We start from the raw sequence: 51,371 nt of genomic DNA, 5'->3' as shown, positions 1-51,371 counted from the left end.
GCGCTCATGGCAATCGTGGTCCGCGCACTCGGATGGCCCGACTGGGTCATCCCCGTCGGCGCGGAACGGACGTTCCGGGGCACCGGCCACCGCTATTCCGTCGTTTGGCGGGAAAATCCGGCCATGCCCGCCGGAAAGGAATTTCGCCGCGGACATTCCCGATTTGCGACGTGATGGAATCGGATGCTCTGGATCATGCAGGTCCGGCCTGCCAATGAAATCCCTACAATATTTTCGCGTGTGACGCACATCATGGAAGGTGCTCGCGGGTTGCCCGTCTTCTGTCCCTTTCTACGGTGGACGCGCTCGCGAAGTCCCGGTTCGATAAGGGCCCTGTACGCAAGGGGCGGCGATGAATTCCTGTGGTCGGCCCCTGCCTGATGTCGACTTCGAGGACTTTGATGAAGCCACGCAACGCAGTGACCCACATTCTGGCCACCGCGACCGCCGCCGGCGCCTTGGCCTGGGCCGTGATGGCCGGGGGGCAGGCGTCCGGCGCGGCTGTCGCGACCGTCGCCGACGAGGCGCCCGGGTACGCGGTCGAGGACTTCGCCTACCCGGGTGCCGACAAGGTCCTGGCCGAGCGTGGCATCGTCCTCAAGCGCGGCGACGGCCACATCGTGCTCGCCGACTGCACGCCCGACGGCAACCTCCTGCGCTTCCTCGCCCGCGACCAGGCACAGGACGTGTGCTTCAAGGTCACCGGCACGGAGGGCTACCTGAGTCTGGAACTCACCTCGGTGCACGGGGTGAAGACCAACGACTACAGCAACACCCACCTCGAGATGACCGCCTCGACCGACCACGTCGAGTACGACGTCCCCGCGGGCACCTGGAAGGGGATCGGCGAGTCCGTCGACGGCCGCGACCACACGCTCATCGAGATCCGGACCACCAAGTAACCCGCTCCGTCGCGTGACCGCGCCCTCGCGGGCCGGCGCCCGAGGCGAGGCGTCCCCGTCACCGGAGCCGAGCTCCGCACCGGGTCCGGGCCGCCCCCGTACGGCACGTCGCGCGCCCTCTTTCTCGGCATCGTGCCCGGGCACCACCGCCGGCACGGTCCGACGCCATGTCACGACCCCTTCTCACAGGAAGCCCTCCATGCCTCACAGCAGAACCCTGCGTGTGTCCGCGCTGGCGGCCGTGCTTCTCGCCGGTCCCGTCGCGCTGGGCACCACGCCCGCCCAGGCCGTCACCGGCACCCCCGTCACCGACACGGCCTACGGCTTCACCGCCCGCGTCGAGTTCGGCGACAACGACGACACCCGCCGTGCCTGTTCGGGTGTCCTTGTCGACACGGAATGGATCCTCACCGCCGCGAGCTGTTTCGCCGACAACCCGGCCGCGAGCCTGAACGTCCCCGCGGGCGCGCCGAAGCAGAAGACGACGGCCGTCATCGGCCGCACGGATCTGACCGGCACCCAGGGCGCCGACCGCCGGATCGTGGAACTGGTCCCGCGCACCGACCGCGACGTGGTCCTCGCCCGGCTCAACCGTCCCGTCACCAATGTCACCCCGGTGGCGCTGGCCACCTCCCCGGCCGCCGCGGGCGAGCAGCTCACCTTCGCCGGCTACGGCCGGACGAAGACCGAGTGGGCGCCGCTCAAGCTGCACACCGGCGCGTACACCGTCGACGCGGCCGCCGGCACGGCGGCGAACGTCACCGGCAAGGACGGCGCGGCGGCCTGCGCGGGCGACTCGGGCGGCCCGGTCGTCCGCGGCACCGGCGCCTCCGCCACCCTCGCCGGGCTCACCAGCCAGTCCTGGCAGGGCGGTTGCTTCGGCACCGACGCGGCCGAGACCCGTACCGGCGCCGTCGTCTCCCGCGTCGACGACCTCGCCTCCTGGGTGAGCTCCAAGGCCGGCGCCACCCGGATCACCGACTTCAACGGCGACGGCGTCGAGGACCTCGCGATCTCCGACCCGAAGGCCGCCGTCGGCGGCGACGACGGTGCCGGCGTGGTCCGGATCGTCTACGGCGGGGGCAAGGGCACCGCCCAGATCGACCAGGACCTCGAATGGGTGTCGGGCGGCTCCGAGCCGGGCGACTGGTTCGGCGAGTCCCTCGCCACCGTCGACTACAACGAGGACGGCTACACCGACCTGGTCGTCGGCGCCCCCTCCGAGGACATCGACACCACCGCCGACGCCGGCATGGTCGACGTCCTCTACGGCGCCGCGAACGGCCTGGGCACCGGCACGCTGAAGGACACCCACTTCGAGCAGGGCACCGGCAACGGCTCCCTGGCCAACTCCGCCTCCGAGGCGGGCGACCGCATGGGCCACTCCCTCGCGGCCGGCACCACCGCCGCGGGCGAGCCGTTCCTGCTGATCGGCGACCCGGGCGAGGCCCTCGGCACCGTACAGAAGGCGGGCGCCGCGTTCTACGTCCGAGGCGGCACCAACGTCATAATCCACCAGGACAAGACGAACGTCCCGGGCGCGGTGGAGGCCAACGACCGCTTCGGCACCACCGTCGCGGCGGACTCGAACCACATCGCCATCGGTGCGCCGAACGAGGCCATCGGCACCCTCGCCGACTCCGGCAACCTGGCCGTCTTCAACCACGGCGGCAGCAACGGCGTGCCCACCCCGCTGTTCGGCATGGACCAGGACGCGGACACCGTCTCCGGTGCGGCCGAGGCGGGCGACCAGTTCGCCGGCTCCCTCGCCCTCGTCGACTACCGCCCGTCGGGCGCCGCGGCGGCCACCGACTCGATCCTCGCGGTCGGCTCCCCCGGTGAGGCCCTCGATGTCAACGGGGTGAAGAAGACCGAGGCCGGCCGGGTGATCCTGTTCCGCGTGACCGCCGCCGGTACGTACAGCGAGATGGGCGTCCTGTGGCAGGGCACCGCCGAGGACACCGTCTCCGGCACCGCCGAGGCCGGCGACCGCTTCGGCGAGAAGATCAGCGCGATCAACGCCGCGCCGCGTGCCGTCGGCACCGCCGCGACCATGAGGATCGCGGTCGGCGTCCCGGGCGAGGCCATCGGCACGACCGCCAACGCGGGCGCGGTCGAGACGTTCTCGCTGCTCGGCGCGGCCGGTGACAACGACGTCTGGATCGAGGCCGGCAACCCGGCCGGTCTGCCCGGCACCGCCGGCGCCGGCCAGTACGTCGGGCGGAGCATCAACTTCACCGGCGGCAACCTGTACATCGGCATGCCGTACGGCCCGTCGCTCGGCGCCGTCCACGCCCTGCCGTGGGCGAACGTCACCGGCGGCACCAAGGCCCCGGTGACCACGTACCAGCCCGGCGCCGGCGGTCTTCCGTCGGTCGGCGGACGCTTCGGCTACGTGGCCAAGTAGGCGTCCCGCCGCAGAGGCCCCGGGGACCGCAGCGAGATCCCCGGGGCCTCTCCCTGTGCGCGTACGCATGCCGGTCCGGGCGCCCGGAGGAGAGCCGTCGCCGGAGAATCAGTCACCGGAAAGCCGGTCGCCGGAGGGTCAGTTGTGGCCGAACTTCCGTTCCTTGCGGTGGGCCGGCACCTCCATGACGGGGCGCGGTTCCTCGGCCGCCCGCGTGGCCTCCCTGGTCTCCCGTTCGTTGCCGGTGGGGGCCGCCCGGTGTTCGTGTCCACCGGTACGGGCGCCCTTGTTGACCCTGGTCTGCTTCTTTCCCACGATCGTGCCTCCCGTGGTCGTCACGTCTCCTTCCAGGCTGGCACGGAGGCACAAAGGCCGCATGTCAGGCGGATCGACGCCCGGACCGGTGGCACGGATGGGTGGTACGGGCCGGTGGTACGGACCCGGCGGCGCGGCCCCGGCCCGGACGCGGCCGTCACCTCACCGGTCCAGTGGTCACGCGCCGCCGTCACCGGCTCCCTCGAACGCCTGCCGGAAGGCCTCGAAGGTCGTGCGCTCGCGGGTGCGGTCCAGGATCCCGAAGACGATCTCGTCGAAGTGGCGCGCGAACCGGCCAGAGCCGGTGAGCAGGCCCCGGAAGGCGTGCGCGACATCGGCGGGGTCGTTGCCGAAGACGCCACAGCCCCAGGCGCCCAGGACCAGACGGCGGTAGCCGTGGGCGGCGGCGGTCTCCAGGACGCGTGCGGCGCGGCCGGCGAGGGCCGCCGGGACACGGCCGGCCTGTTCGGGCGTACGGCGGCGGATCACGCCCGCGTTGGGCGCCGGCGAGGTGAGGAAGCCGACCGTGAAGGGCTCGGCGAGCAGGGTGCCGCGGTCGTCGCGGAAGACGGGGACGCCGGGCGAGAGGATGACCCGGTCGGTGTAGAAGGCGTCCCGTTCGGCGCGGTGGTGGTCGTAGTAAGCGGGGGCGCGCAGCAGGGTCGTGTACAGGGCGGAACAGCGGCAGAGGGCTTCTTCCTGGGCCTGGGCTCCGTTCAGGTAGCCGCCGCCGGGGTTGCGGGCCGAGGCGAAGTTGAGGACGGCGACCGGCGCGGCGGGGTCGGCTTCGGTGAGCCGGCGGGCGGCGGCGAGGCTGCTCTCCCCGGTCACCTGGAGGACGGTCGTCCGGTCCGTTCCCGGGGTGACGGCGACCGGTTCGGGCCCGTACAGCCGGGTCCCGGCGAGGGCCTCCGCCAGCGGCCCGGCGAGGTCGACCGTCCGGCCGTCGGGCGCCGTGTAGCGGCCCGCCGCCACGATCTCCTCGGTCTCGCGGGCGAGGTTGCGTAGTCGTGCGCTCATGCCCCGGAAGCATGATCGATTCGGGCGCACAGGGGCAAAGTGTTTTCCCGCGCACGCCTCGAATGCGCTCTTGCAGGCCCGCCGGTCGTGGCTTTAGGTGGAATCAGCGCTTTCCCAGGAGGTGGAGCGATGACGACACCGTCGTCGTGCGGCGTACCTCGGGGCGGTCCTCCCCTGACCGAGGACGACGCCGAGGATCTGCTGCGATGTATCTGTTTCAAGACGGGGCCGCCGCGCACCGTGGGGGCGGAGCTGGAATGGCTCGTCCACGATCTGCGTGACCCCCGTCTTCCCGTCCCGCCGGGCCGGCTGGCCGCGGCGATCGACACCGTCCGGGCCGTACCGCTGACGGCCGCCCTCACCTTCGAACCAGGCGGACAGCTGGAGCTGAGCTCGCTGCCCGCCGCCTCCCTCATGGAGTGCCTGGACTCGCTCGCCGCGGACCTGCGCGCGGTGCGGGAGGCCCTCGCCCCGCTCTGTCTCGGCCTCGGCGGTTACGGGGTCGACCCCTGGCACGCGCCGCGGGCGCGGGTGCTGCGCGAGCCGCGGTACGACGCCATGGAGCAGGTCTTCAACCGCACCGGCCCGTCCGGGCGGGCGATGATGTGCGAGACGGCGTCCGTGCAGGTCTGTCTCGACGCCGGCGTCGACGGGCCGGGGCCGCTGGACTTCCGGCGGCGCTGGCGGCTCGCCCATCTGCTGGGCGCGGTGCTCGTGGCGGTGTTCGCCAACTCGCCTGTGCACGGCGGCCGGCGGACCGGCTGGCGGTCGACCCGGCAGTCGCTGTGGACCGACCTCGATCCGGCGCGGGCGCTGGCCCCGCCGGCCGACGGGGATCCGCGCGCCGAGTGGGCCTCGCATGTCCTGGACGCCCCGGTGCTGTGCGTACGACCCAAGGACGACGGGCCGTGGACGGTGCCGGAGGGGCTGACCTTCCGGGACTGGCTGCGCACCGGCCGGCCGCGCCGGGCCGACGCCGAGGACCTGCGCTACCACCTGACGACCCTCTTCCCGCCGGTACGGCCGCGCGGGCATCTGGAGCTGCGGATGATCGACGCACAACCCGGCCGGGACGGCTGGATGATCCCGGTGGCGGTGGCCACCGCGCTCTTCGACGATCCGGTCGCCGCCGAGGCGGCCGAACGGGCGGTCCGGCCGCTCGCGGCCCTCGCCGGCCCGGACCCGGCGCCGCGCAATCCGCTGTGGCGGGCGGCCGCACGGGACGGGCTCGCGCATCCGGCGCTGCGGGCCGCCGCGCTCGACGTCTTCGGCTCCGCCCTGGACGCGCTGCCCCGGGTCGGGGCGTCGGCCGCGGTGACCGGCGCGGTCGCCGCGTTCCACGAACGGTACGTGGCCCGCGGGGTGTGTCCGGCCGACGAGTCGCTGGAGGTGGCGTCATGACCGCACCGGCCGGTCAGGAGAACGGCCAGGGTGTGCGGGACTCCTCGGTGGCCTCCACGAGGGCCTCCTCGGGGGCCTCCTCGCGGGACCAGGCGCGTCCTCGGGATCCGAAGCAGCGCGCGCTGGCGGCGCTGACCGCCGCGCGCGAGCGCACCGCGCTGCTCACCTCGTGCGTCGACGACGGCGAACTCACCGCTCAGCACTCGCCGTTGATGTCTCCGCTCGTCTGGGACCTGGCTCATATCGGCAACCAGGAGGAACAGTGGCTGTGGCGGGCCGTCGGCGGGCGGGAGGCCCTGCGGCCCGAGATCGACCCGCTGTACGACGCCTTCCAGCACCCGCGCGCCATCCGCCCGTCGCTGCCGCTGCTCACGCCCGCCGAGGCGCGGGCGTACGCGGCGGACGTACGGGGCCGGATCGTGGACATGCTCGACGGCGCCCGCCTGGAGGGCTCCGGGCCGCTGGTGGAGGCGGCGTTCGCGTTCGGCATGATCGCCCAGCACGAACAGCAGCACGACGAAACGATGTTGATCACCCATCAGCTGCGTGAAGGGCCGGTCGCGCTGACCGCGCCACCCCCGCCCGTGACGTCGGGAAGCGGGCCCCCGCAGCATGAAGTCCTGGTGCCCGGCGGTCCGTTCCGGATGGGCACCTCGGACGAACCGTGGGCGCTGGACAACGAACGCCCCGCGCACATCCGGATGGTGGCGCCGTTCCTCATCGACACCGTGCCGGTCACCAACGGCGCCTATCTGTCGTTCATGGCCGACGGCGGCTATCACGACGAGCGGTGGTGGCGGCCCGAGGGCTGGGCGCAGATCCGCCGGCACGGCATCGAGGCACCGCTGTTCTGGCGGCGCGACTCCGGCGACCGGTGGCTGCGCCGCCGGTTCGGGGCGACCGGGCCGGTCGCCGAGGACGAGCCGGTCCTGCACGTGAGCTGGTACGAGGCGGACGCGTACGCGCGCTGGGCGGGGCGGCGGCTGCCGACCGAGGCCGAGTGGGAGAAGGCCGCCCGGTACGACCCGGCGACCGGCCGGTCGCGGCGCTTCCCGTGGGGGGACGCCGACCCCGGACCCGAGCACGCCAACCTGGCCCAGCGGCATCTGGGCCCGGCACCGGCCGGCAGCTACCCTCAGGGCGCCTCGCCGCTCGGGGTACGCCAGTTGATCGGCGACGTCTGGGAGTGGACGGCCAGCGACTTCCTCGGATACCCGGGCTTCAAGGCCTTCCCGTACAAGGAGTATTCGGAGGTCTTCTTCGGGCCGGACCACAAGGTGCTGCGCGGCGGTTCCTTCGCCGTCGACCCGGTGGCCTGCCGGGGAACCTTCCGCAACTGGGACCTGCCGGTACGCCGGCAGATCTTCGCCGGATTCCGCACCGCCCGCGACGCGGAGCCCGCCTGATGTGCCGTCATCTCGCCTTCGTCGGCGAGCCGTTGACCATCGGCGAGCTGCTGCGGGACCCTCCGCACGCGCTGGAACGCCAGTCCTGGGAGCCGCGCACCCAGGCGAGCGGCACCGTCAACGCGGACGGCTTCGGTGTCGGCTGGTACGCGCCCGGCGACCCGGTGCCGGCCCGCTACCGGCGGTCCGGTCCCGTCTGGGGCGACCTCGGGTTCGCCGATCTGGCCCGGGTGGTACGGACCGGGGCACTGCTCGCGGCGGTCCGCGGGGCCACACTGCCCGGCGCGGACGGGGAGGCCGCGGCGGCACCGTTCACCGCCGGCCACTGGCTGTTCAGCCACAACGGGGTCATACCCGGCTGGCCCGGGGTGCTCGACCCGGTCGCGGCGACCCTGCCGTCGACGGAACTCCTCGCCCTGGAGGCCCGTACCGACTCGGCGATCGTCTGGGCGCTGGCGCTGCGCCGGCTGCGGGCCGGCCAGGCCCCGGGGCCGGCGCTCGCCGCCACCGTACGGGAGGTGGCCGAGGCAGCGCCCGGCGCCCGGCTCAATCTGCTGCTGACCGACGGCATCACGATCGCGGCGACCGCCTGGGGGGATTCGCTCTCGTATCTGACCGGGCCCGGCCGCACGGTCGTGGCCTCCGAACCCTACGACGACGATCCGCGCTGGACGGCCGTACCGGACCGCACGGTCCTCACCGCGTCCCGCGACGGCGTCGTCCTCAGCCCCCTCGAGGAGCCCGTCCCGTGAGCCCGTTCCAGCTGACCCGCACCCTCGCCGAGAACGCCGCGGGCGCCGCGCTGCGCGCCGACGTACGGCACGGTCTGACCCGCACCCCGAAGGAACTGCCGCCGAAGTGGTTCTACGACGCGCGCGGCAGCGAGCTGTTCGAGGAGATCACCCGGCTGCCCGAGTACTACCCGACCCGCGCCGAACGGGAGATCATCGTGGCCCGCGCGTCGCAGGTCGCGGCGGCGACCGGGGCGCGGACCCTGGTGGAACTGGGCTCCGGCTCCTCGGAGAAGACCCGCCATCTCATCGACGCGCTGCTGCCGGACCTGGCCGCCTACGTGCCGGTGGACGTGAGCCAGTCGGCGCTGGAGGGAGCCGGCCGGGCCCTGCTCGCGGAGCGGCCCGGACTCCTCGTGCACGCCCTGGTCGCGGACTTCACGGGCGGGCTCACGCTGCCGGACACGCCCGGGCCACGGCTCGTGGCGTTCCTCGGCGGCACGATCGGCAATCTGCCGCCCGCGGAACGGCGGGAGTTCCTGCGCGCGATCCGCGGGATGCTGGCCCCGGGCGACGCGCTGCTGCTCGGCACCGACCTGGTGAAGGACGAGGCCACGCTGGTCGCCGCGTACGACGACGCGGCCGGGGTGACCGCCGCGTTCAACAAGAACGTCCTCGCCGTCATCGACCGGGAGCTGGGGGCGGACGCCCACCCGGAGGACTTCGATCACGTGGCGCTGTGGGACCGGGAGCACGAGTGGATCGAGATGCGGCTGCGGGCACGCCATCCGCTGACCGTGAAGATCCCGGAACTGAATCTGGTGGTGCCGTTCGGGGCCGGTGAGGAGCTGCGGACGGAGATCTCGGCGAAGTTCCGTCAGGACGGCGTCCGCGCGGAGCTGGCGGCCGCCGGGCTGAGGCTCGCACACTGGTGGACGGACGAGGCGGGGAGGTTCGCGCTGTCGCTGGCCACGGCGGACTGAGCGGGTACGGGTGAGCGGGCCGGGCCGTCGTTCCGTACGGCGTGCGCGGCGGGGTCGGCCCGCTGGCCGGGCTCGGTCGGCTCACCCGGCTCGGTGGTGACGGCGGCGTGGGCGGCGCGCGCCAGGGCGCGGCGGTCGGGATGCCGGGCGGGCGGGATCGGCTCCCGCACGCGTATCTCGGCGACGAGCCGCCGGGTCCGGACGATCCGCCACAGTGAGGTGCCCAGGGTGTCCGCCCCCACGTACGCGGTCCTCCCGGCGGGCGTGTAGACGATCCGTACCGGCAGGACGTCGGTCCCCGTGTCCCGCGCGGCCTGGAAGACGGCGGGCCGGAACTCCCCCTGGGCGCGCCCGCACCAGGTGGTGCCCTCGGGGAACACGACCGCCCGGCCGCCGCCGGCCAGGACTGCGCCGAGCGCGCCGACCGTACCGGGCAGGGCGCGGATCCGGTCGCGGTCCACGAACAGGGTGCCGCCGAGGGCGGCGAGCGGGCCGAACACCGGCCAGTCACGCACCTCGCGCTTGGCGAGCATCCGGCCCGGCAGGACGGCGGCGAGCAGCGGGACGTCCAGCCAGGAGACGTGGTTCGCGACGACGAGGAGGGGGCCGGAGCCGGGCGTGGGGCGGCCGGTGACCCGGACCCGTACCCCGAACGCCGCGAGCACGGTCCGGCACCAGACCCGGACGAGCAGCAGCAGCCCGGCCGCGGGCAGCGGGGCCGCGAGCGGGGCGAGCAGGACGCCGAGCAGCGCCGCGGTCAGTCCGGCGGCCAGCCGGAGGACGCCGAGCGCGGCGCCGTGGCGGGCGGATTCCGGGCCCGGGTCGGGGTCGGGGTCGAGGTGGGGGTCGGGGTGGGGGTCGGGGTGGGCGGCGCACCGGCCCCCGGTGCAGGGGGACACGGGCAGCCACGGCGAGGAGGCGGCCGGGACGGCCGGGGTGCGCCCGGCGGTGGTCACCGGCCCGGGGCGAGGGAGAGGAAGTGGCGCAGGTAGCGGGGGTTGGCGCGGCGCATCGACAGCAGGACGTAGAGATCGGCGACGCCGAACTCCGGGTCGTGCGCGGGCGCGCCGCACACCCAGGCGCCGAGCCGGAGGTAGCCCCGCAGCAGCGGCGGGAGAGCGGGGCGCGCCGCGGCGGGCGCGAGGCCGGCGACGGGGGACCACAGCCGGTGCGGGGTGACCCAGTACTCCTCGGGGGCGAGAGAGCGGGCCTTGACGGTGTCCCAGGTCGCGGCGGCCAGCGTGCCGCCGTCGGCGAGCGGGACGGAGCAGCAGCCGGCCAGCCACTCATGCCCCGTGCGGGTCATGTAGCGGGCGAGCCCGGCCCAGACGAGGGCGATGACGGCGCCGTTGCGGTGCGCGGGGTGCACGCAGGAACGGCCGACCTCGACGAGGTCGTGCCGGATCGGGGCGAGCCGGCTCAGGTCGAACTCGCTCTCCGCGTACAGCCGTCCGGCGACGGCGGCCCGCTCCGGCGGCAGCAGCCGGTAGGTGCCGACGACCTCGCCGGTGTCCTCCTCGCGGACGAGGAGGTGGTCGCAGTAGGCGTCGAAGGCGTCGCCGTCGAGGCCGGGCTCGGGTCCGTCGAGGTGGGCGCCCAGTTCGCCGGCGAAGACGAGGTGGCGCAGCCGCTGGGCGGCGCGGACGTCCTCCTGGTCCCGGGCGAGTCCGACGACGTACCGGGGCCCGGGCTCTCCCCCGGGCGCAGGCACCGGTGCCTGTCCGGGCTGGAGCACCGGTGCCTGCCCGGGCTGGAGCACCGGTGCCTGTCCGGGCTGGAGCTGAGGCGGGACGGCGGTGATGGCGGTTGCGGGGGTGGCGACGTGCGGCGGGGCGAGGGGTACGGCGGCCATGTCGGCTCCTCCGGCGGTACGGACGGGACGGGGAAGGCCGGGCCGTGCGAGCGGCGGCCCGGCTCCTCGTTTCTTCCGCGACCGGCTGGATTCGATGTGACGGTCCGGGAGCCGGTGGGTGTGGAGGCGCTGAATGGTGGGCGCGGTGTGCGCCGGGTGGTGCGCGGGTGCGGGGCCCGGACCTTCGGGTTCCGGGGTCCCTGCCGGGTGAGCGGGGATCCGGGTCCGAGGGTCCGGAAACGGGGTCCGGGAACGGGGTCCGGGGGCTCGGTCTATTCGGCGAGCGAGCCGGTGATCTTCTCGTTGGCCGTCTCCGCGGCCTGCTTCGGGTCCGCCCCGCCGAGGACGGCGCTCATGTACGGCTTGATCGGGTTGTCGGCCTCGACGTCCGCCCACTGGGGCGAGTTCGGGGTGGCCCGGCCGCGGGCGGCGCCGACGGCCATCGCGGCGGTGGCCTTCTGGCCGGCGACGAGGGAGGCGAGGGACGGCTTGTTGGGCACGTAGTTCATGGCGCGGGCCAGTTCGCCCTGCCACTTCTCGCCGGCGAGGGCGGTGACGACATCGATGGCGGCGGCGCGCTGGGGCGCGTTCTCCGGGATGATCAGGTCGGATCCGCCGGTGAAGACGACACAGGGCTTGTCCGCCTTCTTGCCGGGGATCGGGAAGAAGCCCAGCTTGTCCTTGAGGCCGGGGTTGGCCTTGAGGATGGCGGGGATGGCGCTGGGGGGCGCGATGATCTGGGCCACGTCGCCCTTGGCGAAGACCTCGGCCTGCGGCGGGCTCTGCTCGTCGGCGTTCTTCGGTCCGTCGCCGAGGGCCTGGAGTTCCTTGTAGAAGGCCATGCCGCGCTGAGCCGCGGGGCTGTCGAGGGCGCCGGCCCATGCGCCGCCCTTCTCGACCGCGAGGTCGCCGCCCTCGTCCCAGATGAACCCGGACAGCGTGTACCAGTCCTGGCCGGCGAGGTAGATGCCCTGGTTGCCGCCCGCTTCGAGCGTCTCGGTCCCGGCCAGCCACGCGGCACGCGTCTTGGGCGGCTCGACGCCGGCTTCGCCGAATATGTCCTTGTTGTAGATGACGATGCGGTTGGCCGCGTACCAGGGGATGCCGAACTGGGAGCCGTTGATGCTCCCGGGCTCGGCGAGACCGGGCAGCCAGTCCTGGCCGCCGAGGTCGCGGACGGACTCCAGGGTGAGGTCGTACAGCTTGTCCGTGTCGGCGTACTGCGCGACCTGGGTGTTGCCGACCTCGATGACGTCGGGGCCGCCGGAGCCCTGGATAGCCTCGGTGACCTTCTTCCCGATGCCGGTCCAGTCCTGGATCGTCACATTGACCTCGACACCGGCGTGTTCGGCCTCGAAGGACTCCGTGAAGCGCTTGATGAAGTCGTCGCTGGCGCTGTCGCGCATCAGCCAGACATTGACCGTGCGGGTCCCGCTCCCTCCCGGGAGGAGGCCGCAACCGGCGAGGGCGAGCACGGAGACGGCTGCCAGCGGACAGGCGAGAGGGCGGTTCATCACGTAGGTCACCTTCTGCGTTCCAGTGCGTGGAGCCCCGAGGGGACAGCTGCACGGTGTACTGACCCGACGTGTGGGGGACCTGACGGGAGGTTCGCGCGGGTATGTGCCCTGGATTCTGGTCTGGACCAAACCGGATGGTCAAGTCCTTGACCATCTACTCCTCTTTCGGCCGGGCTCCGCGCCCCGCCCGCGGCCTGTCCGTGCCCCGCCCGCCCGCCCGCACGCGGACGTGTCGCGGAGCCCGGCCGGGTGGGGCACGGTGGAGGGAACGCGCCCAGGACCTCCAGGGCACCGAGAGGAGTCCGGCTCCGATGTCGAACCACACCTATCGCGTCACCGAGATCGTCGGCACGTCCGACCAAGGACTGGACGAGGCTGTCCGCAACGGGATCGAGCGGGCCTCGCAGACCCTCAGAGGCCTCGACTGGTTCGAGGTCACCGAGATGCGGGGGCATCTGGTCGACGGGGTGATCCAGCACTACCAGGTCGGCCTGAAGGTGGGCTTCCGCCTGGAGGAGGGCGCCTGAGCGGGCGTACGAAGAGTCTCGCCCGCGGTCGCCGTAGGCGCCCCGGGCCGGGTGCCCCGAGCAGGCCGTCCGGCCCGGGGCGGTCCCGGTCCCGGACCCTTGCCGCGGTACCGGTGCCGTGACGTGTCCGCGACCCTCAGGTCCGCCCCTCCTTCTCCTGTGCCTCCCTCAACACCTGCGACGATGCCGCCCATCGCGCCCGTACGACGGTGAACCCGGCGGCCTGCGCGTCGTCGCACACCAGCTCGTCGTCGTCCACGAGCATCCGCACCTCGCGGTCCCGCCCGAGCCCGCGCAGGACCTCGACCTTGGTCTCCCGGGCCGGCCGGAAGTCGCGAGGACGGCGCATGTGGACCGGTCCCTCGGGGAGCCCGTGCGCGGCGAGCCAGTCGAGGGTGTCGCGGCGGCAGCGCTCGGGCCGCCCGGTGAGGTAGACGATGTCGCACTCCTCCGCCGCCTCCCGGCACAGCGCGACGCCCTCCGCGAGCGGCGGGTCCGCGGGCGCGGCGGCGAAGAAGCCGTCCCAGTCGCGCGGACGCCCCTCCAGGAAGTGCTGGCGGTGGGCGGTCGAGGCGAGGGTGTTGTCGAGATCGAAGACGGCCACGGGCCGGGCGGTGGGGTTCACTCCCCCAGCCTAGGACGCCGCTTCTCCTCGGTAAGATGCCCGCCCGTTCCCAGGCTCGCTCTTTAACGTGTGGCGCCGACAAGGCCGCGTGACGAAGCTGGGCGCATGAAGAAATCCGCCGCTTCCGGCGTACCGCCGTCGCTCGACCGGCAGGCTGTCGAGTGCGTGATGGGCCACCCCCTGTCCCAGGAGTGGCCGCCGGATGCCCTGCCGGCGGGCAGCAGAGTGACCGTGGTCCACGATCCGGAGTGGGACGGGCCGTGGCGGAACGAGTTCCTGGGGACGATCGACGCGCAGGGCGCCCCCGAGCCCGTGAAGCACTCTCGCGCGCACGACGGCGAGTTGGCGTACTGGGTCGTCTTCGACGCCCCGCAATTCGACTGCGGCGGGGACGGGCCGTACCGCAAGGCCCGGATCGGGGGCCGCCACCTGCGCCCGGAACCGGCACCCCGTACCGCGTGACACCGATTCCCACGCGGTCTCAGGGAGTGAGGTGCCGTCGGACGAACGGCGCCCCTCCCACGACGAGTACGGCGAAGACCGTCAGCCGTTGGAGGCCGGGCTGGGCAGCGCAGGCGGCCTGGGTTTTCACCCGGCCGGCTCGTATGGTGGCGACACACCGGGCATGGTGCTCTGCGCGCACGAGGGCTACCGGGCGGACCTCACGCCCAGCTTCACCAGGGGGCGGCTGACCGCCATCGAAGTCCGGCGGTTCCGTGACGAGGGAGCGGATCTGCGGGTCACTCTCGACGGGCTGGACGTCTTCCGCACGCCGAGCGACGACGTGCCGGCGCGGCTCGCGGAGCGGGGCCACGTCGTCGAGGAGGACGACCTCGGCTTCGAGGCCGTGCCGGAACTCGGGGTGATCTTCGCCAACCACAGCAGTTTCGGTTATCCGAGGGACGAGGAGGGCTTCCCGATCCACTCCGACTACGTCCTCGTCACCTCGGACGGCCTGGGGCCGCGCGGCGACTGACGCCGCAGACCGGGGGCGCGGGCCCGGGGATGCCACAGGCTCCTCGGGTCCGGCCCGCGAGATCCCGGGAATCCCAGGCGCCCCACCGCGTTGAACCTTGTGTGAGCCCCATACATATCCCGATCTCCGTCCTCGACCGCTCCCGCACCCGCGAAGGCGAGGACGCCGGCCAGGCGCTGCGTAACACCGTGCGGTTCGCCCAGGAAGCGGAGGCGCTGGGTTACCACCGGTTCTGGGTGGCGGAGCATCATGGCGTGCCGGGGGTGGCGGGGTCCGCGCCGACCGTGCTGGCCGCGGCCGTGGCCGCCGCGACCACCCGCATCCGGGTCGGCACCGGCGGCGTGATGCTGCCGAACCACCAGCCGATGGTGGTGGCCGAGCACTTCGGCGTCCTGGAGTCCCTCTTCCCGGGCCGGATCGACATGGGCCTGGGCCGCTCCGTCGGCTTCACCGACGGCGTACGGCGGGCGCTCGGCAGGGACAAGGCGGACGCGGACCGGTTCGCGGAGCAACTGGACGAACTGCTGGGCTGGTTCACCGGCGAGCAGACGGCTCACCCCCAGGTGCACGCCCGCCCCGCCGAGGGCCTGCGGGTGCCGCCGTTCGTCCTGGCCACCGGCGAGGGCACCCGGATCGCGGCCGCGGCCGGCCTGCCCCTGGTCGTCGGCGATCTGCGCCGCCGGTCGGGGCTGCGGGCCTCCGTGGACGAGTACCGGGAGACGTTCCGGCCGTCGGTGTGGGCGAAGGAGCCGTATGTGATCGTCGCGGGCACGATCGTGGTGGCCGACACCGACGAGGCGGCGCGCCGGCTGCTCGCACCGGAGGCGTGGTCGATGGCGACCGCCCGCACCCAGGGCAACTTCGCGCCGCTGCTGCCGCCGGAGCGGATCGACGCGATCCCGATGACGGAGAAGCAGCGCGGCCTGTACGAGGCGGGGATGATGGGCCATGTGTACGGCACCGAGGCGCGGGTCGTCGAGGCGCTGGAGCGGGCCGTGGCGGAGACCGGCGCCCAGGAAGTGATGGTGACGACGAACACGTACGACCGGGACGCGCTGCTCGACTCCTACCGTATGCTCGCCCGCCTGGCCGGGCTGACCAGGGCGAATGCGGCAAGCCGGGCATAGAATCGGCGGATGCGCGACCTCCCTCCGACCCATGTGCCCACCACCCTCACCCCCCTCTCCGCTCCCACCACTCTCTCCGCTTCCGGCACCCCCGACGTTCCCGGCACCGCCGGCGCGGCGGGGGCCCACGACCCCTTCGTCCGGGTCCGCGGCGCCCGTGAGCACAATCTGCGCGCGGTCGACGTGGACGTCCCGCGCGACGCGCTCACCGTCTTCACCGGGGTCTCGGGGTCCGGGAAGTCGTCGCTCGCCTTCGGCACGATCTACGCGGAGGCGCAGCGGCGCTACTTCGAGTCGGTGGCACCGTACGCGCGGCGGCTGATCCACCAGGTGGGGGCGCCGCGGGTCGGGGAGATCACCGGGCTGCCGCCCGCGGTCTCGCTGGAGCAGCGCCGGTCGGTGCCGAACGCGCGCTCGTCGGTGGGGACGGTGACGACCCTGTCGAACTCGCTGCGGATGCTGTTCTCCCGGGCGGGCGACTATCCGGCGGGCGCGGAACGGCTGGACTCCGACGCGTTCTCACCCAACACCGCGACCGGCGCCTGCCCTTCGTGCCACGGCCTGGGCCGGGTGCACGAGACGAGCGAGGAACTCCTCGTACCCGATCAGGAGTTGTCGATCCGGGACGGTGCCATCGCGGCCTGGCCGGGTGCCTGGCAGGGCAAGAACCTGCGGGACGTCCTGGACACGCTCGGCTACGACGTGGACCGGCCGTGGCATGAGCTGGCTGCCGAGGACCGTACGTGGATCCTGTTCACTGACGAGCAGCCGGTGGTGACGGTGCACCCGGTGCGCGAGGCGGGGCGCATCCAACGCCCGTACCAGGGCACGTACATGAGCGCCCGGCGTTATGTGATGCACACGTTCTCGGATTCCAAGAGCGCGACCCTGCGGGCGAAGGCGGAGCGCTTCCTGACCAGCGCGCCGTGCCCGGTGTGCGCGGGCAGCCGGCTGCGGCCGGAGGCGATGGCGGTGACCTTCGCGGGCCGGACGATCGCCGGGATGGCGGCGCTGCCGCTGAACGAACTGGCGCGTGTACTGGGGACGTCGCCCGGCGCGACGGAGACCGCGCGGGTGCTGACCGAGGACTTGGTGGCGCGGATCGGCACCATCACGGAGCTGGGGCTCGGCTATCTGAGCCTGGACCGGGCGACGCCCACGTTGTCCAGCGGGGAGCTGCAACGGCTGCGGCTGGCCACACAGTTGCGTTCGGGGCTGTTCGGTGTCGTGTACGTGCTGGACGAGCCGTCCGCCGGGCTGCATCCGGCGGACACGGAGGCGCTGTTGGTGGTCCTGGAGCGGCTGCGGGCCTCGGGCAACACGGTGTTCGTGGTGGAGCACCATCTGGACGTGGTGCGGCGCGCCGACTGGCTGGTGGACGTGGGCCCGGGGGCCGGGGAGCACGGCGGCCGTGTGCTGCACAGCGGCCCGCCCGCGCGGCTCGCGGAGGTCGCCGAGTCGGCGACCCGCCGCTATCTCTTCGACCGGGCGCCGCTGCCGGAGCGGACGGTGCGCGAACCGGCCGGCTCATTGGGGTTCGGGCCGGTCACCCGGCACAATCTGCGCGGTCTGCGCGCCGCGTTCCCGCTGGGCGTGCTCACCGCCGTCACCGGGGTGTCGGGCTCGGGCAAGTCGACGCTGGTGGGCGCACTGACGGAGGCGGCAGACGAACACGACGGCATCGCCCGGGTGGTGACGGTCGATCAGAAGCCGATCGGCCGCACCCCGCGCTCCAACCTGGCCACGTACACGGGGCTGTTCGACGTCGTACGGAAGCTGTTCACGGCGACAGAGGAGGCGCGGGCCCGCGGCTACAAGGCGGGCCGGTTCTCCTTCAACGTGCCGGGCGGACGCTGCGAGACCTGCCAGGGCGAGGGGTTCGTCTCGGTGGAGTTGTTGTTCCTGCCGAGCACGTACGCGCCGTGCCCCGACTGCCACGGCGCCCGCTACAACCCGGAGACCCTGGAGGTACGGCTGCGGGGGCTGACGATCGCGGAGGTGCTGGACCTGAGCGTGGAGGCGGCGGCCGCGTTCTTCGCGGACACCCCGGCGGCGGCGCGCAGTCTGCGGACGCTGCTCGACGTGGGTCTCGGCCATCTGCGCCTCGGCCAGCCGGCGACGGAGCTGTCGGGCGGGGAGGCACAGCGCATCAAGCTCGCCTCGGAGCTCCAGCGGCCCCGCCGCGCGCACACCCTGTACGTCCTGGACGAGCCGACGACGGGGCTGCACCCGGCGGATGTGGAGGTGCTGATGCGCCAGCTGCACGGGCTCGTCGACGGGGGCCACACGGTCGTGGTGGTCGAGCACGACATGGACGTGGTCGCGACGGCGGACCGGGTGGTGGACATGGGCCCGGGCGGCGGCGACGAGGGCGGCCTGATCGTGGCGGAGGGCACCCCGGCGGAGGTCGCCCGGGCTGCCGGCAGCCGGACCGCGCGCTTCCTCGCGGCCCGGCTGGACGGCTGATCCCCGGCTCCCCGGATCGTGCCCCGGCGCTACTGAGGCTCGACGAACTCGGCCTCCAGGCTGACCTTGATGATGTCTCCCAGCAGGCCGGGGGCGAAGTCGAGGCCGAACGCGCTGCGGCGGAACTCGCCGGTGGCCTCGAAGCCCGCGTGGCGGCTGCCGTCGATCGGCACGTCCACGACGCCGCGTAGGGCCTGTCTTCGGTGGGGGTGTATCTACGTACACCCCCACCGGGCACCTGGGCTCAGTGTCCGGGGTCGCGCCGGGCGGCAAAGTCGACGGTGACGGAAACAGAACCGAGCGACCGGGAGGCCGCGGCATGCGACAGCGGGGGCACGTACAGAAGGTGTGGAAGGCGGAGGCGGGGGTGTTCCTCCTCGTCGCCTTCGTGGGGGCGGGGCTGCTGGGGGCGGTGCAGCCGGCGCTCGGGGTGCCGCCCGAGGTGGTGGAGCTGACCCAGTTCGGGCCGGCCGCCGGGGTGCTGGTGGCGGCGCTGCTGTGGCCGTCGCGGATCCGGGAGCGGCTCGCCGGGGTGCTTCCCGCGCGGAGCGGGGGTCAACGGGCCTGGTCTGCCTGGCTGTTGATAACGGCGATGGTGCCGGTCGCGCTCGCGGCGGCGACGTACGCCACGCTGCGCACCGGCTCCGTGGTGACGGATCCGCGCGCGCTCGCGCACCCCTTCGCGCTGATCGTGGTGGCCCAGCTGGTCGGCGCGTGCGGGGAGGAGATCGGCTGGCGGTGCTTCCTCCAGCCGCTGCTCGGCGCCCGGTTCGGCACACTCGTCGCCTCGGTCCTGGTGGGCGCGGTGTGGGGGGTGTGGCACATAGGGATATTCGCCGAGACCCCGGCGTACGCGGCCGGATTCCTGCTGGCGGCCGTCGCGATGTCCGTCGTGCTGGGGATCGCCCTGGACCGGATCGGGACCAACCGGCTGCTGCTTGCGGGCGGTTTCCACACCCTGGTCAATCTCGGCATGCTGCTGCTCATGGACGAGGAGTCCGGGGCGGTGGTGCCGATGGTGCTGTTCGGTGTCGCGAGTGCGCTGGTGTCGGTGCCGTGGGTGCGAGCGGCGAGGGCCCGCACGCGTACGGATACGATCACGGTCGCGCGACGGAGTGCGCTCTGACACGGGGAGAACGGCGGGTGGGGAAGGCTTTCGGGCGTTGCCAGCTACTCTCGCTCGCGTCGCTGGCACTGCCGTGGACGGGTGCCCTGGTGGTGAGCGCGCTCTTGCTGCTGCCTGTCGGGCTCGGCTTCCCATTGCTCAGGCCCGCCGCGGCGCTGCTGCGCCGCCGCGCCGACCGGCAGCGGGCGCGTGTCGGCGGCTGGACGGGCCTCGCCTTCCCTCCGCCCGCACCGCTGCCCGCCACGGCGCGCGCCATCCTCGGCGACGCGGGATTCTGGCGCGACCTGCGGTGGGCGTGGCTGGAGCCGCTGACCGGCGGACTGCTCGCGACGGTGTCGCCGGCGCTGTTCTGGTACGGGGTCTTCGGGGCGCTCGTCCAGCCGTTCGTGTGGCGCCGGCTGGGCGACGGCAACTGGTACGCGTTCGTCCTGGTCGACTCCCCCGGCAGCATGCGGGACGCCGTCCTGCTCGGCCTGGCGTTCGTCGCGGGGGCGCTCTTCCTGGCGCCGACGACGCTCGCGGGTCACGCGCGCTGGTCCCGGTGGGCGCTGGGCGCCCCGTCCCGGGTGGAGCTCGTCCGCCGGATCGAGCAGCTGACCGGCTCCCGGGCCGAGGCCCTGGACGCACAGGCCGTCGAACTGCGGCGCATCGAGCGGGACTTGCACGACGGGGCGCAGGCCCGGCTGGTGGCGCTCGGGATGAGCCTGGACGAGGCGACCCGGCTGCTGGACACCGACCCCGCGCGGGCCCGGGTGCTGCTCGCCGAGGTGCGCGCGGCGTCGGAACGGGCCTTGCGCGATCTGCGCGAGCTGGTGCACGGGATCCTGCCGCCGGTCCTCGCGGACCGGGGGCTCGGCGACGCGATCCGGTCGCTGGCCCTGGACAGTTTCCTCGACGTCGAGGTGGACGTCGCACTGCCGCCGGGCCGGCTGCCGGCGCCGGTGGAGTCCGCCGCGTACTTCGCGATCGCCGAACTGCTGGCCAACGCGGCCAAGCACGCCGATGCCCGCGAGGTCCGCATCGCCCTGTCCCACACGGCCGGGATCCTGCGGGTGACCGTCACGGATGACGGGCACGGCGGCGCCGATCCCGCGCGTGGGGCCGGCCTGCTCGGGGTCGGGCGGCGGCTCGGCGCCTTCGACGGAACCCTCGCCCTGGACAGCCCGCCGGGCGGCCCCACCCTCGCGATCCTGGAGATACCGTGCGCGTCGTCCTCGCCGAAGACCTCTTCCTGCTCCGGGACGGGCTGAGCCGTACCCTCACGGAGCACGGCTTCGAGGTCGTCGCGGCCGTGGACAACGGGCCGTCGCTGCGGCGCGCGCTGCGCGAGGAGCGGCCGGACGTGGCCGTGATCGACATCCGGCTGCCGCCGGACTTCACCGACGAGGGCCTGCGGGCCGCCCTGGAGGCCCGGCGTGAGCGGCCGGGCCTACCGGTGCTGATCCTGTCGCAGTACGTGGACCAGCTGTACGCCCAGGAGTTGCTGGCCGGCGGGGAGGGCGCCGTCGGCTATCTGCTGAAGGACCGGGTGACGCACACCGCCCAGTTCGTGGACGCCGTACGGACGGTCGCCGCGGGCGGCACGGTCCTCGACCCGCAGGTGGTGGCCCGGCTGCTCGCGCGGGGCGAGGCACGCGGCACCACAGCGGCGCTCACCCCGCGCGAGCACGAGGTACTGCGGCTGATGGCCGAGGGCCGCTCGAACGCGGCGATCGGCCAGGCCCTGCACGTCAGCGAGAGCGCCGTCGCGAAGCACACGGCGGGCATCTTCGCGAAGCTGCGGATCGAACCGTCCGCCGACGACAACCGCCGGGTGCTCGCGGTCCTGGCCTATCTGCGCCGCTGACCGGGCCGGTCCGAGGCGCCGCCGCGGGTCAGCGGGCGGCCTTGCGCCGCGCCCGCAGCCACTCCTTGTTCATGGCGGCGATCGACGGCAGCGGGATGCCCTTCGGGCAGGCGTTGGCGCACTCCCCGGTGAGCGTGCAGCCGCCGAAGCCCTCGGCGTCCATCTGGGCGACCATGTCGAGCACTCGGGTCTCCCGCTCGGGCGCGCCCTGCGGGAGCACCCCGAGATGGTTGACCTTGGCCGAGGTGAAGAGCATCGCCGAGCCGTTGGGGCAGGCGGCGACGCAGGCGCCGCAGCCGATGCACTCGGCGTGCTCGAAGGCGTAGTCGGCGTCGGCCTTGGGGACGGGGGTGGCGTGCGCCTCGGGCGCGGATCCGGTCGGGACGCTGACGTAGCCGCCCGCCTGGATGATCCGGTCGAAGGCCGAGCGGTCCACGACCAGGTCCTTGACGACGGGGAACGCGGCGGCCCGCCATGGTTCGACGTCGATGGTGTCGCCGTCGTGGAAGGACCGCATGTGCAGCTGACAGCTGGTGGTGTGTTCGGGGCCGTGGGCGTCGCCGTTGATGACGAGGCTGCACGCGCCGCAGATGCCCTCGCGGCAGTCGTGGTCGAAGGCGACGGGGTCCTCGCCGCGCAGGATGAGGTCCTCGTTGAGGGTGTCCAGCATCTCCAGGAAGGACATGTCGGGCGAGACATCGTCCACCTCGTAGGTGGCCATGGCGCCGTCGCTGTCGCCGTTCTTCTGGCGCCAGACGCGCAGGTTGAGCTTCATGCGTAGCTCCGCTGGGTGGGGTGGACGTACTCGAAGGTCAGGGCTTCCTTGTGGAGCACCGGGACGCCGGTCCCGGAGAACTCCCAGGCGGCGGCGTAGGAGAACTCCTCGTCGCGGCGGGCGGCTTCGCCGTCGGCGGTCTGGGACTCCTCGCGGAAGTGGCCGCCGCAGGACTCGGCGCGGTGCAGCGCGTCGAGGCACATCAGCTCGGCGAGTTCGAGGTAGTCGACGATCCGGTTGGCCTTCTCCAGGGACTGGTTGAACTCCTCGCCGGTGCCGGGCACCGTGATGCGGCGCCAGAACTCGTCGCGGATCTCGGGGATCCTGCGCAGCGCGGTGCGCAGGCCCTCCTCGGTGCGGGCCATGCCGCACAGCTCCCACATGAGTTCGCCGAGTTCGCGGTGGAAGGAGTCTGGGGTGCGGTCGCCGCCGACGGCGAGGAGGAGGTTCAGCCGGTCCTCGGTCTCGGCGAGGACCTCCCGGACGGCCGGGTGGTCGTCGTCGACGGGTGTGGTGTGCGGGTTCCGGGCGAGGTAGTCGTTGATGGTGGCGGGCAGGACGAAGTAGCCGTCGGCGAGGCCCTGCATGAGGGCGGAGGCGCCGAGCCGGTTGGCCCCGTGGTCGGAGAAGTTGGCCTCGCCGATGGCGAAGAGGCCGGGGACGGTGGTCTGGAGGTCGTAGTCGACCCAGAGTCCGCCCATCGTGTAGTGCACGGCGGGGTAGATCCGCATCGGCACCTCGTACGGGTTCTCGGCGGTGATCCGCTCGTACATGTCGAAGAGGTTGCCGTACTTCTCGGCGACCTTGTCCCGGCCCATGCGCGCGATGGCGTCGGCGAAGTCAAGGTAGACGCCCTGGCCGCCGGGGCCGACGCCGCGGCCCTCGTCGCAGACGTTCTTGGCGGCGCGGGAGGCGATGTCACGCGGGACGAGGTTGCCGAAGGAGGGGTAGATCCGCTCCAGGTAGTAGTCGCGTTCGTCCTCGGGGATCGCGTGCGCGGGGCGGGTGTCGCCCTTCGCCTTGGGCACCCAGATCCGGCCGTCGTTGCGCAGCGACTCGCTCATCAGGGTGAGCTTGGACTGGTGGTCGCCGGTGCGCGGGATGCAGGTGGGGTGGATCTGGGTGAAGCAGGGGTTGGCGAAGTACGCGCCGCGCCGGTGGGCCCGCCATACGGCGGTGGCGTTGGAGTTCATCGCGTTGGTGGACAGGTAGAAGACGTTGCCGTAGCCGCCGGTGGCGAGGACGACGGCGTCCGCGTAGTGGGTGGAGATCCGTCCGGTGATCAGGTCGCGGGCGACGATGCCGCGGGCCCGGCCGTCGACGACGATCAGGTCGAGCATCTCGGTGCGCGGGTGCATCTCGACGGTGCCGGCGGCGATCTGCCGGGACAGCGCCTGGTAGGCGCCGAGCAGGAGCTGCTGGCCGGTCTGGCCGCGGGCGTAGAAGGTACGGGAGACCTGGACGCCGCCGAAGGAGCGGGTGTCGAGGAGTCCGCCGTACTCGCGGGCGAAGGGGACGCCTTGCGCGACGCACTGGTCGATGATCTCGACGGAGATCTCGGCGAGCCGGTGCACGTTGGACTCGCGGGCGCGGAAGTCGCCGCCCTTGACGGTGTCGTAGAAGAGCCGGTGCACCGAGTCGCCGTCGTTGCGGTAGTTCTTGGCGGCGTTGATGCCGCCCTGGGCGGCGATGGAGTGGGCGCGGCGCGGCGAGTCCTGGTAGCAGAACTGGACGACCTGGTAGCCCTGTTCGGCGAGGGTGGCGCCGGCGGAGCCGCCGGCGAGGCCGGTGCCGACGACGATGATCCGGTGACCGCGCCGGTTGGCGGGGTTGACCAGCTTCGCTTCGAAGCGGCGGGTGTTCCAGCGGTCGGCGATGGGGCCCTGCGGGGCCGTGGTGTCGACGAGGGGCTCGCCGGTCGTGTAGCCGCCGGGGCGGGTGTCGGGCAGGGAGGTCATGTCAGCTCACGACTCCGGTCATGACGGCGACGGGGACGGCGACGAAGCCCGCGGTCAGCACGACCGCGAGGGTGTTCGCCAGGGTCTTCAGAAGGCGTTCGCGGCGGACGCTGCCGACGCCGAGGGTCTGGGCGGCGCTCCAGAAGCCGTGCCGGACGTGGAGTCCGACGGCCAGCATGGCGACGAGGTAGATGACGTTGCCGTACCAGGTGGAGAAGGTGTCGACGACGTTCTGGTAGGGCTTGCCCGTCTCGAAGCCGCCGGTGTGCACGGTGCCGGTGGTCAGGTCGAGCACGTGCCACACGATGAACAGGGCGAGGATGACACCGCCCCAGCGCATGGTGCGGGTGGCGTAGGAGGAGCCCTTGCGCCGGTGGACGTAGCGGGTGGGGCGGGCCTTCAGGTCGCGCCGGCTGAGCTGGTACGCGGAGACCGCGTGGGCCACGACGGCGGCCACCAGCACGACGCGGACTCCCCACAAGGCCCATTCGTGGTGCAGCACCGGGGCGCCCATGACGCGCAGCCAGTGGGCGTAGGCGTTGAACTCCCCGGAGCCGAAGAAAATCTTGAGATTGCCCACGACATGGGCGACGAGGTAGCCGAGCATGATCAGACCGCTGACGGCCATGACCGTCTTCTTGCCGAGGGTCGATGCCCAGAATCCGCGGGTGGGCGCGGCCGGTGGCCGGTCCTTCTTCCGTGTGTCCGGGTCGGGGTGCGTTGCCAAAGCCATGGGGACGACGCTAGGGCCGGAAGGCCCGAGTGGTCCAAGACATGGATCGGCTGATCTCGATAGGGGCGGGCTATCGAGCCCGGTAGTCTGGTGTCATGCAGTTCCAGCAGCTCCTCTATTTCGTCGCGGTCGCCGAGACCCGCCACTTCACCCGCGCCGCCGAGCGGGTGCACGTCTCACAGCCCTCGCTGTCCCAGCAGATCAAGGCCCTGGAGCAGGAGTTGGGCGCGGAACTGTTCAGCCGGGCGCGCGGCAACATCGCGCTCACCGACGCGGGCGAGGCCCTGCTCCCGCTCGCCCGCCGCATCCTCGCCGACGCCGACACCGCGCGCCACGAGGTCCAGGAGCTGGTGCAGCTCAAGCGGGGCCGGGTACGGCTCGGGGCGACCCCGAGCCTGTGCACGGGACTGCTGCCGGACGTCCTGCGCGCCTTCCACGACCTGCATCCGGGGATCCGGCTGTTGATCGACGAGGGCGGCTCGCGCGACCTGGTACGGGAGCTGGCGCGCGGCGTGCTCGACCTGGCGCTGATCGTGCTGCCACTGCCGACGACCTCGCCCGCCCTGACGACGGTGGAGCTGATCACCGAGGACCTGGTGGTGGTGTCGGCGGCCTCCGCGCCCGCGCCGCGCCGGCCGGTGCGCATCGCGGACCTGCGCGACCAGCCGCTGGTGATGTTCCGGCACGGCTACGACCTGCGGGAGCTGACGGTGGCGGCGTGCCGGGCGGAGGGCTTCGAGCCCTCGTACACGGTGGAGGGCGGGGAGATGGACGCCGTCCTCGGTTTCGTCCGGGCCGGCCTCGGCCTCGCCGTCGTCCCGGCGATGGTCGCGGCCCGCGCGGGCCGCGACCTGCGGGTCACGGCCCTGGCCCGGCCAGGTCTGAAGCGTACGATCGCGCTGGCCCACCGCAGCGACGTGGCGCCCCCGCGGGCGGCCCGCGAGCTGCAGAAGCTGCTCATGGCCTCCCGCCGGGACCTTCCCACGACATAAACCGCGCACCCCCACGGGTCAGGACGGCTGGACTTCGTCGAAGAAGGCGAGGGCTTCGGCGGGGTCCGGGCTCACCAGGCGTTCCAGACCCGCCTCCGTGATCTTCGCCCAGGTGCCGGCCCGTGCCCACATCCGCTCCTCGAAGGCGCGGACGATCTCGTCCGGTTCTCCGGGGCCGGTGGCGAGGGACTCGGCGAGTTCGGCGCCGTCCAGCATCGCGAGGTTCGCGCCCGCCCCGAGCGGGGGCATCAGATGGGCGGCGTCGCCCAGGAGCGTCACCCCGGCGACGTGGGTCCAGGTGTGGGACACGGGCAGGACGTGGAGGGGGCGGTGAACGAACGCGGTGCCGTGACGGAGGAGGCCGAGGACGGGCTCGGCCCAGCCGGCGAACAGAGCCAGCAGCCTTGACCGTACGGCCTCGACGCCGGCCGGGTCCGGGTGCCGGTCCAGCGGTGCGCGGAACTGGGCGTACACCTTGACGTGACCGCCGCTGTTCCGCTGGGCAACGAGCCCGCGGTTCACGCCGTACACGCCGACGGAACCGTCGCCGATCAGCCGGGCGAGATCGGGGTGGCGGGTGTCGATGTCGTCCAGGGAGGTCTCGACGAAGGTGACGCCGGTGTAGTGCGGTGTCACCGGCGAGACCGCGGGGCGGACGCGGGACCAGGCGCCGTCCGCGCCGACCACCAGGTCGAACGTCTCCTCGCGCCCGTCCGCGAACCGGACCAGGACGCCGTCCCGGGTCCCCGGCACCACCCCGGTCACGCCCCGGCCCCACCGGACGCCGAGCGGGCCGAGTAAGAGGTCACGGAGCTGCCCGCGGTCGATCTCGGGATGAGCCTGGTCGTCCGGGTGGGGACGCCGGTCGCGCAGGACGGTCCCGTCCGGGTCCAGAATGCGCAGGGCCTGTCCCTCGGGGCGGGCCAGTGCGTGGAAGCCGGCCAGCAACCCCGCCTTGTCCAGGGCTCGTTGACCCAGCCCTTCGTGCAGGTCGAGCGTGCCGCCCGGAGGGCGCGCGTCGGGAGAGGGGTCGCGTTCGAGGAGGGTGACGGGGTGGCCGTGGCGATGCAGGACGCGGGCGAAGGTGAGGCCGGCGGGACCGCTCCCGACCACGGCGATACGTTGTCTCATGCCGATACACTGTATTTCCGCGATACAGCGCATCGCAAGAGTACGGTGGTGCCCATGACTGTCTGGGACCGGCCGGAGCCGGCGAACCGCCCCGTACCGCTCGACCGGGAGCGGATCGTCGCCGCCGCCGTCGCGCTGGCCGACGAAGGCGGGCTGGAAGCCGTGTCGTTGCGCAAGGTGGCCGCCCGGCTGAACGCCGGCCCGATGCGGCTGTACGGCTACATCGCCACCAAGGAGGAGCTGTTCGACCTCATGCTGGACGAGGTCCAGGCCGAGATCCTCCCCATGGAGCCGCCCGGTGACTGGCGGGAGGCGCTGAGCGCCCTCGCCCACCGCACCCGGCGGACCGCTCTCCGCCACACATGGCTGGCCGACCTGCTCGGCGGCCGTCCGGCTCTGGGCCCGAACGGCCTCGCCGTGGCCGAGGCCACGCTGGCCGCTTTCGACGACACCGCCGACATCGACACCACCCTGCGCGCCGTGGAGACCGTGAGCGCCTACTTCACCGGCGCGATCAGGCGCGAGATCGCACACCTGCGGGCCGAGCGCGCCACCGGCCTGACCAAGGAGGACTGGCAGCGCGCCTCCGGCCCGCATCTGACGAGGACGCTGGCCACGGGCCGCTTCCCGGCACTGAGCAGGGCCGTGTACGACGGTACGGACGTGGACGCCGAGACATCCTTCGCGACCGGCCTGGACTGGGTCCTCGACGCCGTCGCCGCCCGACTCGCCCGGCCGTGAGCGTTCCCGCCGAGGCGGGCCGGGCTCGAACTCGTGGACACCCGGCACCCTGACAGCACCAGGCCCCGGCCCGAAGAAGAGACGGGCAGGGGCCTGCGTACGGGGAGGGCCTGCGCCACGATCGTCGTTTCTAGATCGCGTCCGCCAGCACCAGGGAGTGGATCCGGTCCGGCGCGCCCGGGCGGGCGTAGTACCAGCCCTGGGCCGTGTCGCACCCCAGTTGGCGCAGCTGCTCCGCCTGCGCGCTGGTCTCCACGCCCTCGACCGTGACCGCCAGCTCCAGGCTGTGGGCGAGCTGCACGATCCCCTCGACGATCTTGATGTCGACCGGGTCGACCGGATGCTGCTGCATGCCCTGGGTGAACGACCGGTCGAGCTTGAGGACGCTCACCGGCAGCCGGCGCAGGTTGGCCAGGTTGGAGTAGCCGGTGCCGAAGTCGTCGAGGGCGATGTCGACGCCCATCTCGGCGAGCTGCCGCAGCGGCTTGAGCAGGTCGTCGTCGGCGCCGATCAGGGCCGACTCGGTGACCTCCAGGCACAGCGCGCCCGGCTCCAGGCCGGACCGTTCCAGCACGTCGACGGTCTCGGCGACCAGGCCCGGGTGGTGCAGCTGGGTCGGCGAGAGGTTGACGTTGATCCGCAGCGGCCGGGTGGCCTTGCCGCCGCCGGGCGCCTCGTCCTGCCAGAACCGGGCCTGCCGGACGGACTCCTGGAGCACCCAGCGGCCCAGCGGCACGATGAGACCGGTGTTCTCGGCCAGCGGGATGAACCGGTCCGGTCCGAGCACCCCGTGCTGCGGGTGGCACCAGCGGACGAGCGCCTCGGCGCCGTGCACGCTGCCGTCGCCGAGGCGGACGAGCGGCTGGTACTCGATGAAGAACTCGCCGCGTTCCAGGGCGGCGGGCAGCGCGGTGGTCAGCCCGTGCCGGGTGATGGCCCGCGCGTCGGCCTCGTCGTCGGCGTACTCGAAGCGGTTGCCGCCCGCGGACTTGGCCCGGTACATCGTGATGTCGGCGCTGCGCAGCACCTCGGCCGGGGTGCGTTCGCCGGCCGGCCCCTCGACGATGCCGACGCTGCCGCGCACCGTCAGGTCGCGGCCGTCGACGCTGATGGGGGCGGCCAGCGCGGTGAGCATCCGGTCGGCGAGTTCGGCGACCTGCCGCTCGGTGCCGGGTCCGGTGGTCAGCGCCACGAACTCGTCGCCGCCGAGCCGGGCGATCATCTCGCCGGGGGCGGCGACACAGCTCTGCAGCCGGTCGGCGACCTCGACGAGCAGCCGGTCGCCGGTGGAGTGGCCGAGGCTGTCGTTGATGACCTTGAAGCCGTCGAGATCGAGGTAGCAGAGCCCGAAGCGGCTCGCCTCGCCCGGCCCGAGGGCCTTCTCCAGGCGCTCGAAGAACAGCGTCCGGTTGGGCAGCCCGGTGAGAGCGTCGTGCGTGGCCTCGTACCGCAGCCGCAGGTTGAGCAGCCGCCGTTCGGTGGTGTCCTCCATGAGCGCGAGCTGGTACTGGGGGACGCCGGCCGCGTCGCGCAGCAGCGAGACGGTGAGGTTGGTCCACAGCACGGTGCCGTCGGCGCGGTAGTACGGCTTCTCGACCCGGTAGTGGTCGCGTTCACCGCGCACCAGCTCGTCGTAGAGCCGCCAGACGTGCGGGCCGTCCTCGGGATGGCTCCACTCGGCGATGTTGTGGCGGAGCACGGCGTGTTCGAGGCCGCCGAACATCCGGGTGAGGGTCTCGTTGACCTCCAGGATGGTGCCTTCGAGGTCGGCGATGCCGATGCCGATGGCCGCCCCGTCGAAGACCGCGCGGAAGCGGCTCTCGGTGGCGTGCAGGGCCTTCTCGGCGGCGCTCTGCGCGGCGAGCGCCGAGTGGGCGATGGACTCCTGCTCGGCGAGGGTCCTCTCGCGCAGCGCTTGGGCGTACCCGGCGGCCATGGCGTGCTGAAGCCGGGAGCAGCGGGAGCGCAGTTCCTCCGCGGGGAGGGCGTCCGGCTGGGCGGGGGCGCAGTAGAGCACCAGGTACGCGTCGACCACGCCGAGGCTGCGGGCGAGCGCGTCGGGGTCCGTGCAGTGGGCCGCCACGAGGGCCTGGCCGACGCGGTGCGCGGGCGCGGTGTCGAAGGGCCGCGCGTGCAGGGCCGCGCACAGTTCCCGGGCCGGCGGCAGCAGATGCCGCTCGAACTCCTGCCGCGTCATCGAGGTCGCGGTGGCCGGGAACACGGTGCGACTCCAGATGGTGACGAACCTTCTGAGTCTGTCCTCGGGCCCGTCGTCGCCCGCCTCGGGCTCGGTGGGCTGGCTGGGCACCTTCACGGCTTGCGCCCTACCCCCGCGTAACCGGAGAAGGCGAACGGGTCCTCCTCGTCGTCCGGGTTGTCCGCGCGCCACAGCGGCATCGGCACGAGCCCGGGCTCGACCAGTTCGGTGCCGTCGAAGAAGCGGGCGATCTCCGCGTTCGACCGCATCACCAGCGGGTTGCGGATGTCGCGGTAGACGTCGACGGCGCCGCCCGCGCGTTCCTGCGGGACCGGGATGCCCTCGTACGAGGCGTGGGTGAGGACGAGCAGGCTGCCGGGGGCGAGCGCGTCGAGGAGTTCGGCGACGGCCGCGCCGGGCTCGTCGGAGTCCTCCAGGAAGTGCAGGACGGCGACCAGGAGCAGCGCCACCGGCTGGTCCAGGTCGAGCAGTTCCGTCACCTCGGGGCTGCGCAGGATCTCGTGGGGCTTGCGCAGGTCGGCGGCGACCACGGCGGCGCGGTCGACGCCTTCGAGCACCGCGCGGCTGTGGGCGACGGCGACCGGGTCGTGGTCGACGTAGACGACCCGCGCCGCGTCGCTGGCGGCCTGGGCGACCTCGTGCACGTTGCCGAAGGTCGGTATGCCGGAGCCGATGTCGAGGAACTGCGTGACGCCGTGGCCGACGGCGTACCGCACGGCGCGGCGCATGAAGGCCCGGTTCGCCTGCATGGTCTTCGGCAGACCCGGCAGGAACTCCATGGCCTTGCGGGCCGCTTCGCGGTCCACTTCGAAGTTGTGCGAGCCGCCGAGATAGAAGTCGTACATACGGGACACACTCGGCACCGAGATATCGATGCCGGGCGGAGCCCAGGCGGGACGCTCCATCAAAGTCTCCAACAAGTCGCCATGGGGGTTACGGGGATACGGCCCGGTGTTCGCAGCCGACGTTCGAGCTGAGGCTACTGATCACCCGCCGGGAGAGCGAGCAGAAACGGAAATTAGCGATCCGTTCTTGGTCACACGCCATTGGCACGTGCGCTATTTACGGAAGAGTTCACGCCTTCGGACCGTGCACCTTCACGTGCACGTGGCCGAAGACCGCCACATTCGAGGGATCCCGCGCAGTACGGAGCGCCGCGCCTGAGAAAGTCCGGACCGCAGACAGGCGATATTCGGCCAGTTCTCCGCGTCAACGCAGTTTGTAAACCTGTATGACGAGAATCCGCTCCTTCCGGCGAATCCTGGTCCGTTCGGGCCCATCGGGACGATCCGCACACTCATCCTGCTCCGCGTGTCCCTCTTGCCTCCATACGGCTTCTCCCGCTACGGGCCGCGGCTCGCGCGGCCCCTCGCGGCCGGTGCGCTGGTGTGGCTGCTCGCCTCCCCCGCGCCCGCGGCCGCCGACGCGTGCGCCTACGCCTCGACCGCGCCGGACGGCTCGGTCTTCGCCTTCTCCACCGCCGGGCCGGGGCCGTGCTTCCCGACCCATCCGCCCCATCCCCCGCACCCGACGCATCCACCCCACCCGACCCATCCGCCGCGGCCCACCACGCCGCCACCGGCGCCGGTCCCTCCTCCGGCCCCGAAGCCCACGCCGCCACCACCGCCCGTACGGACCACGCCGCCGCCCCGGCCCGCGCCGCCACGCCCGGCCCCCACCACCCGGGAGGCGCAGCCGCCGCCCCCGCCCCCGAGCGCGCGCCCCCGCCCGCCGGCCCCTTCCCCGGTCGCGCTGCCGCACTACCAGCGGGCCGCCCGGATCAAGCCGAAGAGCTCCCCGAGCGTGCTCACCACGACGCTCCTGGTCATCGCGCCCGCGGTCCTCGCGACCGCGGTCCTGCGCCCGCGCTCCCGCTGACAGCCGCCCCACCGGCCACGTCCACGCGCGCATCCCGCACCACCCACGACCCCCCGCCCCCCGCACCCGCCCGCCCCACCGGGCCACGAGAGGAAACCCTTGTCCGAATGGCTTGTTCTCACCCTTGCGATGGCCGCCGCGTGCGCCGTCGTCCTCACCATCGTGGTCATCAACCACCGGCGCATCCCGGTGGACGACGACCCGAGTGAGACCCCGGACGTCATCGAGTACATGACGATGATGATCGGCGTGGTGTACGCCATCGTCCTCGGCCTGGCCATCGCCGGCGTCTGGGAGGCCCGCAGCGCCGCCCAGGAGACCGTGCGCCAGGAGGCGCAGGCCCTCCACGAGATCAAGGAGCGCGTCCAGGTGTACCCGGCCGCGGTGCGCGACCGGATCCGGGCCGACATCGACGCGTACGCCGCGCACGTCGTCGAGAAGGAGTTCCCGTACATGGCGGAGCACGGCTCGCTGGATCCTCAGGGCACCGAGCTGCTCGCCAAGGTCCGGCGCGGCGTGACCGACTACCAGCCCGCGAACGACTTCGAGGGCGAGGCGTACCAGCCGCTGGTCGACCAGGTGTCGGTGGCGGACGACGCGCGCGGTGCCCGCGGGCAGAACGCCGGCGAGACGATGCCCGGTGTGGTCTGGTTCGGCCTCATCATCGGCGCCCTGGTGACGGTGGGCCTGATCTTCATCTTCCAGATCCGGCGCACCGGGCGGGAGTTGCTGCTCGCCGGGCTCTTCAGCGCGCTCATCGCCTTCCTGCTCTTCCTGATCTGGGACTTCGACGCGCCGTTCGGCCGGGGCATGGCGGCCACCGCCGGTCCCCTCACCGACCTGTTCCCGCAGCTCAACGGCTGAGCGGAAGGAGGCACGGGCCGGCTGCGCGACCGACGACTAGTCCAGGCGGGGGACTTCGGTGCCCCGTTCGCACGTCTGGGATCGCGGCTGTGGTAAGGCACTCCTAGCGTTTCGGGCATCGAGGTGCATCTCGCCCCTCTCGCGGAAACCGCTTCCGCGGCTGCTCCTCGGATGACCCGGAGGATCCACCATGCGCGCGATACGTGCCGCGTCCACCGCAGTTCTGGGGGCGGCCGCCCTCGCCCTGGCCGCCCCCGTCTCCGTCGCCGGCGGCGCTCCGGTGCCGCAGCCGCCCCAGACGGGCGGCTCGGTCGACTTCGTCATCACGCCCGGGACCGTCGCGCCGGGCGGCCGGATCACGCTCAGCGCGCCGGGCTGTTCGAGTACGGCGACGGCGTCGTCCGGCGTCTTCGACACCGTCACCATCGCGCCCGGCTCCTCGGCCACCGCCACGGTGGACGCCGACGCCCGGCAGGGCGCGGTCTACATGGTGGCCTTCAACTGCACCGGCGGCGGCCAGGGCACGGTCAACCTGACCATCAGCGGCGGCGCGTCCGGCACGGTCCCGACGGCCCGTTCGACGGTCCTCACCCCGCCCCGCGGGGTGCAGGGCGGTCTCGGCGGCTCCCTCGAAGCGACCGGGCCCGGGACGATGGCGCTCGGCGGGGCCCTCGTGCTCGCCGCCGCGGGCGGTCTGGCGTACACGATCCGCCGCAGGACGGCCTCGGGTCGCCGGCACTGACGGCGCGGCGGCTGCCGCGCTCCCCTGCTCGTACGGCCGCACGGGCCGCCGTGATGCCCGTCGCCCCCGGGCCCAGGACCGGACTCGGGGGCGACGGGGGCTCAGGGCGCCCGCCGGGAGGTCCGGCCGGCTCAGACCTCCGCACCGGCCGTACGGCGCCGGCGCAGGACGATCAGCCCGCCGCCCAGGGCAGCGGCGGCGACGAGGCTGCCGCCCACCGCCATCTCCGTGGAGCTGGGGGTGAACGCGCCGCCGAGACCGCCTTCCGCGCCCCGGCCGGGCAGGACCCGGAACGGGTGGGTGGTGACCTCGCGGTCGTCGTTGCAGCGGACGGCCAGGTTGTAGCTGCCGGGCGTCGCGTTGTTGTACACGCGGGCGATGGCGCTGGACAGACCGTTGTGGTTCACCGAGAGGTTGGTCTCGGGGAACGCGTTGGACGTGACCGTGCCGCCGTGGCCACAGCCCCGGGCCGTGATGGTGATCGTCGACCCCGCGTGGACGTCGAACGGATTGACCGTGACCTCCCTCGGCCCGTTGGTGGCGGTGGCGAGGGGGGCCGCGAGCCCGAGCGCCGCGAACGCGGTCGCCGTCACCGCCAGAGTGCGAGCAGCACGCATGGTGGAACCTCCAGTGGAAGACGCCCCGAAGCGGCGCCCCGGGAGTATCGACGAGTACGCCTTCCATGACGAACCCTCACAAGCCGGGACAGCCGACGCACTTCGGTACTGGGCCGCCCCGGTGAGTCCGGAGTTCGGCCGAACGGGGGCCGGGAGCGGGCGGAACCGCAGGTCACAGACGTCCGGGGCGATCATCTGACGAGCACTCGAACGGATCATCACCCGTTCACCCGAGCCGCGCCCACCGCGCGCGTACGGCAGCGCCCGTGGCGCTCGCCCGCCGCGCCACGCCGCGCCGGCACCGAACAGCCCCGTACCCCACCCGGCGGAGCCCCGCCACCCGTTCGTCCGCGCTCGGATCGCCGGTCCGCGCGGGCACCCTTACCGTTCCCGTGACGCCGTCAAGGGAGAACCATGAGCCGCACCGACTTCAGCCTCTTCGATGCCGCCAGGAGACGCCAGCCCTGGGGTGCGCTGGCTCTCGTCATGCTCTCGGGCCTCGCGATAATGCGCAACGGGGTCGGCTTCGAATCCGGCCCGCCGCAGCCCGCCGCGGCCGCGCACCCGGCGGGCCACCCGGTCGCCCGGGCACCGGAGACGACCGGTGTGCAGCCGCTGCCCTTCGCTCCCGCCTCGCGGATCCGGATCCCGGCCCTCCGGGTCGCGGCACCCATCATGGACGTCGGCCTGGACCCGGACGGCTGGATCGCCGCCCCGCCACCCCAGGACGCCAACCTGGCCGGCTGGTACCAGAACGGCATCGCGCCCGGTCAGCGCGGCACGTCCATCGTCGTCGGCCACGTCGACAACATGGCGGGCCCCGCCGTCTTCTACGGTCTCGGCTCCCTGGAGAAGGGCCGGCGCGTCGAGGTCGAGCGGTACGACGGCCGGGTGGCCGTGTTCGAGGTCTACGGCGTCGAGGTATACGCCAAGAACGACTTCCCGGGGGTCCGCGTCTACGGGGACACCGGCGCGGCCGAACTGCGCGTCATCACCTGCGGCGGCGGCTACACCCGGGCGCACGGCTACGACGGCAACGTCGTCGTCTACGCCCGCCTGGTCGAGACCCGGTAGCCGGCGGGCACCGCGTACGTCGCGGGCCCGGCACCCGGACAACGCGGTGCGCCGGGCCCGTCGGCGTACGCGCTCAGCGGCGCGGCACCGTGAGGGTGTAGCCGGCGTCGAGGAGCCGGGGCAGGTACTGCTTGATCGCGGCGACACTGTGCGAACGGTTGCCGCCCGCGTCGTGGTTGAGCACGACGACGCCGTCCCCGACCCCGTCCAGAACCCGCCGGACGATGGTGTCGGTGGGCGGCTCCTCCCAGTCGGTGGTGTCCACGGTCCAGGCGAGCGGCTCCATGCCCAGCTCGGCGCCGGTCTCGAACACGATCCGGTTCCACGCCCCGTAGGGAGCGCGGAACCACGACGGCGGCGTGCCGAGGGCCCGTTCGATGATGTCGCTGGTGGAGGTGATCTCCCGGCGGATGACGGACGGGCGCATCTTGGGCAGTTCGGGGTGGGTCCAGGTGTGGTTGCCGACCACATGGCCGTCCGCGGCCATCTGCTTGAGCAGGTCCTGATTGTCGATCGCCATCTCGCCGCAGACGAAGAACATCGCGCGGCAGCCGTAGCGGCGCAGGGTGGCGAGGATCTCCGGGGTGTAGCGGGGATCGGGCCCGTCGTCGAAGGTGAGCACCATCGACCGCCCGACCCCGCCGAGCTGGAGGAAGGGCCGCGTCCGCACGGGCGGGGTGGCCCGCCGGAAGGCGGGGGGCGCGTAGTCGGTCATCGGCTGGAGCCGGTACGCGGTGGGCTTCCGGGCGGCCGCCCGCGCCTGGGCCCGCGCCTGCGGACCGGCCGCACCGGTCGCCTGGGGCGCACCCGCCGAGGGGGGCGAGCCGGCCGCGGTGGCGCCGCCTGCTGCCCCCGTACCGGACCCCGTTCCGGACCCCGTTCCGGACCCGGTGCCGGACCCGGTGCCCGAGTCGGTCAGGCGGTTCACGGCGAAGACGCCGACAGCAGCGGTGACCCCCAGAGCGGCCGCCCCGCGCAACAGCGCCCGGCGCCTGGGAAGCGTCTCATCGTTTTTCATGACCAATAGTGCGAACGGAGGATGGCGCGGTGTGGGCAGCCACACCCGGCCACCTGTCCGAAAGCACCTGATGAGCCGATAACCTCAGGTCGTGAGTGGATTCGAACGAGGTACGGACGGCCCCAAGGTGATCGTCGCCGGAGTGGACGGTTCCGCGTCCTCGCTCCGCGCGGCGGCGTACGCGGCCGGACTGGCCCGCCGGCAGAACGCGCGGCTCGCCCTGGTGTACGTCCAGCCCGTCCTGCCCCCCGGCGCGGCACTCGGGGCCCCGGTCGTCGAGCCCACCGACGAGATCGCCGACAGCATCGCGGCCGAGATCAAGGAGTCGGCGGAGCGGGTGCGGGCGACCTGGCAGGTGCGCTGGGAGTTCCACACGCTGCGCGGCGACGCGTACACGGGTCTGGTCACGGCCGCCGACGAACTGACGGCGGACGCGGTGGTCGTGGGCGCCTCCGAGTCGGCCGGCCACCGTTTCATCGGCTCGGTGGCGGTACGCCTGGTCAAGGCGGGCCGCTGGCCGGTGACCGTCGTCCCGTAGCCCCCAGGACCCAGGACCCGGAACCCGGAACCCGGAACCCGGACAGTCCCTACGGGGCCATCACCAGGCCGTCGCGGGCGGCGCCCCGGTCGAGGACGACGTCCCGGATGGCGTCGCGGATCTCGGCGTACTGCTCCTCGCCGTCCTTCACCGCCGCGCTCAGGTCGACGACCCGGCCGCGGGAGGTGTCGAAGTACTGCGGCACGAACTCCGCCTTGGTGACCTCCCACCGGCGGCCGGGCGCGGCGGGCGGGGTGAAGGTGAAGCGGGCCAGGGTGCCCTCGTTGCCGCGCCGGTCCAGGTCGCCGGAGTAGTTGACCATCCGGCCGGCGATCTGGTCGCCCATGCCGTACACGATCCAGGTGCCGTTGACCTTCTCGTACGCCTGGGGCACATGGGCGTGCGTCCCCAGGATGAGGTCGATGTCAGGGCGGTTCCCGGTGCGCGAGGCGGTCAGGGCGCGGCCGAGGGCGAGCTGGTCCTCGTCGGGTTCGTTCTCCCATTCGGTGCCCCAGTGGATCGAGACCACCACGACGTCGGCGCCGGCCCGGCGGGCGGCGCGGGCGTCCTTGACGATGCGCTGTTCGTCGATCGTGTTGACCGCCCAGGGCTGGCCCTCGGGCAGCGGATGGCCGTTGGTGTCGTAGGTGTACGCGAGCTGGGCGACGGTGGCGCGTCCCGCCTTGAGCAGCGTGGTCCTGGACGCCTCGGCGGCACTGCGGGCCGAGCCGGCGTGCCGTACGCCCGCCTCGTCGAGGGCGTCGAGGGTGCGGCGCAGCCCGTCGGCGCCGTCGTCGAGGCTGTGGTTGGAGGCGGTGGAACAGGAGTCGTATCCGGTCCCCTTGAGGCCCGCGGCGACCTGCGGCGGTGACGTGAAGTCGGGGTAGCCGGTGAAGGGGCCGCCCTCCTCGCCGTAGACGGTCTCCATGTGACAGATCGCCAGGTCGGCGCCGGAGACGACGGGTTTCACACTCTCGAACATGGGACTGAAGTCGTAGCCGGAGCCGCCCGCGTCGACGGCGGCCTGACGGATGATCGAGTCGTGGGGCAGCACGTCGCCCGAGGCCACGAGGGTGAAAGGGGCCGCAGCGGGTGGCGTGGCGCGGTGCGGACCCCGGCTCTGCGCGGCGGGCTGGGCCGGGTGTTCGGGGCTGTGGTCGGCGCCTGCGCAGGCGGTGGCCGTGGCGAGCAGGACGGCGGCGAGGGCCGCCGCGCCAGGGCGGGTGCGAGGGGTCATCTGCCAGGCTCCACCGATTCATAGGATGAACATCTGGTCAGCTGAATTCACCCTGACGTAAAGCCCCAGTCAAGAATCAATGCGGTGATTCACCACAAACCACGCTGGAACGGACGCAACGGACTCGCGGCGCTCCCCCGCGCTGCCATTCACCGCTCCGTGCGAACCGTTCGTCGCAGACCGCTGTCCGTTCCCTGTCCCTCGCCGCGCGGATGCGCTGCCATACCGCGCATGACGACGGCGACAGCGACGAACACGGCGACCCTGGCTTCCGCGACGGCGAGGACGACCACCGACGAGCGGGCCCTGGCCGAGCTCCAGCACGAGCACGGCCAGGCCCTGCTGGCCTTCCTGCTCAAACTGACCCACGGCGACCGGCAGCGGGCCGAGGACCTGGTGCAGGAGACCCTGCTGCGGGCCTGGCTGCACCCGGAGGCCTTCGACGCCTCGTACACGTCGATGCGGCCCTGGCTGTTCACGGTCGCCCGGCGGCTCGCCATAGACGCCCGCCGCTCCCGGCTGTCGCGCCCCGCCGAGATCGGCGACGCCGTCCTCGCCGTCACCGCCGATCCGGCCGGCGGTACGGAGTCGCGCGACGCGGCCCTCGACGTACGGGCGGCGGTACGGGGCCTGAGCCCGGAGCACCGCGCGGTCCTCGTCCGGCTCTACTTCGACGGTCTGACCGTCCGCGAGGCCGCCGACGACCTCGGCATCCCGGCCGGCACGGTCAAGTCCCGCTCGCACTACGCGCTGCGGCAGCTCGGCCACCGGCTGCCCGGCTACCGGCCGCGGCGGCGTACGGCCGTTGCCCGGCCGGCGGCCGCCACCGCACAATGACGGGCGTGACGCTGACTCCCGCTGCCGCCGACAAGATCCTCTCCGACAACTTCGCCCCGTGGGTGCTCGACCTGGGCCTGACCGTCGACTCGCTCGACGCGGACGGCCAGGGGGCGGTCCTGCGGCTCCCCTGGTCCGACCGGCTCGCCCGGGAGGGCGGCGGGCTCAGCGGTCAGGCGCTGATGGCCGCCGCCGACACGGCGACGGTGATCGCCGTGTCCGCCGCGCGGGGCGGCTTCGTCCCGATGACGACCGTCCAGCAGTCGATCACCTTCCAGCGGGCGGTCACCGGCGCGGACGTGCTCGTGCGGGCCCGGCTGACGAAGGCGGGCAAGCGGATGGCGTTCGCCGACATCACCCTGTGCGACGCGGGGACGGACGAGGTCGCCGCCCACGCGACGGCGGTGTACGCCCTGCTCGGCTGAACCCTCCTCCACCTCTGGCTTCACCCCCGCCCCACGGCGCTCACCTGCGACGTCGTGCCGGGTCCGGATGCCGGAACAGACGGACGAGTTGGGCGAAATACGCCCCACGCCCGCCCGCCGAGGAGCAGGCTCGGTGCCAGCCTCGTCCAGGACATCCGGAAGAAGGGGGCCACGGTGCTGCCCGAAAGCACGAACGGCGGCGCGGGTCGCGGTGGCGACGGCGACGGAAGCGGCCACGACGGTGACGGCGACAGGAGTGGGCTCGCCGTCCCGATGGACTGGCTGTGCGCCGAGTACGCCGCCGACGACCTGCTCCGCACCAGCGGTCTGGTCGCGCCCGGCTCGCTGGAGTACCGGGCGGGTCTGCGGACCCTGACCCTCACCATCCTGCTGTCCGGGTCCGGTGGCGGACCGGACCGCTGGCTCTCGCGCACCGCGCACGACCATCCGTGGTCGGTCTGGGTCGAGACCCGGCTCGCCCGGTCGGCGAACGGCCTCCCCGAAGCGGACCTGGCGCTCGCCCGGGACACCTGGGGACGGCTGCGCGCGACCGAACTGCGCGCCACGGATCTGGCGGGCCTGGCCGGTCTCGCCGGACCCGGAGCGCTCGACGAGGAGCGGCAGGTGTGGCTGCCCGCCTGGCAACTGGGCGTGGCACTCGGCCACTTGGCCCTGCATCTGTGCTGACGGCGCACCCGTGACGATCACGGGGTCGGGTGCACACCCGGGCGGTACTTGGGGATCCGTACCGTCACCTTCATGCCCGCCCCGGCCCCGGTCTCGATGACCAGGCCGTACTCCGCCCCGTACACCTGCCGCAGCCGCTCGTCGACGTTGGACAGGCCGAGGCCGGAGCCGGCCGGGCGGTCGCCGCGCAGGAGGGCGCGCAGCGCCTCCGGGTCCATGCCGACCCCGTCGTCCTCGACGACGACCACGGCCTCCGCGCCGGCGTCCCGGGCCGCGATCGTCACCCGGCAGCCCTCGGCGGAGTCCTCCAGACCGTGCTTGACCGCGTTCTCGACCAGCGGCTGCAGACAGAGGAACGGCAGGGCCACCGGCAGCACTTCGGGCGCGATCTGGAGCGTCACCTTGAGCCGGTCGCCGAACCGGGCCCCGGCGAGTGCCAAGTACTGCTCGATGGCCCGTAGTTCGTCGGCGAGCTGGGCGAACTCGCCGTGCCGACGGAAGGAGTAGCGGGTGAAGTCGGCGAACTCCAGGAGGAGTTCACGGGCCTGTTCGGGGTCTGTGCGGACGAACGAGGCGATGGCGGCGAGGGAGTTGAAGATGAAGTGCGGGGATATCTGCGCGCGCAGGGCGCGGATCTCCGCCTCGACGATGCGGGTGCGGGAGCGGTCCAGCTCGGCCAGTTCGAGCTGGACGGACACCCAGCGGGCCAGTTCCGTCGCGGCCCGCACGAGCACCGCCGACTCCCGGGAGCCGTACGCGACGAGCGCGCCGAGCACCCCGTCCTCACCGGTGAGCGGGGCCACCACGGCCCAGCGCAGCGGGCAGTCGACGTCGCAGCAGCCGGCGTGGGCGGACCGGCCGCGGCCGGAGGCGAGGGTCCCGGCGACCAGTTCCGTCACCGCGCCACGGTGGTGGCCGCCGCCGGGCCCGTCCCAGGCCAGGACGGCGCCGTCGCGGTCGGTCAGGCACAGCGCCTCGGTGCCGAGCAGCGAACGCAGCCGGCCGGCCGCCCGGCCCGCGGTCTCCTCGGTGAGCCCGGCGCGCAGCGGCGGCGCGGCGAGCGAGGCGGTGTGCAGGGTGTGGAAGGTGGCCCGTTCGACGGGGGTGCCGAGGTCGAGTTCGGCGGCCTGGGGCCCGCGCCGGGCGCTGATCCGGCCGAGGACGGCACCGGCGGCGAGGAGCACGGCGCCGACCGCGCTCGCCGCGGCCAGGGCGATGCCGTTCACCGTCCCGCCCCGCGGGTCCGCTGGTCGCGGAGGTGCGGTTCGGGCCGGCCGCCGAGTTCCTCCGGCAGGTGCAGCCGCGCGAGTATCCGGGAGGTGCCCGCCGGGACACGGTGCGGGGTGGCCAGCGACACCAGGATCATGCTGAGGAAGCCGAGCGGCACCGACCACACGGCGGGCCAGGCCATCAGGGTGTGCGGCCAGCCCTCCGGCGGCAGTCCGGCCCGGGTCGCCATCACCGCCGCGAGCGCGGAACCGCCGCCGAGCAGCAGTCCCGCGACGGCGCCCGGCGGGGTGAGCCGGCGCCACCAGATGCCGAGCACGAGCAGCGGGCAGAAGGAGGAGGCGGAGACCGCGAAGGCGAGCCCGACGGCGTCGGCGACCGGCACGTCGGAGGTGACGAGCCCGGCGCCCAGCGGCACGGCGGTGGCCAGCAGGGTGGCGAGCCGGAAGTGCCGTACGCCGCGCGCGGGCAGCACGTCCTGGGTGAGCACCCCGGCCACCGACATCGTCAGCCCGGAGGCCGTCGACAGGAACGCCGCGCAGGCGCCGCCCGCGAGGAGCGCGCCGAGCAGATCGCCCAGGACCCCGCCGAACATCCGCTGCGGCAGCACGAGGACGGCGGCGTCGGAGGCACCGGTCAGGGCGAGTTCGGGGGCGTAGATCCGGCCGAGCGCGCCGTAGAGCGGCGGCAGCAGGTAGAAGGCGCCGACAAGGCCGAGGACGACGAGGGTGGTGCGGCGGGCGGCCCGGCCGTTGGGGCTGGTGTAGAAGCGGACGGCGACATGGGGCAGGCCCATCGCGCCGAGGAAGGTGGCGAGGATCAGTCCGTACGTGGCGTACAGCTGATGGCCTTCGCGGCTTCCGGCGAGCGGCTGGGACCAGCCGAGCGAGTCGAGCGCCGGCTCGTCCTCGTCGAGCCCGGCCGGTGCCCGCTCGGGCACCCGGGACCCGGCGGGGAAGGCCAGTTCGGTGCCGCGCTCCACATGGTGGCCGCCGCGGTCGAGGGTGACGGTGTCCCCGGTGTACGGGGTGCCGTCGACGCGTCCGGTGACGGTGAGCGTCACGGGCGCGTCGACCCGGACGCGTACCGTGTCGGCGATCTTCACGGCGGTGTGGTCGCGCAGGACGGCGGGGGCGTCGAAGCGGGCGGTCGGGGTGCCGTCGCCGAACCAGGCGGCGAGCAGGAAGAGCGCCGGCACCAGCAGGGCGGTCAGCTTCAGCCCGTACTGGAACGCCTGTACGAAGGTGATGCTGCGCATGCCGCCGGCGGCGACGATCCCGGTGACGACGAGCGCGACGACGACACCGCCGAGCCAGTCGGGCGCGCCGGTGACGATCTCCAGGGTGAGCCCGGCGCCCTGGAGCTGGGGCAGCAGGTAGAGCCAGCCGATGCCGACGACGAAGAGGCTGGCGACCCGGCGGACCAGCGGCGATTCCAGGCGGGCCTCGGCGAAGTCGGACAGCGTGTACGCGCCGGAGCGGCGCAGCGGGGCGGCGACCAGGAGCAGCAGCACCAGATATCCGGCGGTGTAGCCGACGGGGTACCAGAGCATGCTCGGGCCCTGCACGAGGACGAGTCCGGCGATGCCGAGGAAGGAGGCGGCGGACAGGTACTCGCCGCTGATGGCGGCCGCGTTGAGGCGCGGTCCGACGGTGCGGGAGGCCACGTAGAAGTCGGAGGTGGTCCGGGAGATCCGCAGGCCGAGCGCGCCGATGAGGACGGTGGCGAGGACGACGCCGGCGACGGCGACGACCGCGTAGGTGTGGTTCATGCGCGGGCGGTCACCGCTCGACGAGGCGGGTGAAGTCGCGTTCGTTGCGCTCGGCGCGGCGGACGTACCAGCGGGCGATGGCCCATACGACGGGGTGCACGCCGACGCCGAGGGTCACCCACACGGCGGCCTCGGGCGCGGGCAGGGCGAGCAGCAGCGGCAGCGAGCCGACGAGCAGCGCGAGCGCGCCGAGGCCGGTGAGGGCGGCCCGCAGCTGACTGCGCATGAGGGAGCGGACGTAGGTGTGGCCGAGGGTGGTCTGCTCGCTGATCTCGGAGCGGGCGGGCGGGTGCTGCGGCCGGGGGCGGGGCCCGGGCACGGCTCCGGCGCCGACGGCCGAGGCGTACGTGACGGTCTCGCGGCGGGGCCGGCGCGGCGGGTGCTGCTCGGACATCGGCGTCCGCTCCCTCAGGGTCGATGGGCCCGTGGAGTCTACGCAGCCGCAGGTCGGGGCGGTAGGCGTCGTTCGCGGGGTGGACGGGCCGGGCCGGTGAAGGGGTACGCGCGAGGGGTACGGGGTCAGCCGGCGGGCCGGCGCATGAGCAGGTCCCGCAGGTGGCGGGCGTGCCGGCGGGAGACGGCGAGTTCGGCGGCGCCGACGCGGACGGAGGTCGCGCCGCTGTCGACCCGGAGTTCGTCGATCCGGGCGAGCGCGACGAGGTGGCTGCGGTGGATCCGGACGAATCCGCGGTCGGCCCAGCGTTCCTCCAGGGTGGACAGCGGGATGCGGACGAGGTGGCTGCCCTGGTCGGTGTGCAGCCGCGCGTAGTCGCCCTGGGCCTCCACGTACGCGATGTCGTCGACGGGCACGAAGCGGGTGACGCCGCCGAGTTCGACGGGGATCTGCTCGGGGGTCCGGTCCGCCTGCGCGGCCTGGGCGGCTTGCGCGGCCTGGCTGGTGGCGTGGACGAGGTCGTGGACGCGCCGGACGGCCTCGGCGAGGCGCTCGCGCCGTACCGGCTTGAGGACGTAGTCGACCGCCTCCAGGTCGAAGGCCTGGACGGCGAAGCCCTCGTGGGCGGTGACGAACACGATCAGCGGCGGCCGCGCGGAGCCGCCGAGCAGCCGGGCCAGGTCGAGTCCGCCGAGCCCCGGCATGTGGATGTCGAGGAAGACCACGTCCACGCCGTCGGCCCCGTCGCGGTCCGGTCCGGCGTCCACGGCGCGGCCGAGCCGGCGCAGCGCCTCGGTGGCGTCGCTCGCGCCCTCGGCGCTGCGCACGCGCGGGTCGGCCCGCAGCAGATAGAGGAGTTCCCCGAGGGCCGGCGCCTCGTCGTCGACGGCCAGTACGCGCAGCATGCGCGGGAGTCTATGCCAGCGCGGCGCGGCCATGGCGGGGAGCGATCGCGCGCTCGGGTCCTACTTCAGGAGCCGGGACATCCGGCGGTCGGCGAGCGGGCGGCCGCCGGTCTGGCAGGTGGGGCAGTACTGGAGCGAGGAGTCGCTGAAGGAGACCTCGCGGATGGTGTCGCCGCACACCGGGCAGGCCTCGCCGGTACGGCCGTGGACGCGCATCCCGCTCTTCTTCTCGGCCTTGAGCCGCCCGGCGGCGAGGCCGTGCGAGCGGGCCACGGCGTCGGCGAGAGTCGTACGCATCGCGGTGTAGAGGTGGGCGATCTCCTCGGGCGTGAGGTTCTGCGCCGGTTTGTACGGGGACATCGTGGCCGCGTGCAGGATCTCGTCGCTGTAGGCGTTGCCGATGCCGGCGATGAGACTCTGGTCGCGCAGGGCGCCCTTGATACGGCGCCGTTCCCCGGCGAGCAGGGCGGTGAACGCCGCCAGGTCGAAGGCGTCGGCGAGCGGGTCGGGGCCGAGGCGGGCGACGCCGGGCACGTCGGCGGGGTCGTGGACGACGTACACCGCGAGGCGTTTGGTGGTGCCCGCCTCGGTGAGGTCGAAGCCGTCGCCGCCGGTGAGCGCGACGCGCAGGGCGAGCGGCCCCTTGCCGGGCCGGGGCGGGCCGGAGGGCAGCACGTCCTTCCACTGGAGCCAGCCGGCCCGGGCGAGGTGGGTGACGAGGTGGAGCGGGCCCGCCGTGCCCTCGGCGGCGATGTCCAGGAACTTGCCGTGCCGGGCGACAGTGGTGACCCGCGTTCCGTCGAGGGCGTCCGGGGGCGGGTCGTACGTCTTGAGCACGCTGATCGCGACGGGCAGCACGCGGGCGATCTCCTTGCCCACGAGGTGGTCGTCGAGGAACGCGCGCAGGGCTTCGACCTCGGGCAGTTCGGGCATGTCCCCACCCTGCCGCACCGGCCCGGGGCACGCCCGCCGGGCGGGGCCGTCAGTTCTCGGGCAGCCGGCCGGTGTCGGCCGCCTCGGAGGCGTCGGCGGTCCCGGCTGCCTTGGCGGTGCCCGTGGCCCCGGCGGCGTCGACGAGGCCTGCGAGTTCGGCCGGGTCGAGGAAGCCGGGGATTCCGTCGGACTCGGTGGACGAGCCGGCCTCGCCGTCCCCGGCCGGTGCGGCGGCGTCCGCGGCTCCGGCGTCCCCGGTGGCGAACTCACACCACACACTCTTGCCGTTGCCGCGCGGCTCCACTCCCCACTGGTCGGAGATCTGCTCCACCAGCAGCAGGCCTCGGCCCGAGACCACCGAGTCGCCGGCCTCGCGCCGGCGCGGCAGCACGCTGGAGCCGTCCTCGACCTCGACGCGCAGCCGCTGCTCGGGACCGGGCAGCATCCGCAGGGTCACGATGGCCCCGCCCTCGGTGTGCATGAGGGCGTTCGTCACCAGTTCGTCGGCGACCAGCTCGATCTCGTCCGAGCGGACTTCGGCGCCCCAGGCCCGTACGGCCGCGCGGATCATGTGCCGGGAGGCCCGCAGCGCCTCCGGGTCGTCCTGCCCGACGTGCTGCTGGAGCCGCCCCGCCGAGGCGGGCTGCCGGGCGCCCTCGCGGCGCAGCAGCAGGATCGCCACGTCGTCGTCGCCCCCGCGTTCGTCGACGACGTCGCAGAGCTGGTCGGCGAGTTCGTCGAGCTCCCGGGGGCCTCGTTTGACCAGGGAGGACAGCCACTGGAGCCCTTCGTCGAGGTCGGATCCGGGTTTCTCGACGAGACCGTCGGTGTAGAGCAGCAGGGTCTCGCCCGGGTCGAGTTCGACGGTGGTGACGGGATAGTCGAGGTGGTCGAACTCGGCGGACAGGCCGAGCGGCAGCCCGCCCTCGACGGGCAGCCGGCGCGGCGTGCCGGAGGGGTCCCGGACCAGCGGGTCGACGTGCCCCGCGCGGACGATCTGGACGAGCCCGGTGGCGGGGTCGGTCTCGGCGTACGTGCAGGTGGCGAAGCGGTCGGTGTCCAGTTCGTGGAGGAAGACGGAGGCGCGGGCCATCACGGTGGCGGGGGTGTGCCCCTCGGCGGCGTACGCGCGCAGCACGATCCGCAGCTGTCCCATCACGGCGGCGGCCTGGGTGTCGTGCCCCTGCACGTCGCCGATGACGGCGCCGACCCGGTCGCCGGGCAGCGGGATGACGTCGTACCAGTCTCCGCCGATGTCCCGGCCCATCCGGGCGGAGCGGTAGCGGACCGCTATCTGCGCGCCGGGCACCTCCGGGATGCGGCGGGGCAGCATCGCCTGCTGGAGCCCTTCGGCCAGGTCGTGCTCCTGCTCGTACAGCATGGCCCGCTGGAGGCTCTGGGCGATGGAGCTGCCCAGCGCCACCAGCAGGTTGCGCTCGTCGGGGCTGAAGCCGATCCGGTCGCGGTAGAGCAGGCCGAGGGCGCCGATGGGGCGGGCCTGGGCGATCAGCGGGAGATACGCGGCGGAGGTGACGCCGAGGTCGGAGACGTGCGGCCACAGCACCGGGTAGTCGGCGGCGAACTCCTCGGGGGTGTCGATGAAGAGCGGCCGCAGGGTACGGATCGCCTTGCCCATCGGATACGGCTCGTCCACCCGGGTGTAGCGGGTGCCGGGCACGAACGTGCCGGTGGGCCCCTCGGCCACCAGATGGATCCGGCCGCCCTCCAGCAGGCCCATGACGAGACTGGCCGCGCCGAAGTACTCCAGGCCCTGCGCGGCGCCGAGCATGTCGGTGATGTCCTGGACGGTACGGGCGTGGGCGAGCGCGGCGGTGGTGGCCTCGACGATGTTGGTGCGCTCGCGGCGGCCCTCGTCGAGGCCGAGGCGGGTGGCGGACTCGGAGAGTTCCTCGGAGGCGTCGCGGACCACGCCGAGGATACGGACCGGCCGGCCGGTCTCGTCGCGCCGGACCAGGCCCTGGGTGTGGGTCCAGCGCTGGGTGCCGGACCGGTCGCGGAGCCGGAAGTAGGCGCCGTAGCGGTCGTTGCCGTCCTTCAGGGCCTGGGCGACCATCGCGTCGAGCCGGCGGGCCTCGTCGGCGAGGACGCGCGAGCCGAGCGTCTCGGGGACGCCGTCGTACTCGCCGGGCGCCATGTCGAAGACGGCGAGGGCGGTCTCGTCCATCTCCAGGCGGCCGGTGAGCAGGTCCCAGTCGAAGCTGCCCATCCGGAATTCCCGGCCCAGCTCCTGGAAGAAGCAGCCGGCCGGCTCGGTCGACTGTGTCGCGCGGCGGCACCGGCCCGCCGCCGCGGCATCGCCGCCCCCGCTGCCCGCGCTCATGGGGCCCACGCTATGCACAGCGCGGCGGGACCGCACGGCGGGGAGCCGCCGGGCCGGTGCCGCCCGGCGCCCCGCGGCCCGCCGCGTCGCGTCACCTCAGGCGGTCTCGGGCCCGCGCCCCGGCTCGGTTCCGGGCTGCCCGGGCGCGGCACCGTCGAAGGACCGGCCGTCGGGCGATACGGCGTCGGGGGCGGGCGGCGCGTCGGGGGCGGCCGGGGGGCTGTCCGGGGCGATCGGCCCGTCGGGACCGTCCGGCCCGTTCGGCGCGCCCGGCCCGTCAGGGAGACCGGGGCCGTCCGGGAAGCCGGGACCGTCGGGGAGTCCGGGGCCCTCAGGGGCGAGCCGTACGTCCGGGCTGTCCATCCCGCCCGGTACGCCTCCGTCGGCCGGCGCGGGCGCGTCCGGCCCGTCCGGGACGCCGGGCTGCCCCGAGCCGGCCGGGGCATTGGGACCGTCGGGCATCGGGACACCGGATCCGGGACCGGGCGGCGGCCCGGGTACGGAGGAGCCGCCGGAGCCCGTCCCGCCGGGCGGTCCGGCCGGGTCGCCGGAGAACGCGGGCGAACCGGCCGTCTCCGACAGCGGCGCGGGCGGCGCGGCGACGAGGTCACAGGTGGCCGGGTCGCACGACGGTGTCGTGTCGGGGCTGCGGTCCGCCTCGCCATCGCTGCCCGCCGGCCGCTCGAACCAGGTGTTGCCGGCGCCGTCCGCGAGGACCAGGCTGCGGACGACGCTGTTGGTCGGGGTGATCGCGACGACCCGGTCGGGGCGGTAGCCGGGCCACGGCCGGCCCTTGTGCCGGGCACCGGGCGCGGGGGCCGGGGCACGCAGCGGGTTGCCGCCGGCGCAGCGCACGCGCGGGGTCGCGTACTCGTCGACGAGGACGGCGGTGCCCGTCTGGAGGACGGACTGGAAGGGCGCGGCGCGGCCGTCGCGGAGGCCGTGGCTGGTGACCCGGGCGTCGGCGCGCAGCAGGACCGGGGTGAGACCGCGCAGCCAGTCGGCGAGCCGGGCCTCGGGGATGCCGGCGGCCTCGGCGAAGGCGCGGGCCCGGGCGGGGTCGGTGGTGAGCAGGGCGACCTGCTGCTCGACGTTGCAGCTGGCGGTGGAGCGGGTGCCGCCGTAGAGGCCGGGGGTGGCGCCGGTGAGCGCGCGGCCGGCCGGCGCGGCGCCGGTGGCGCCGCCGGGCGCCGCGCCTTCGGGTCCCGCCGCGGGCGCGCCGTCCGACGCGGCGGGGGCGCCTTCCTGCACGGTGGAGGGCCCGAACGGCGCGGGCCCCTGGACGCCGGCCGGTTCCAGCAGTACCTCACGGACGGTGGCGGGAGTCGGCTGCGCGCCCGGCTCGGCGGGGGTGTCCAGGGAGCAGCCCGCGATCAGCAGGGCGGGGGCCAGCACGGCGACCGCCCAGATCCCGGGGCGCAGACCGGCCCGCGGGCCCGGGGCGTCACCGGCAGGCCCTCCCGCCCGCGCGTCCGCCGGTCCGCCCGCCGCCGTGAGCGCCCGGCCGCTGAGCGACGTACCCGGCAGGATGTCCAACGGGGGGCCGTCCGGGGTGCGGGGCCGGGTGCCGGGCGGCGGCGTGCCGGGTCGTGAGGGCCGTCGTCTGGATACGTCGCGCACTGGGTTCTCCCACTTGTTCGCCCCGGGTCGTTCCCTCCTTACTGCCGCAGCCCCATGGCGACCGCAATCCGGGCGCGTCCATCCGGTGCGGCGGCCCCGTGCGCCCGCGCCGCCGGGGCCCCTGGGCTCGCTGCGCGGAACCTCCCGAGGATCCCGACCGGGCCCGCGGAGTTACGCTCCTTGTGTACTCCCCCGCACTCCTTGAGGAGGCGGCCATGAGCCAGTACGACGAGTACACCAGCCCCTCGCAGGCCGAGGGCGAGCGCCTCGACGAGGACATGGACGCGGCGCAGAAGAAGCAGACGCACAGGATGCCGACCCGTACCACCCCGTCGCAGGCGGAGGGCGAGCGGACCGCGAACGACAACGCCGACGCCAAGGGCACCGGCGACGACACCGACAGGCGCTGACCGGGCGGGCGGCGTCGGCCCGCCCGGCCGACTCTGCCTGACCGGCCTGCCGGCCGGCCCTGACCTCGCCCCGAGCCGATGCAGTGGTTCACCGCGCCCGACTACTGGCTGAGCCGGATCGTCTTCCAGCGCGGGCTCGCCGGACTTTACGTGGTCGCCTTCGTGTCGGCGGCCCTGCAGTTCCGGGCGCTCATCGGCGCGCGCGGGATGCTGCCCGTGCCCGCGTTCACCCGCCGGGTCCCGGCCCGCCTCGCGCCCAGCCTCTTCCAGTGGCGCTACTCCGACGCGCTGTTCGCGTCCGTCGCCTGGGGCGGTGCCCTGCTGGCCCTCGCCCTGGTGGCGGGCGCGGGGGACGCGGTGCCGCTGCCCGTGTCGATGCTGCTGTGGCTGCTGCTGTGGGCGCTGTACCTGTCGATCGTGAACGTGGGGCAGACCTGGTACTCCTTCGGCTGGGAGTCGCTGCTCCTGGAGACGGGCTTCCTCGCCGTGCTGCTCGGCAACGCCGACACCGGGCCGCCGGTGCTGGTGCTGTTCCTGCTGCGCTGGCTGCTGTTCCGGGTCGAGTTCGGCGCGGGGCTGATCAAAATCCGCGGCGATCCGTGCTGGCGGAACCTGACCTGCCTGTACCACCACCACGAGACCCAGCCGATGCCCGGCCCGCTGAGCTGGTTCTTCCACCACCTGCCGAAGCCGCTGCACCGGGCCGAGTGCGCCGCCAACCATGTCGTCCAGCTCGGCGTCCCGGTGCTGCTGTTCGCGCCGCAGCCGGTGGCGACGGTCGCGGCCGGGCTGATGGTGGCGACCCAGCTGTGGCTGGTGCTCTCGGGCAACTTCGCCTGGCTGAACTGGCTCACCATCCTGCTCGCGCTGTCGGCGATGGACGGCTCGCTGCTGCCCGGCGGCCACGACCATCAGCGGCCCGGCGCCCCGCTCTGGTACGTGGTCGTGGTGTGCGCGGCCACCGTGCTGATCCTCGTCCAGAGCCGGCATCCGGTGCGCAACCTGCTGTCCCGGCGGCAGACGATGAACCGTTCCTTCGATCCGCTGCATCTGGTCAACACGTACGGCGCGTTCGGTACGGTCAGCCGGGTCCGGGACGAGATCGTCATCGAGGGCACCGACGAGGTGGCGCCGGGCCCGGACACGGTGTGGCATGAGTACGGCTTCCGCGGCAAGCCGGGCGATCCGCGCCGGCTGCCGCGCCAGTTCGCCCCGTACCATCTGCGGCTCGACTGGCTGATGTGGTTCGCGGCGCTCTCCCCCGGCTACGCGGGCGACTGGTTCGGGCCGTTCGTGGAGCGGCTGCTCGCCGGGGACCGCGACACGCTGCGGCTGCTGCGCCACAACCCGTTCCCGGACGCCCCGCCGGCGCGGGTGCGGGCGCTGCTCTACCGCTACCGGTTCACCACCTGGCGCGAGCTGCGGGAGACCGGGGCATGGTGGCATCGCACGCTGGTCCGGGAGTACCTGCCGCCGGTACGGCTGCGCGGGCCGGCGCGCCGGGACCGCGCGGGGTGACCCGCGGCTCCCCCCTGCCGGGCGGGACGACCGTGCCCGGACAGGGCGATGCCCCCGGCAGAGAGGATCGGCCGGGGGCATCGCGGCGAAGCGTCGCTTGCGGTTCGGGTCAGTCGATGCCCGGCAGGATGTGCGGCTCCGCGAGGTCGTCCTCGTATCCGGCGAGCCGGATGGGGGCCGAGCGGGCCCATACTTCGAGGTTTCCCAGCTCGCCGGGCCGCTGACGCGTCGGCTCGATCGTTCCGATCGGCGCGTTCGGTTCGGCGGGGCGCTGCTTCTCCTGCGTGGTCGATTCCGGTGTCACCGCGCACTCCTTCGTGTCGCGTATCAAGGGGGACAGGGGGTCCGTTCGGTCGCGGTGGCGCCGTACTGACGGGCGGGACCGCGGCCATTCGGTGACAGGCCAGTCCCCGGCCGATCTGGGGAGGTTCGGTGAAACCCGTGTTGACCGGCCGTGTACACCAGACTAACCAAATGAGCACGCCTGCGCTCTATGGGGCACGAAAGTGTGACGCGTTCGAGTGAACCTGGCCGAATTCCTGTACCCCGCCCCTCTTCAC

The 51,371-nt window shown here is 73.5% G+C and carries 50 protein-coding genes; 26 read left to right on the top strand and 24 right to left on the bottom strand.

The features are described 5' to 3' along the window. The first annotated feature begins 401 nt into the window (after window positions 1-401). Together ABZ693_RS16190 and ABZ693_RS16185 are read left to right on the top strand one after the other, a co-directional pair. Window positions 402-902 carry a hypothetical protein gene (locus ABZ693_RS16190; protein WP_359876953.1) on the top strand — a complete coding sequence of 167 codons (501 nt, stop codon included), beginning with the start codon at window positions 402-404 and terminating at the stop codon, window positions 900-902. Window positions 903-1,101: 199 nt separating this feature from the next. Beyond that, window positions 1,102-3,309 carry a trypsin-like serine protease gene (locus ABZ693_RS16185; RefSeq protein ID WP_359876950.1) on the top strand — a complete coding sequence of 736 codons (2,208 nt, stop codon included), beginning with the start codon at window positions 1,102-1,104 and terminating at the stop codon, window positions 3,307-3,309. Window positions 3,310-3,447: 138 nt separating this feature from the next. Here the strand turns inward: ABZ693_RS16185 and ABZ693_RS16180 are convergent, their stop codons facing one another. Further along, a complete protein-coding gene (locus tag ABZ693_RS16180) occupies window positions 3,448-3,648 on the bottom strand; it encodes a hypothetical protein (RefSeq protein ID WP_359876947.1) in 201 nt (66 codons plus the stop codon). A 153-nt stretch (window positions 3,649-3,801) separates the two neighbouring features. Then, complete coding sequence (locus ABZ693_RS16175; RefSeq protein ID WP_359876944.1) at window positions 3,802-4,644, bottom strand: TIGR02452 family protein; 843 nt, start codon at window positions 4,642-4,644, stop codon at window positions 3,802-3,804. 129 nt (window positions 4,645-4,773) lie between these two features. Here ABZ693_RS16175 and egtA point away from each other — a divergent pair, with 129 nt between their 5' ends. From egtA to egtD, 4 genes are read left to right on the top strand one after another with little or no spacing between them, the layout of a single operon-like run. Continuing rightward, window positions 4,774-6,045: an ergothioneine biosynthesis glutamate--cysteine ligase EgtA gene (egtA, locus tag ABZ693_RS16170; RefSeq protein ID WP_359876942.1), complete on the top strand. Its 1,272-nt coding sequence runs from the start codon at window positions 4,774-4,776 to the stop codon at window positions 6,043-6,045. After that, window positions 6,042-7,451, top strand: a complete 1,410-nt coding sequence (gene egtB, locus ABZ693_RS16165; protein ID WP_359876940.1) for an ergothioneine biosynthesis protein EgtB — start codon at window positions 6,042-6,044, stop codon at window positions 7,449-7,451. Before egtA ends, egtB begins: the two co-directional genes overlap by 4 nt. Beyond that, the gene (gene egtC, locus ABZ693_RS16160; RefSeq protein ID WP_359876938.1) at window positions 7,451-8,203 is read left to right on the top strand and encodes an ergothioneine biosynthesis protein EgtC; all 753 of its coding nucleotides are present in this window, start codon (window positions 7,451-7,453) and stop codon (window positions 8,201-8,203) included. The genes egtB and egtC overlap by 1 nt, the downstream gene beginning before the upstream one ends. Then, window positions 8,200-9,165 (top strand): L-histidine N(alpha)-methyltransferase, encoded by a 966-nt coding sequence (egtD, locus tag ABZ693_RS16155; RefSeq protein ID WP_359876935.1) that lies wholly within the window; start codon window positions 8,200-8,202, stop codon window positions 9,163-9,165. The genes egtC and egtD overlap by 4 nt, the downstream gene beginning before the upstream one ends. Here the strand turns inward: egtD and ABZ693_RS16150 are convergent. The 3 genes from ABZ693_RS16150 to ABZ693_RS16140 form a co-directional block, all read right to left on the bottom strand. After that, the gene (locus tag ABZ693_RS16150; RefSeq protein WP_359876934.1) at window positions 9,060-10,121 is read right to left on the bottom strand and encodes a lysophospholipid acyltransferase family protein; all 1,062 of its coding nucleotides are present in this window, start codon (window positions 10,119-10,121) and stop codon (window positions 9,060-9,062) included. The genes egtD and ABZ693_RS16150 overlap by 106 nt on opposite strands. After that, the gene (locus ABZ693_RS16145) at window positions 10,118-11,017 is read right to left on the bottom strand and encodes a GNAT family N-acyltransferase (protein WP_359876932.1); all 900 of its coding nucleotides are present in this window, start codon (window positions 11,015-11,017) and stop codon (window positions 10,118-10,120) included. Before ABZ693_RS16145 ends, ABZ693_RS16150 begins: the two co-directional genes overlap by 4 nt. A gap of 272 nt (window positions 11,018-11,289) precedes the next feature. Further along, window positions 11,290-12,534 carry an extracellular solute-binding protein gene (locus tag ABZ693_RS16140; protein ID WP_359876929.1) on the bottom strand — a complete coding sequence of 415 codons (1,245 nt, stop codon included), beginning with the start codon at window positions 12,532-12,534 and terminating at the stop codon, window positions 11,290-11,292. Window positions 12,535-12,845: 311 nt separating this feature from the next. Here ABZ693_RS16140 and ABZ693_RS16135 point away from each other — a divergent pair, with 311 nt between their 5' ends. Continuing rightward, the gene (locus tag ABZ693_RS16135) at window positions 12,846-13,061 is read left to right on the top strand and encodes a dodecin (RefSeq protein WP_359876926.1); all 216 of its coding nucleotides are present in this window, start codon (window positions 12,846-12,848) and stop codon (window positions 13,059-13,061) included. 136 nt (window positions 13,062-13,197) lie between these two features. Here the strand turns inward: ABZ693_RS16135 and ABZ693_RS16130 are convergent, their stop codons facing one another. Further along, on the bottom strand, window positions 13,198-13,686 hold the full coding sequence (locus ABZ693_RS16130) for a phosphatase domain-containing protein (protein ID WP_359876924.1): 489 nt from the start codon (window positions 13,684-13,686) through the stop codon (window positions 13,198-13,200). 105 nt (window positions 13,687-13,791) lie between these two features. On the opposite strand from ABZ693_RS16130, the gene ABZ693_RS16125 reads away from it, so the two are divergent. The 4 genes from ABZ693_RS16125 to ABZ693_RS16110 are packed head-to-tail and all read left to right on the top strand — an operon-like array spanning window position 13,792 to window position 18,255. Beyond that, entirely contained in the window at window positions 13,792-14,148 is a 357-nt protein-coding gene (locus tag ABZ693_RS16125) for a ferrous iron transport protein A (RefSeq protein ID WP_359876922.1), read from the top strand. Window positions 14,149-14,179: 31 nt separating this feature from the next. Further along, window positions 14,180-14,662 (top strand): hypothetical protein, encoded by a 483-nt coding sequence (locus ABZ693_RS16120; protein ID WP_359876919.1) that lies wholly within the window; start codon window positions 14,180-14,182, stop codon window positions 14,660-14,662. Between the two features lie 29 nt (window positions 14,663-14,691). Further along, entirely contained in the window at window positions 14,692-15,789 is a 1,098-nt protein-coding gene (locus tag ABZ693_RS16115) for an LLM class flavin-dependent oxidoreductase (RefSeq protein WP_435842432.1), read from the top strand. Between the two features lie 9 nt (window positions 15,790-15,798). Continuing rightward, on the top strand, window positions 15,799-18,255 hold the full coding sequence (locus ABZ693_RS16110; protein ID WP_359876914.1) for an ATP-binding cassette domain-containing protein: 2,457 nt from the start codon (window positions 15,799-15,801) through the stop codon (window positions 18,253-18,255). A gap of 29 nt (window positions 18,256-18,284) precedes the next feature. Here ABZ693_RS16110 and ABZ693_RS16105 read toward each other — a convergent pair whose 3' ends face one another. Then, window positions 18,285-18,434, bottom strand: a complete 150-nt coding sequence (locus ABZ693_RS16105) for a hypothetical protein (protein ID WP_359876911.1) — start codon at window positions 18,432-18,434, stop codon at window positions 18,285-18,287. A 140-nt stretch (window positions 18,435-18,574) separates the two neighbouring features. Between ABZ693_RS16105 and ABZ693_RS16100 the strand changes: the two genes are divergently transcribed. From ABZ693_RS16100 to ABZ693_RS16090, 3 genes are read left to right on the top strand one after another with little or no spacing between them, the layout of a single operon-like run. After that, window positions 18,575-19,381, top strand: a complete 807-nt coding sequence (locus ABZ693_RS16100) for a CPBP family intramembrane glutamic endopeptidase (protein WP_359876910.1) — start codon at window positions 18,575-18,577, stop codon at window positions 19,379-19,381. A 17-nt stretch (window positions 19,382-19,398) separates the two neighbouring features. Further along, window positions 19,399-20,631, top strand: coding sequence for a sensor histidine kinase (locus ABZ693_RS16095; RefSeq protein WP_359876907.1), 1,233 nt, complete (start codon window positions 19,399-19,401; stop codon window positions 20,629-20,631). Continuing rightward, entirely contained in the window at window positions 20,583-21,227 is a 645-nt protein-coding gene (locus ABZ693_RS16090; RefSeq protein WP_359876904.1) for a response regulator transcription factor, read from the top strand. Before ABZ693_RS16095 ends, ABZ693_RS16090 begins: the two co-directional genes overlap by 49 nt. 28 nt (window positions 21,228-21,255) lie before the next feature. Here ABZ693_RS16090 and ABZ693_RS16085 read toward each other — a convergent pair whose 3' ends face one another. Genes ABZ693_RS16085 through ABZ693_RS16075 form a run of 3 tightly spaced genes read right to left on the bottom strand, consistent with a single transcriptional unit; the run spans window position 21,256 to window position 24,693 of the window. Continuing rightward, on the bottom strand, window positions 21,256-22,002 hold the full coding sequence (locus ABZ693_RS16085) for a succinate dehydrogenase/fumarate reductase iron-sulfur subunit (RefSeq protein WP_359876902.1): 747 nt from the start codon (window positions 22,000-22,002) through the stop codon (window positions 21,256-21,258). After that, window positions 21,999-23,960, bottom strand: a complete 1,962-nt coding sequence (locus ABZ693_RS16080; protein ID WP_359876899.1) for a fumarate reductase/succinate dehydrogenase flavoprotein subunit — start codon at window positions 23,958-23,960, stop codon at window positions 21,999-22,001. Before ABZ693_RS16080 ends, ABZ693_RS16085 begins: the two co-directional genes overlap by 4 nt. Before the next feature lies 1 nt (window position 23,961). Next, window positions 23,962-24,693, bottom strand: a complete 732-nt coding sequence (locus tag ABZ693_RS16075; protein ID WP_359876898.1) for a succinate dehydrogenase — start codon at window positions 24,691-24,693, stop codon at window positions 23,962-23,964. 95 nt (window positions 24,694-24,788) lie between these two features. Here ABZ693_RS16075 and ABZ693_RS16070 point away from each other — a divergent pair, with 95 nt between their 5' ends. Next, the gene (locus tag ABZ693_RS16070; protein ID WP_359876895.1) at window positions 24,789-25,685 is read left to right on the top strand and encodes a LysR family transcriptional regulator; all 897 of its coding nucleotides are present in this window, start codon (window positions 24,789-24,791) and stop codon (window positions 25,683-25,685) included. A gap of 18 nt (window positions 25,686-25,703) precedes the next feature. On the opposite strand, the gene ABZ693_RS16065 is transcribed toward ABZ693_RS16070, so the two are convergent. Next, on the bottom strand, window positions 25,704-26,816 hold the full coding sequence (locus ABZ693_RS16065; protein ID WP_359876893.1) for an FAD-dependent oxidoreductase: 1,113 nt from the start codon (window positions 26,814-26,816) through the stop codon (window positions 25,704-25,706). 54 nt (window positions 26,817-26,870) lie between these two features. On the opposite strand from ABZ693_RS16065, the gene ABZ693_RS16060 reads away from it, so the two are divergent. Then, the gene (locus tag ABZ693_RS16060; protein ID WP_359876891.1) at window positions 26,871-27,557 is read left to right on the top strand and encodes a TetR/AcrR family transcriptional regulator; all 687 of its coding nucleotides are present in this window, start codon (window positions 26,871-26,873) and stop codon (window positions 27,555-27,557) included. 130 nt (window positions 27,558-27,687) lie between these two features. Here ABZ693_RS16060 and ABZ693_RS16055 read toward each other — a convergent pair whose 3' ends face one another. After that, a complete protein-coding gene (locus ABZ693_RS16055) occupies window positions 27,688-29,871 on the bottom strand; it encodes a putative bifunctional diguanylate cyclase/phosphodiesterase (RefSeq protein WP_359876889.1) in 2,184 nt (727 codons plus the stop codon). Beyond that, on the bottom strand, window positions 29,868-30,680 hold the full coding sequence (locus tag ABZ693_RS16050) for an SAM-dependent methyltransferase (protein WP_359876886.1): 813 nt from the start codon (window positions 30,678-30,680) through the stop codon (window positions 29,868-29,870). The genes ABZ693_RS16055 and ABZ693_RS16050 overlap by 4 nt, the downstream gene beginning before the upstream one ends. A 406-nt stretch (window positions 30,681-31,086) precedes the next feature. On the opposite strand from ABZ693_RS16050, the gene ABZ693_RS16045 reads away from it, so the two are divergent. The 3 genes from ABZ693_RS16045 (at window position 31,087) to ABZ693_RS16035 (ending at window position 33,259) form a co-directional block, all read left to right on the top strand. Continuing rightward, entirely contained in the window at window positions 31,087-31,653 is a 567-nt protein-coding gene (locus ABZ693_RS16045) for a hypothetical protein (RefSeq protein WP_359876885.1), read from the top strand. A gap of 99 nt (window positions 31,654-31,752) precedes the next feature. After that, on the top strand, window positions 31,753-32,517 hold the full coding sequence (locus ABZ693_RS16040; protein WP_359876883.1) for a bestrophin-like domain: 765 nt from the start codon (window positions 31,753-31,755) through the stop codon (window positions 32,515-32,517). A gap of 190 nt (window positions 32,518-32,707) precedes the next feature. After that, a complete protein-coding gene (locus ABZ693_RS16035) occupies window positions 32,708-33,259 on the top strand; it encodes a hypothetical protein (RefSeq protein ID WP_359876880.1) in 552 nt (183 codons plus the stop codon). A 131-nt stretch (window positions 33,260-33,390) separates the two neighbouring features. Here the strand turns inward: ABZ693_RS16035 and ABZ693_RS16030 are convergent, their stop codons facing one another. Continuing rightward, window positions 33,391-33,876, bottom strand: coding sequence for a hypothetical protein (locus ABZ693_RS16030; protein ID WP_359876877.1), 486 nt, complete (start codon window positions 33,874-33,876; stop codon window positions 33,391-33,393). Window positions 33,877-34,290: 414 nt separating this feature from the next. Here ABZ693_RS16030 and ABZ693_RS16025 point away from each other — a divergent pair, with 414 nt between their 5' ends. Beyond that, window positions 34,291-34,950 (top strand): class F sortase, encoded by a 660-nt coding sequence (locus ABZ693_RS16025; RefSeq protein WP_359876875.1) that lies wholly within the window; start codon window positions 34,291-34,293, stop codon window positions 34,948-34,950. A gap of 73 nt (window positions 34,951-35,023) precedes the next feature. Here the strand turns inward: ABZ693_RS16025 and ABZ693_RS16020 are convergent, their stop codons facing one another. Continuing rightward, entirely contained in the window at window positions 35,024-35,968 is a 945-nt protein-coding gene (locus ABZ693_RS16020; protein ID WP_359876872.1) for a polysaccharide deacetylase family protein, read from the bottom strand. 91 nt (window positions 35,969-36,059) lie between these two features. Here ABZ693_RS16020 and ABZ693_RS16015 point away from each other — a divergent pair, with 91 nt between their 5' ends. Further along, entirely contained in the window at window positions 36,060-36,506 is a 447-nt protein-coding gene (locus ABZ693_RS16015; RefSeq protein WP_359876869.1) for a universal stress protein, read from the top strand. Between the two features lie 49 nt (window positions 36,507-36,555). Here the strand turns inward: ABZ693_RS16015 and ABZ693_RS16010 are convergent, their stop codons facing one another. After that, window positions 36,556-37,743 carry a CapA family protein gene (locus tag ABZ693_RS16010; protein WP_359876867.1) on the bottom strand — a complete coding sequence of 396 codons (1,188 nt, stop codon included), beginning with the start codon at window positions 37,741-37,743 and terminating at the stop codon, window positions 36,556-36,558. A gap of 231 nt (window positions 37,744-37,974) precedes the next feature. Here ABZ693_RS16010 and ABZ693_RS16005 point away from each other — a divergent pair, with 231 nt between their 5' ends. The 3 genes from ABZ693_RS16005 to ABZ693_RS15995 all read left to right on the top strand — a co-directional run bounded on the left by ABZ693_RS16005 (window position 37,975) and on the right by ABZ693_RS15995 (window position 39,692). Beyond that, entirely contained in the window at window positions 37,975-38,580 is a 606-nt protein-coding gene (locus tag ABZ693_RS16005; protein WP_359876865.1) for a sigma-70 family RNA polymerase sigma factor, read from the top strand. Window positions 38,581-38,585: 5 nt separating this feature from the next. After that, window positions 38,586-39,005: a PaaI family thioesterase gene (locus ABZ693_RS16000; RefSeq protein ID WP_359876864.1), complete on the top strand. Its 420-nt coding sequence runs from the start codon at window positions 38,586-38,588 to the stop codon at window positions 39,003-39,005. 174 nt (window positions 39,006-39,179) lie between these two features. Further along, window positions 39,180-39,692, top strand: a complete 513-nt coding sequence (locus ABZ693_RS15995; protein WP_359876861.1) for a hypothetical protein — start codon at window positions 39,180-39,182, stop codon at window positions 39,690-39,692. Window positions 39,693-39,709: 17 nt separating this feature from the next. On the opposite strand, the gene ABZ693_RS15990 is transcribed toward ABZ693_RS15995, so the two are convergent. The 7 genes from ABZ693_RS15990 to ABZ693_RS15960 all read right to left on the bottom strand — a co-directional run bounded on the left by ABZ693_RS15990 (window position 39,710) and on the right by ABZ693_RS15960 (window position 48,799). Further along, window positions 39,710-40,918, bottom strand: coding sequence for a histidine kinase (locus ABZ693_RS15990; protein WP_359876858.1), 1,209 nt, complete (start codon window positions 40,916-40,918; stop codon window positions 39,710-39,712). Further along, window positions 40,915-42,690 (bottom strand): sodium/solute symporter, encoded by a 1,776-nt coding sequence (locus ABZ693_RS15985; RefSeq protein WP_359876855.1) that lies wholly within the window; start codon window positions 42,688-42,690, stop codon window positions 40,915-40,917. Before ABZ693_RS15985 ends, ABZ693_RS15990 begins: the two co-directional genes overlap by 4 nt. 10 nt (window positions 42,691-42,700) lie before the next feature. Beyond that, window positions 42,701-43,084, bottom strand: a complete 384-nt coding sequence (locus ABZ693_RS15980) for a DUF485 domain-containing protein (protein ID WP_359876852.1) — start codon at window positions 43,082-43,084, stop codon at window positions 42,701-42,703. Window positions 43,085-43,209: 125 nt separating this feature from the next. Beyond that, entirely contained in the window at window positions 43,210-43,989 is a 780-nt protein-coding gene (locus tag ABZ693_RS15975) for a LytR/AlgR family response regulator transcription factor (RefSeq protein WP_359876850.1), read from the bottom strand. A 60-nt stretch (window positions 43,990-44,049) separates the two neighbouring features. Continuing rightward, window positions 44,050-44,922 carry an Fpg/Nei family DNA glycosylase gene (locus ABZ693_RS15970; RefSeq protein WP_359876847.1) on the bottom strand — a complete coding sequence of 291 codons (873 nt, stop codon included), beginning with the start codon at window positions 44,920-44,922 and terminating at the stop codon, window positions 44,050-44,052. A 49-nt stretch (window positions 44,923-44,971) separates the two neighbouring features. Continuing rightward, complete coding sequence (locus ABZ693_RS15965; RefSeq protein WP_359876963.1) at window positions 44,972-47,149, bottom strand: SpoIIE family protein phosphatase; 2,178 nt, start codon at window positions 47,147-47,149, stop codon at window positions 44,972-44,974. A 210-nt stretch (window positions 47,150-47,359) separates the two neighbouring features. Next, window positions 47,360-48,799 carry a DUF6777 domain-containing protein gene (locus ABZ693_RS15960; RefSeq protein WP_359876845.1) on the bottom strand — a complete coding sequence of 480 codons (1,440 nt, stop codon included), beginning with the start codon at window positions 48,797-48,799 and terminating at the stop codon, window positions 47,360-47,362. A gap of 299 nt (window positions 48,800-49,098) precedes the next feature. On the opposite strand from ABZ693_RS15960, the gene ABZ693_RS15955 reads away from it, so the two are divergent. After that, the gene (locus ABZ693_RS15955) at window positions 49,099-49,293 is read left to right on the top strand and encodes a hypothetical protein (RefSeq protein ID WP_359876842.1); all 195 of its coding nucleotides are present in this window, start codon (window positions 49,099-49,101) and stop codon (window positions 49,291-49,293) included. A gap of 78 nt (window positions 49,294-49,371) precedes the next feature. Beyond that, window positions 49,372-50,811: a lipase maturation factor family protein gene (locus ABZ693_RS15950; protein ID WP_359876839.1), complete on the top strand. Its 1,440-nt coding sequence runs from the start codon at window positions 49,372-49,374 to the stop codon at window positions 50,809-50,811. 109 nt (window positions 50,812-50,920) lie between these two features. Here ABZ693_RS15950 and ABZ693_RS15945 read toward each other — a convergent pair whose 3' ends face one another. Beyond that, complete coding sequence (locus ABZ693_RS15945) at window positions 50,921-51,115, bottom strand: hypothetical protein (RefSeq protein WP_359876836.1); 195 nt, start codon at window positions 51,113-51,115, stop codon at window positions 50,921-50,923. Between the last annotated feature and the right edge of the window lie 256 nt (window positions 51,116-51,371).

The organism is Streptomyces laurentii (assembly GCF_040635425.1).
GTDB lineage: Bacteria > Actinomycetota > Actinomycetes > Streptomycetales > Streptomycetaceae > Streptomyces > Streptomyces laurentii.
This window is presented reverse-complemented; position numbering and strand designations above follow the sequence as displayed.

Coding starts and splice junctions, on each gene's coding strand:
- ABZ693_RS16190 (WP_359876953.1), top strand. CDS start 402: ATGAAGCCACGCAACGCAGTGACCCACATTCTGGCCACCGCGACCGCC.
- ABZ693_RS16185 (WP_359876950.1), top strand. CDS start 1,102: ATGCCTCACAGCAGAACCCTGCGTGTGTCCGCGCTGGCGGCCGTGCTT.
- ABZ693_RS16175 (WP_359876944.1), bottom strand. CDS start 4,644: ATGAGCGCACGACTACGCAACCTCGCCCGCGAGACCGAGGAGATCGTG.
- egtA (WP_359876942.1), top strand. CDS start 4,774: ATGACGACACCGTCGTCGTGCGGCGTACCTCGGGGCGGTCCTCCCCTG.
- egtB (WP_359876940.1), top strand. CDS start 6,042: ATGACCGCACCGGCCGGTCAGGAGAACGGCCAGGGTGTGCGGGACTCC.
- egtC (WP_359876938.1), top strand. CDS start 7,451: ATGTGCCGTCATCTCGCCTTCGTCGGCGAGCCGTTGACCATCGGCGAG.
- ABZ693_RS16145 (WP_359876932.1), bottom strand. CDS start 11,017: ATGGCCGCCGTACCCCTCGCCCCGCCGCACGTCGCCACCCCCGCAACC.
- ABZ693_RS16135 (WP_359876926.1), top strand. CDS start 12,846: ATGTCGAACCACACCTATCGCGTCACCGAGATCGTCGGCACGTCCGAC.
- ABZ693_RS16125 (WP_359876922.1), top strand. CDS start 13,792: ATGAAGAAATCCGCCGCTTCCGGCGTACCGCCGTCGCTCGACCGGCAG.
- ABZ693_RS16115 (WP_435842432.1), top strand. CDS start 14,692: ATGCCACAGGCTCCTCGGGTCCGGCCCGCGAGATCCCGGGAATCCCAG.
- ABZ693_RS16110 (WP_359876914.1), top strand. CDS start 15,799: ATGCGCGACCTCCCTCCGACCCATGTGCCCACCACCCTCACCCCCCTC.
- ABZ693_RS16100 (WP_359876910.1), top strand. CDS start 18,575: ATGCGACAGCGGGGGCACGTACAGAAGGTGTGGAAGGCGGAGGCGGGG.
- ABZ693_RS16085 (WP_359876902.1), bottom strand. CDS start 22,002: ATGAAGCTCAACCTGCGCGTCTGGCGCCAGAAGAACGGCGACAGCGAC.
- ABZ693_RS16080 (WP_359876899.1), bottom strand. CDS start 23,960: ATGACCTCCCTGCCCGACACCCGCCCCGGCGGCTACACGACCGGCGAG.
- ABZ693_RS16075 (WP_359876898.1), bottom strand. CDS start 24,693: ATGGCTTTGGCAACGCACCCCGACCCGGACACACGGAAGAAGGACCGG.
- ABZ693_RS16070 (WP_359876895.1), top strand. CDS start 24,789: ATGCAGTTCCAGCAGCTCCTCTATTTCGTCGCGGTCGCCGAGACCCGC.
- ABZ693_RS16065 (WP_359876893.1), bottom strand. CDS start 26,816: ATGAGACAACGTATCGCCGTGGTCGGGAGCGGTCCCGCCGGCCTCACC.
- ABZ693_RS16060 (WP_359876891.1), top strand. CDS start 26,871: ATGACTGTCTGGGACCGGCCGGAGCCGGCGAACCGCCCCGTACCGCTC.
- ABZ693_RS16050 (WP_359876886.1), bottom strand. CDS start 30,680: ATGGAGCGTCCCGCCTGGGCTCCGCCCGGCATCGATATCTCGGTGCCG.
- ABZ693_RS16035 (WP_359876880.1), top strand. CDS start 32,708: ATGCGCGCGATACGTGCCGCGTCCACCGCAGTTCTGGGGGCGGCCGCC.
- ABZ693_RS16030 (WP_359876877.1), bottom strand. CDS start 33,876: ATGCGTGCTGCTCGCACTCTGGCGGTGACGGCGACCGCGTTCGCGGCG.
- ABZ693_RS16025 (WP_359876875.1), top strand. CDS start 34,291: ATGAGCCGCACCGACTTCAGCCTCTTCGATGCCGCCAGGAGACGCCAG.
- ABZ693_RS16020 (WP_359876872.1), bottom strand. CDS start 35,968: ATGAAAAACGATGAGACGCTTCCCAGGCGCCGGGCGCTGTTGCGCGGG.
- ABZ693_RS16010 (WP_359876867.1), bottom strand. CDS start 37,743: ATGACCCCTCGCACCCGCCCTGGCGCGGCGGCCCTCGCCGCCGTCCTG.
- ABZ693_RS16005 (WP_359876865.1), top strand. CDS start 37,975: ATGACGACGGCGACAGCGACGAACACGGCGACCCTGGCTTCCGCGACG.
- ABZ693_RS15985 (WP_359876855.1), bottom strand. CDS start 42,690: ATGAACCACACCTACGCGGTCGTCGCCGTCGCCGGCGTCGTCCTCGCC.
- ABZ693_RS15980 (WP_359876852.1), bottom strand. CDS start 43,084: ATGTCCGAGCAGCACCCGCCGCGCCGGCCCCGCCGCGAGACCGTCACG.
- ABZ693_RS15975 (WP_359876850.1), bottom strand. CDS start 43,989: ATGCTGCGCGTACTGGCCGTCGACGACGAGGCGCCGGCCCTCGGGGAA.
- ABZ693_RS15970 (WP_359876847.1), bottom strand. CDS start 44,922: ATGCCCGAACTGCCCGAGGTCGAAGCCCTGCGCGCGTTCCTCGACGAC.
- ABZ693_RS15965 (WP_359876963.1), bottom strand. CDS start 47,149: ATGGGCAGCTTCGACTGGGACCTGCTCACCGGCCGCCTGGAGATGGAC.
- ABZ693_RS15955 (WP_359876842.1), top strand. CDS start 49,099: ATGAGCCAGTACGACGAGTACACCAGCCCCTCGCAGGCCGAGGGCGAG.
- ABZ693_RS15950 (WP_359876839.1), top strand. CDS start 49,372: ATGCAGTGGTTCACCGCGCCCGACTACTGGCTGAGCCGGATCGTCTTC.